The organism is Pedobacter psychrotolerans (assembly GCF_004340665.1).
Taxonomy (GTDB): domain Bacteria; phylum Bacteroidota; class Bacteroidia; order Sphingobacteriales; family Sphingobacteriaceae; genus Pedobacter; species Pedobacter psychrotolerans.
In genome coordinates this window covers 161,945-219,615 of the sequence record NZ_SLWO01000001.1, presented here as the reverse complement: position 1 = coordinate 219,615, position 57,671 = coordinate 161,945, and the positions used below count along the sequence as shown (strand labels likewise).

Genomic DNA, 57,671 nt, shown 5'->3' with positions numbered 1-57,671 from the left:
TTGTTCCTTATCTGTTGAGAGATCTGCGATGGCAGCTTTAGTTTCAGCTTCATTATATTCGTCTTCTTCAAAAAAACTGCGGGAACAGTCAGAATAAAATGGGGTATTTCCACTCCAGAAAATATCCGAAGATGACATATCTTCATCAATCAGGTGATAAATTCCCTCCTGGACTTGCTCATTGTTTGCTGAAATATGTTCCAATAAAAATTTCAATACCCAGTCTCTGACTGAGGGAAATATTGAGTTGGTGGCTTCCTGATAAGCAACATCAAGCAATTCGGCTTTTAACCCCTCTTGATTGGTTGCATCATAGATACTTGATAGCTGGGAGGCGATGTATGTTGCGCTATTTGTATTTAGGGATGCAAGTGTCCGTTTAACCTTTTCTGAAGATTCCTTCACCTCCAGCACCGGTGTCTCAGTAAGCAGGTATTTTGAGGCTTCCTGATAAGTAGGGTGACGGAAGGTAATTTCGTTTTGATTAAGTTGGATATAGCCTCTTTCGATGAAAAAGGTGAGTTCTGTTCTATCCTCTGGGTTTAGGGTATATTCATTCTGGTATTTTGGGAAGCTAACTTGATTTGACCTTTTGGATCGCTTGAATGTCTGCTCTTTTAAAAAGGCCGGGCACTGATCATCTTCAGCAAGGATGTACGCCAAATCTTCCAGACGAACCGGAACAATGGTGCTTGCGGCCAAACCGAGAACTTTGTACAGTTTTGACGATACCTTGCCTCTAGCTTTAATATCGATCGCAAGTTGTTTGGCATCTGCTTGTGCCAGGTGTAATAATATTTCAAGAGATTTTCCTTCAAGGGAGCGCCCTGGTAGACGGCCTAGGTGCGCAAGTTGCCCAATCTGCAAAAGCTGATGTTCAGGTGCGGTATTTAAATATTTGTTTATTAATCCTTTGCAGTTTTCCGGAACTGCGTGGGACATTTTGCCCCAGGCTTCCTCCAGAAATGCCCTTCCCCTAAATTTAAGTTCAATCCAGTTGTTTCCTTCGAGTGCGCAATCGTCTACAGTGGCAACTCCATTTGCACCTGTTAATACTTCAGATCTAGTGGTAATGATGATTTTATTTCCCGGGGTTTTATTTTTAAGTAACTCTTGAACTTTTCGCAAGTTTACTTTGCTTTCTGATTCAATATTGTGGCCAAATGGATCTTCAAGAAGAAAAATATGTTTCCCTCCCGGGTTTCTTAAAAAGCGATCGGCATCTCCCACATCTGCCCCACCCTGATATCTGTAGCCATTTTGGATAAACCTCTCCGCTATAGTTTTCGCCAGCTGTGATTTACCACAAAAAGATACTCCGCTGAGTAATAATACCTCTTTATCAGCAAGTAATTTCTCCAGCTTATCTTCTTCTGGCGATGGAAGGTAATCTGAGGTAATCACGGGACGTTGAATTGGTTGCTGTTGGTCAACTATCGTATCCAGTTGGCTTTTGATTTGGGTGATTTCGGCTGAAGTGTTTTCTACGTGCTTTTCAATGCGGTCAACAGCAGCTGAAATCTCAAATATCTGAGGCTTATAATGTTCTTCAATAAAAATTTTTTTAAGCTTCGGATTTGCTTTTGCCCGCGTATAGAAGAGTTCAAAAAACTTGTTTACTTCGCCGGCACTGGGTTTGAGGACATTTGGATTTTTTTCAAGTGTTGCATTTACCTCACTCATATTGGCTTCCTTGAATAGTACGTGATTACTGAGCATTTTAAATACTACAGGTGAATGATAGAAAGAAATCTTATCCTGATATTTTACGGGGTCTTTTGCGGCATACTCATCCGTTACATCTGAGATTAACCGCAACAGGCGTTTATAATAACGATCTTTGGGAAAAAAGAAAAGTTTTAGTCTTCCATAGCCCTCCTCCTTGATAAACTGATCCAAAAATTTGGTAGCCACATAAGTTATGGCAACAGTTGTTCCGATCATATATTGAATGTTATTTAGATAAGCTACGGACTATTGATATATTGAAATCTTTTAATGTTTGCGTTTTAAACTTAATAAAAAATCTCGTATATTATAAATATATACTTTGCAATCAAAAATAGGCGGTGAGTGATTCGGTTAGTCACATTTTGAAACGACCTTAAAAACATATTGAAGCGGGATTTAGCCATGGGTTCAATTCCCCCACTCTCCGCAGAATAAAATTGAAAGCCTGAAATCATAGATTTCAGGCTTTTTGTTTCTAATAATTCTATGGTTCACTTCGTTTCGCTACCACTTGCTCCGGCGCATCTATTTATCGAAATCCTTTATAAGGAAGTGCTACTTTAAATCACAACGAATAGAATGACCACAGGCATCTCTTTGAAAATATATACATTCGCCTTGATTTAATTCCGAATATTTACATTTAAAATCACTTTTTCCTAGACCTCATGAATGACGCTTTACAATTTCAACTTAGCTATCCTGATCAGCAGCTCAGTGATTTTGTATATTGCTTCTCTTCTCTACAAATTTTTTCAAATCAGCAGCATGCTGTGATCATTCCCAACGGAAAAATCGATCTGATATTCTCCAAAATCGGTGATGATCATCTTCAAATTGCCTTGCTCGGACTGGAAACCAAGCCTAAATACGTTAATGCTGAAGTTAATAACTTTTATTCTGTAAACTTTCATCCATTAGCAATAGAATATTTATTCACCTCTCCCATCGCTGATCTTATTGATACAGGAAAAATATTACCATCAGATTTCTGGAATTTTAGCATCCATGACCTGGACAATTTTGAGGGATTCTGCAAAAAGATGACAGAAAAGATCTATTCTTTTTTACCTGAAAAGATAGATGAACGAAAAAGAAAGTTGTTTCAATTGATATTTGCCTCAAATGGCGAAATCTCCATCAGCGAGCTTGCTCAAACAGTATTCTGGAGCCAAAGGCAAATCAACCGTTATTTTAAACTGCAGTTCGGGCTCTCCTTAAAATCATATTGCAAAATACTCCGTTTTCAGGCATCGCTTCCTCACATTAAAAAGGGCGAACTTTATCCAAAACTCAATTTTACCGACCAGTCACATTTCATCAAAGAAATCAAACAGTTTGCAGGAGTCTCACCAAAAGAACTTCACAAAAACAAAAACGACCGATTTTTACAATTCCTGGTTTACAAGGAAGAGTAGTTTTGCAGTGTAAATAACGATTTATGCTGTTAGAAAATAAAAAAATAGCCATTGTAGGCGGTGGCCCGGGCGGACTTACCTTAGCGAGACTTTTACAACAAAAAAACGTTGATGTAAAAGTGTACGAAAGAGATATAGATAGACATGCAAGGGTGCAGGGATCTCCTTTAGATTTACATGAGCATTCGGGGCTGGCTGCATTGCGGGAAGCCAATCTCCTAGATGAATTCAGGAACAGCTATATGATTGGTGCCGATAAGACCACCATTACCAATGAACAGGCAGACATCGTTTTTAGCGACCATGAGAACAAACAAACGGAAGCTTTTGGTGATGAGCATTTTCGCCCCGAAATTGATCGAGGAGTACTGCGTAGCATACTGATTGATTCATTAGCTGCTGAAAATCTAATTTGGAACAGTCAATTTTTAGCCATGGAAAGACAGGGCGAGGGTTGGTTGTTAAATTTCAAAGATGGAAAAAGTGAATACGCAGATGTAGTGATTGGTTCAGACGGTGCAAATTCGAAGATCCGCCCTTACCTGACCGATGTAAAACCTTTTTATTCGGGTATCACTATGCTTGAAGGCAATATCTATGATGCTGAAAAAAAAGCACCAAAGATTTCGGCTATCCTTCGTGGAGGAAAAATAATGGCATTTGGAAATCAGAAAAATATCCTGATGGGACAAAAATCGAATGGAGAGATTGGTTTTTATGCAAGTTTTAAAGCCGAAGAGAATTGGGCAGAAAAAAGTGGTTTGGACTTTTCCAACAAATCAGAAATACTTAAATGGTTTAAAACAGCATATGCCGAATGGAACGAGATCTGGCAGGAGTTGTTTGAAAATGCAACTACACCTTATATTCCAAGACCTATCAACTGTATGCCGCTAGACCAAAGTTGGAAGACCATGCCCAACCTGACCATTATTGGTGATGCTGCACACCTTATGCCTCCATTTGCAGGTGAAGGGGCAAATATGGCCATGCTTGATGCATTGGAATTGAGCAAAATGCTGTTATCAGACAAACATAAAAATCTCCAGCAAGCAATTTCCTTTTATGAAATCGAAATGCGAAAAAGAGCCTCTTCAAAAGCAAAGGAATCTCTTGAAAATGGTGAAAAGATGCATAGTAAAAATGCGCTGTCTGTGATGACCAGTTTTTTCAGTGGACAAAGCTAGAATCGTAAACACAAACGGCCTTTAGGTGCCTAATATGTGTTCATCACCTGAATTCGATATATTATGAGTAGATTTTAACACCGCTGTCTGCAACCTTCCATCTGAAAGACTATTGTGTGGACATATTTTCTAAGCTTGGTTTTCTATGCATTTTTCTAACTAACTTTAATAAAGCATAGGCTTTACCGAAGAGCGCCATCAATCCCTAGGGCTGGAAAAATCAAAAAAACAGTTGTATAATAGTACATATAGCACTAACAAACCTTAAACGCAGTGGTTTTGTGTTCATAAATGCAGGTTCGAAGCTAAAAAGAATTGAACACAAAACTAAGTGCCGCTGTTTTTTTGATGTGTGCGGGATGGTGTAAAAAGCCCCTAGTTGGATTGATAAAGCGTTTTGGGTACTTTGGCGCTCCAAAGTACCATGCCTCCGCGGCAAAGAGCGGGCAAAAAATCTTTACAAATTAATGGTGTCAAAAAGATAGCCTGAAAGAGGGGAATTACGATCGCTAGAATAACTCCGTTGTGTTACGGTTTTAATAGATTTGCCAACAAACTATTTTAATTATAGCATCACATTAGCAGAAACTTACTAACCTTCGGAAGCTCAAAAATAAAGCTACCCATCCCCTCTCTTAATTTGCTTATGAAGCCTATATTGAATCCAAATCAGCCTGGAGAATGGGTATAAATTTACGCTTATTCCAGAGCCTGCGATAAGCTTTTCCTTCAAGGAAACGATAAAAGCAGGTAGATCTAATATGGCCCGATTGCGGGATCATCATCGTAACGCAATGGCCAGTAGAAAGATGAATGATTTGATGAATATCAGTTGCTTTAACGAAATGTGATGTACCAGGCTTGCGTTCAATATCATTGACATTAATATTCCCGAACGCATCTATCTGATAGGTTCGTTCAGTATATCCACCATCTAAAATATGCGTAATAAAATCGAAGGGATGGTCATGCGGATCGCCAGTATCCGGAGCGCTAAACTCATTTATTGAAGCGGAAAAAGGCAACCCTTCAATATGGTGCTTTTTAAAAACTTTTGATAGTTTCTCAGATCTAATAGATAATTTCATTTTCCGTCGCAGTAAATTACTGATAAGCAGCCAATAATTAGGCATTCGAAGCCAACATAGATGATGACACTCTAACACCATCCTACATACTCATCAATCACCATTGGTCGCTCTTTTAGCCTAAATACAGTATCCAATTACGCAGCGGATAAAACATTTTTTGGCTAATCAATAAGGTTTCAATCTGATGAATTACCCAGAGATAAAACATTATTTAGATAAATAAAAATAGAATAGCGCCTTAACGATCTGGCTCATCGATCGCTTTCCTGTCACCCAGTCCGATATGCTTTCACGATCAACCCCAGTGTCAAAAGCAATTTGCTTTATTCTAACCCCCTTTTCCTGCATTTTCTTTTCTATCCACAATGTATTAACTACGTTAGCCGGAGATGGAAGATGTGTTTGTGTGGTTACAGCAACCTTAAAATCGGGCAATATTTTCTTAAAAAGATCTTGTGTTCTTTTAACAAGCGTAGCCTCAGTCGCATACTTTCCAGAAAGGGTTTCGTTTTGGGTGGTCTGTATTTCTAACGTATGATCACCAATGGCCTCAATGGTAAAAATAATATTAGACTGCGTCTGATGTCTTGCCGCTGCTCCCTCGAGTTTAAGAATAGCTTCAGGGGTTAAAATACTTTCAAGCTTCGTGATATCTTTAATCATTTAATTTTAACCAGTTTCACAGCATATGGTTTTATATTTTTTTGAACAAAGAGGAAGGCATCCGCTGCTCCCCTAATTATGTAACTATCGTGTGGCCACGTTTTTTAAGTGTGATTTTTAGGCATTTTGCTAACTAACTTTAATAAAAACCCAAGCCTCACCGAAGAGCGCCGTCAATCCCAAGGGCCGGAGAAATCAAAAAAACAGTTGTACAATAGTAAATATAGCATTACCAAACCTTAAACGCAGTGGTTTTGTGTTCATAATTGCAGGTTCGAAGCTTAAAAAAAACATGAACACAAAACGAAGTGCCCGCTGTTTTTTTGATGTGCATGAGGAAGTGTGAAAGGCCCCTAGCTGGATTGACAAAGCGCTTTGGGTACTTTGGCGCTCCAAAATGCGCAGCATTCTTGAACACCGCTAAAAACAATATTAACTGTGAAAAATTACCATGCCTCCGCGGCAAAGAGCGGGCAAAAGATCTTAATAAATTAATGGTGTCCACACGATAGATTTATTTAAGGGATACTTTTGATCATCGTTTATTGGAAAGAAAAAAGAACTGTATCAGAAAACAAAAGTAAATCGGAAACTTCCAATGGAAAAATAAACATAAACCTTATTGTTTTTGCAATACGATATATTTATCACCGCAATCAGCCAATTGTTGATAATAGTTCATTGAATTGCCATAATTTTGAATGGTAATTTCGTTCTCCTGAATGGCACCCTGAATCCCAACAGGCAAAGCTAAATCCTTTTCTTTAGGTTCGCCCTCATAATCTAACGCCCCTTCATATTCGCTCCATTCAATACCTTCAAGAGTAATATAATAACCATTTCCACTCTTATCCGCTTCAAGTGAAAGCTTACCCTTTAATGTTCGGCTTTCTGATTGAAATGTATAGCGATACTGATCAGAAGCCTTTTCGATGGTAATTTTCATCATGCATTTCTCAGCATTTTCATACTTATTGATAACCACGTAAGTTCCTTCAATTCCTTCCGGAGATGCGGCTTGAGATACAGATTCCTGAGAAACAGCTTCACCAATTTTTCCAGATCGGGAGGAAGATTTATTGGTAAGCGTGCTGTCCTTCACCACGGGGCTACCTGGAGGGATATAAGGTTTCTGATTGTTCTTACAGTTGGATAATACCACAAGCAGGAAGAACATTAAAAGAGTGCAGAAGATTTTATTTTTTAACATATTTAGGTCTGAAAAAGGAACTTCCTTAGCACAACTAAATTAGTTAAATGATTGCCGATATTCTAAAGGTGTTTGATTTGTTTTAGCTTTAAATAGCTTACTAAAAGATTGAGGATACTCAAAACCCAATTGATAAGCAATCTCGCTGACAGACAAAGTGGTTCCTGTCAAGCTATCTTTAGACAAGTCGATGATTTTATTTTGTATGAGCTGCTGAGTAGTAAGTCCTGTAAGCTGTTTTAATAAATCACTCAGATACCTTGTTGATAGGTTAAGCTGCGCTGCCAAATACCCAGCCGATGGCAATCCCTGATTACTTTTGTGCTGGAAAAAATCATTTAAAAGAAGATCAAATTTCTTCAGGATTCCGCCTGCATTAATCTTTCGGGTAACAAATTGCCGCTCGTAATACCTGTTAAAATAAGAAAGCAAAACCTCCAGGCTTGCAACAATTACATCCTGACTAAATTTATCGATGGGCAGGTGATACTCCCTTTCAATCTGTTGAAATATGATTTCAAGGGATTTCTGTTCATCTTCAGATAAGATCAAAGCCTCATTTATTTCATAATCGAAAAAACCCACTTGCTTTATCTTTTCACCCAAAGCATATGTCCGTAAGAAATCGGGATGTATATTCATTAACCAGCCTGATTTAGCATATACAAAATGTGGATCAATGATACTGCTTTGTCTGGGCCCAAAACAAGAGACCACGCCCTCGTTGAAATCAAACGTGCTTTGACCGTACCGAATGCTGCAAGGAAACGAAGTCTTCATTGTGATTTGATAGAAATCAAAGATCAGTTTAGCCTCTTTTGAATTATTTAGCGCTGGCAGTTCCTCAAATTTTATGATACTGAACAAAGGGTGTTTGGTACCTGCTATACCTAAGGCCTTGTGCAGTTCATTTAGATCTTTAAATTCCAGCGTTAAAATCTTTTTCGGCATAACGAGTGATTTTCTTTCAAAGCTACTATTTACAATTTTAATCGCTTGCGATAGCCATTAGCAATATTTCTCGCAATCATCAAATCTGGCAATAATGCCAGGATTTTGGCGCCAATTCTGTTCCTGCGTCCTGAAATAGCAAAATGTCGCCGTTTATCTAACGCGTCAATCAGTTCGCCCGCTACCTGTTCTGGTGTTTGATTTGCCTGTCGATAATCAGACCTTAATCCCCGTGCTTTTTCATCATTTAAACCTGCAGTTGCATTAAAGTTGGTCTTTGTAAGTCCGGGCGAAAATAACAATACATGCACGCCATTCGGCTTGCATTCTTCACTAATGGCCTGCGTAAATGACCGCACAAAAGCCTTGCTGGCAGCATATATAGCCATATACGGCATGGGCATAAAGGCGGTCATAGAAGCAATATTCACCACAGTACCGAATTTTTTAGCCAGCATTTGCGGTAAAAAAAGGTGTGTTAGCGCAACCAATGTACAAATGTTAAGTTGGATAAGATTCAGTTCAGACTGTAAACACTGGTTTACAAAGTCGCCCGAAGATCCAATCCCAGCATTATTCACCAACATATCAACATCCAGCCCCCTTGTTTCCACTTCTTTAAATACTTTTAATGCGCTATCGGTCTCGGCTAAATCTATAGCAATGAACTGTGCATTGATCCCATAACGCTTCATCAGCGATTCACATTGCAATTTAAGCTTTTCCGTGCTGCGGGCAATCAGTACTAAATCTTTCTTCCTGCTGGCAAGCTGATTGGCAATAGCTTCGCCAATTCCGCCAGAGGCGCCTGTTATGATGGTCACTTTTAAGCTCTTGTTTTTCATAACTAAAAGTATAAAAGGTGATGAGAACAAAAGTAGCTCAATGTCGGAACATTGTATTCGAAAATCAGCGTTGAAACCAATATTATGATCTCAAAAAATGAAGCGATGTACTTCCACTTTGATAAGCCAATACCGAAAACGGGTTAAATACAATTGGCCTAAATCTCATTTAAGGGCGAAACGACTATTGGATAACATAATTAATCACATCTGTTTCAGATAGCCGAAAATATCCCAACGCATAATCACCAGCCACATCTTTGTTGTAGATATTCCCTTTCGCATTAGCGGCAATTGCCTGAAATGGATTTGAACCGGCAACATTTTGAAGCGATAACCTCATATAGTTGAAGTAGGGTTTAGATATGCCCTCTAACCTGATCTCAACCACATCACCACGTTTTAAACGCTCTTCTACAATACTGGCAGACATTTGAACGCCCTTGTAAAATTTATCCTCAAAAACAGATAGTTGAGGGATTGGACTATATGGCGATTTAAAAACAGTCAGATACTGATTATCGGTATTTGGAATATCAGTATATAGCATCGTAACTTCCATTTCATCTCCGGCAAAACCACCATCCTCATTCTGTATCACCTTTGATATTTCCGGACATTCAATAAGCCTTTCAGTTGCCGAATATTTCTCCCCTTTATAGGTGATATTCAACTCATAATTTTCGCCAAGCCTGGCATCAAAATCCTCACAAACGTATTCACCAGGAACTGTCTTTGGAACGAAATTAAAGACTAAACCCGCACTGTTTTTTACAGTGACGCTGCTGGCATCAGCAACGGGGGAAGCCTTACTGGCATAATAGGGAGTGGATAGGGATAAACGAATAACCTGATGATTCCCCAAAGTACCCTTAACCCAATTGATATCGGCCTCCACCACTAATTTAGGAACTGCAGTTTCCAAATCTAATATAACGGTCTTCTCACATGACGAAAAAAGGATCAGGTGGAAAAACACAAGGGCGATGAAAATGGAAGGTATTAGTTTCATTTGAATTTGAAGTTATAAGTAATAGCTGGTACAATACCAAATATGGAAAGCCTTACCGATTCGCTTTGGTAGGTATCCTCATTCTGACCAAAGTTTATGGAAGACGTATTTTTTCGGTTATACAGGTTATAAACGCTTAAAACCCATTCGCCCCTAATCCTTTTAATGGATGTAGGATTTGGGATATAAGACACGGAAAGGTCTAAATGATGAAAATCTGGCAATCGGTAGGCATTCCTCTGACCATATATCGGAACTTCTATTCCGGCATAATCAAACTTACCCACCGGATAGCTGGTTGGCCTGCCCGTTTGGTAGGTAAATGTTGCGCCAATAGAAAGCTTATCGTTAAGTTTATAAAAAGAGGTGAGTGAAAGCTGATGAGGTTTATCATAATTAGTGAGGTACCACATGCCATTATTAATCCCCGGCTCATTAGGCTTTGCACCTTTCGTTTGTTGCTCCGTTCTGCTTAAGGTATAAGAGAGCCAGCCGGTAAGCTTTCCATAATTTTTTCTGAAGAGGAATTCCACCCCATAGGCCCTAGATTTACCATTCAGGGTGACTTGCTCGAGTGCATCATTTCCTACAAGATTAGCACCATCAATATAATCCAATCTGTTTTGGATTTTTTTATAATAGGTCTCTACCTCCATCGAATATTGATTATTATTGAAATTACGGAAATAACCTACCCCTATTTGATCTGCAATTTGAGGTTTGAAATATCTATCGCTGGGCACCCACACATCTACAGGTGTAGGTGAGTTACTATTGGAAATCAGGTGCAGATATTGGGCAATTCTGTGGTAACTGAATTTGATGCTCTGCTGATTATTCAACTGCACCGATGCAGCAAATCTGGGCTCAGGGTATATAAATTGATCCACTATTTCACCACTGGCAAAAGCCTCTACCGCAGAGGGCTCCGCAGCATTGTAAATGCCAAGCTGCTGATCATATACTACCGGACCTGAATCGTACAGGTTGAGATTGCGTCCCCCCATCTTAAAAAATGAACTGATGCGAACGCCGTAACTGAGGCTTAGCCAGGGGTTGATCATCTGCTCAGCCTGGATGTAAGCTGAAGGCTCATAGGAATTTTTATCCACAAATTTTAAGGCATTCACTGGCGATCGGTCACCAAAGGGTACGATTTCCCCCGGCTTAATGCGTTGATAGATCACGTTCAAGCCATAACTTAGCTTAAAGCGGTCTGATGCAGTATGTACGATGTCATACTGAAACTTTGTACCATTTATGCCAGCGGTCCAGTCTAACCCAATCGCATTGATTCTTAATCTGAAATCATATCCTGAATATACCGCAGTCAGCGTACCAGTGGTTTTTTTCGAAAAGTCATGTACCCAGCTGCCATTGATAAAAGCATTGCCATAATTATTAATAAAGTTATCACTAATCCCTAAGGCATCGCTTCCAAGGTAGCCGGAGAGCGATACACGGTTATTAAGGCCAAGCCTATAATCTATTTTTGCATTCAGATCATAAAAATAAGCTGTATTCTGACTTCCGGTAAGTTTGAGAAAAAGGTGAGCATACGAGCTCCTGCCCGACAAAAGAATAGCACCTCTATCCTGATCAAAGGGAACCACAGTAGTCAGCCTGCTGGTAATTAAACCTACTCCACCACTAAGCTCAAAGGCAGGTACGGTCATATCTTTGGTGCTAACATCCAGTACCGAGGATACCCTTCCACCATATCTGGCCGGAATGCCACCTTTATATAAAGTCAGGTCTTTGATGATATCGGGGTTGAATACAGAGAACATGCCAAGCAAGTGAGATGAGGTAAAAACGGGAGCTTCATCAAGTAAAATCAGATTCTGATCTGCAGTACCGCCGCGGACATTAAACCCTGATGAACCTTCGCCGGCATTGGTCACACCTGGAAGTTGCAGAATGGCCTTAAGCGGATCTACCTCACCAAATATGGCCGGGATCTGGCTGATCTCTTTCATCGTTAACCGATTTTGGCTCATCTGTGGCGTTTTAAGATCAACAGCTTTTGTGGTCCCCATCACATTAACTTCCGTTAATTGTTGAAGGTCTTCCAGCAGTTGGATATTTCGAACCACCGTTCCCGGAACATCAATTTCAATGGACTGAGAAACATAACCTACATAAGCGATTTGTAGGCGATGAAATCCTTTGGTGAGGTTAAGCGAATATTTGCCCTTATCGTTGGTAACCGTATTCTGGTCCTCGCCAACTACCATTATGCTTACACCTGGCAGCGGAAGGCCTGATTTGCGCTCCGAAATAACACCCTTGACAGTGAATTTTTGCTGAGCATAAAGCGGAATGGTATTTAAGAAAAACAGTATGATGAAATAAAGCAGCCATTTAGCGTTTGAGTTTAAAAGAGTGATCATGAATTGGAATGGTAAGCTCATTTTTGTGTGATATTTTTACCAGGAAACTTCAAAATCGGCCTGCCCCGTATAGCCTGAAGAAAGGTGAATGTAGCAAGCAGGGCATAGATAAGGGCAATAGCGAATGTACCTTTCGTGTTCTTTATCACGTACCAGGAAAGAATCGGGATAATTTGCAGGGCGTGCATCCCAATAAAATGGGCAACGCGAAGATCACCAATCCGGGTGCTCCACTTCACAAGCGGCAGCCCTTCATCATCTCCAATTTGGCCAACGCTATGGCTGAGCCTGGCACCCATTAAGCCTCCCTCAAGCGCAAAAATGACGAAAAGAATAATGCTCAGTCGTATGGCCCATAGGTAATAATGTGGGATTGGCCTTACCTCATCTGTGAAAAACAGAATGCCTATATAAAGTGTCCAAAGGGTTAAAATTACTGCGGCTACCCCCATCAGTATCGTCATGGTCGCATAGAAGGATGAGCTGGTATTAAAATGTGACAGCTGCCCTTTTGCAGCCTGAATGGAAATGTATATGATTTCAAAACCAAGCGTAATGATTACCACCCAACTGTAGACGGTTACAGCCCCATAAGATTTTAGCTCGAAAACATACCAGGCGATCGTCCATGAAAATAATGCAATGGATATGGCAAACTTAAATGGTTTTAACCATGCATTACTGCCTGCAATCACGGCGTCCGAAAATTGGATTAAAACCAGAAAGGCAATCGCCGCTATAATATTCAACAATCCAAAGCTAAAAAGCAGGCTGTTTCGTTCAATTAATATTTTGATCATGAATTGGGTTTAAATTTTGAATGCATTTAAAGTCATTGTTGGTTACATCATACGCTATAACTATCCTTCATCATCTTTTCTTTAATTGGAAAGTTCATATCTGATGTGACCCTTAATCTTAACGCCCACAAAAGTACCTGCGATAAAAATCATTAAATAGCTATATTCGCCTTAAAAATAGTCCGATCCAGTTAAAATGATTCTTGAAATTAATTGTGAAAGCCCTGAGGGGTTAATTAGTGCGATTGCTAAAGCTATTGATGCTCTTGTAGTTGATGGCACCATGCAAATTCCGCCGCTTTACGGAACGGGATATATTAAGGGAATATCTATACCCAATGGCCCTACCATTATGATCCGGCAATATGAGCTAAAAGAAGAATTGAATATTTCTACGAATGCAACTGGAGCAAGCGGTATTGTGCTAACCTTCCATAACATCTATCATGACAAGGATGACAAAAAAAACCAGAAAACATCATTGCCTTTTGCCCAGATCGAATCAGGAGGTGTAGACTATCAGGAACTCTTTCCCTCCAAAACAAAGTTCAATACCATCATCATTATGATTGATGTAGAACAGCTCAGAACGCTGATTAATCCTAAAAACGATCGTACGGAGATGCAGGATATACTCTTCAGCGACAAGCCATTTATTTTTGAAGAGCTAATCTCTCCTGAAATGCATAACGTTGCTAATCAAATCCTGACAACAATAGCTCCCCCTCACTTACAGGATTTTTTTTATCGGATTAAAGCTGAGGAATTAATTTACCTCCTGTTTTCAGTACTCGAAAAACGCGATAATTTATCAGCATACCCGCTAAACAATGATGACATCAAAAAAATCTATCTAATCAGGGATAAGGTGATTGAAGACCTCAGTGTTAAACCGAACCTGATGCAACTTGCTAAAACTTATGGGATGGGTGAAAGCAAAGTTACCCGGCTCTTTAGGCAAATTTTTGGAAACAGCATTTATAACTATTACCAAACGTTCAGAATGGACTACGCTGGCAATCTCATTAGAGATAAAAATCTTTCTATAGCAGAAATTGGGTATCAATTAGGTTTTTCTAACCTGAGTCATTTTGCCCGGCTGTTTGAAAAACACCACGGATTGAAGCCAAAGAAGTATGCAAGGGTTAATTAGAGCGATATTTTGTTCAACCGTCTATTCTATTCTCAAGCTTCATTTTCGCTGTTTTTAAGTTATTTAGTTGGGAATGATGCCGTGCAGTACTCACATCCAGACGTGTAGCCAAAATAGATTTAATCTTTGATGCTAAGTGAAATTAATATGGTGCTTTAAAAACTAAAATAAACTGGAAGTGTTTATAGTAACAAAATCTAAAGCCCTTGTCAATATTTCACTACTTAAAACCTGCCGGAGAATGGAGCCAGATCAGCTACCATTTAAATGATTTAGATTTTAGCATAGGCAAATTGCTTTACAAAAAATATACCCTATAAAAACGGACCAAATAATATCATCATTTTAACTATAATGAAATACATTCTAATTATTGCCTCTTTTCTTTTCCTCACCCCACAGGCCCATTCACAGCTAAAACCAGTGCGAGCAGGTTGGCATTCTTTTACCATTCAGTGGATCACTTTTAATAAAGCCAATCCGGGCAAGGTATACATTAAGAGTATTGGCGACGAAGAATACAGTATTGAAGGGGAACAAAGGGATAAAAAAACGAAAGAATACGTGACCATTAAAGGAACATTCCTGAACCAGGGACGCACATTGAAATTTAACGGAAATATTACTTCAAAAATCAATTCAATTAATGGTGGCCAGCCCTGTGAACTTAACGGACTTTCCATTTTTAAAGCCAGTGGAACCAGAAAGTACTGGAGGCTCCAACAAATGCTCAACTGCGATGGTGAAACCACAGATTATATAGATATCTTTTTTTAGAACTGATCAATTAAATAATAAACCCTAAATATCATTCACTTCATAACCCCATGAGAAAAAATATACCCATTGCATTATTAATGCTTATTATCATTTCTGTGTTCACACTTTCTTGCAAGAAAAAATCAATTGATGAACCAACTCCACAAAGCAATTGTGAAACAAAATACGAAGTGATATATGGAGATTTAACATCAAACGCTGAAACAGCCCTTGTGAATTATGAAAATGGTCAAATCAAACTAATAAGCGCCAGTAGTGCGAAGTTAAATTTTGAATATTCTACAGACAAGGTGATGGTATTATCTTCTGGTGTACCGGTTTATCAGATTGATATTACGAACAAACTGGCCACGAGAATCATAGATTTAGGTAACCAGTCAGAGCAGCGCATGACCTATGATGGAAACCGAAATTTAATTAAAATAGATGCCTATCTCAACAACAATTTAACCGACACCAAAATACTGACTTACAGCAATGGCAATCTTGCTACCTTAACCCAAACCTATCCAGATGAACCTGCAGTGAAAAGAGTTACAACTTATAGCTATTCAACTGATATTGCTACAAATGTTGACACTGATACACGCTATTTAATTTTTGGCCCGATTGACTTTAACGTTCCATCATCTCTTACCGGAACTATTTCCAGAAATATTCTATCCGGAAGCTTATATACGTATACATCCGGAAACTATCGTTCAGACATTACAAAAGCATACACCTATACCCGCAATGGCAGTGGTGTAGTAAATAAAATCATAGAAAATACCCACTCAGTAACGGTAAGTAATGGCGTGCAAACCCTGGATGAAAGAACAAAGCAAACCATTTTGATTAACACCACTTGTAATTAATAGAACTAGCAATTAAAAAGGGCATAACTTTGTAAAGGTGTAGCCCTTTGCCTTTCATTTTAAGGAGTTAGTGATGATCACATACCCCAATTAATTTCTGAAATGAGATGGTGTAGCATGAGCATGTTTGCGAAAAAAGTGATTGAAATGAGATACGTCTTTAAAACCCAAGCTGTAAGCAATTTCTGATACACTCCAGGTGGTGTGTTTAAGCAGGATAATGGCTTCCCTCAAAAGCCGCTCATACAAAATTGCACTTGTAGATTTACCAGTCATTTCCTTTAAGATTCGATTAAGATAATTGACATGAACATTTAGGGTTTCAGCAAAATCACCCGCAGTGCGAAGTTGTTGATGCTGGCCAGCCACCACCGGAAACTGTCGATCCAATAATTCATTGAATACACTATGTAAACGTTCTTTAGAAGAATGTGCATAATGCCTTTCTATAGCCGGCTGTAAGGTATTTGCATAATGCATTAATTCACTAAGCAGATTTCTGATCAGGTCGTCTTTAAATAAATAGTCAGATTTTTCCTGTTGCTCAATTTTTAAGAAAATAGCCTTTACTTCTTCTTCCTGCTTTTGATCCAGCAAAAAAATGGGCTTAGATTCTTTGTTGAATAAAGGAGAATGCCTGATGCCTTGCTTAAAATAAGTATCGTAATAAAGTTCGGTAAAGATCATATAGCCCGCATTTTCCTCCTGCTCTAATTGCTTAATCGTATACGGAACCAGGGGACTAAAGAAGGAAAGTGAACATCCAATGGCCTTTATACTTTCATCGCCATAGTGAACAATATAATGCCCCCTTAATAAACTTACCTTAAAAAAATCTCTTCTTCGGTAAACGATCGGGTTTTTAGATAAACAATCGGCAGAACTGAAAAAACGAAAAGGCTTTGTTGGATTTTGATGAGACTGAAGTCTGATCGTTTCAAAGTCTTCCAACTTTTCACTTTTATTGATCAATTTATTGCTTTCATCATGTTTCATCATTACATAGCCATTTTCGAGATATTAATGCTTAGCATTTCATAGCACCTGATTACCCACAAACTTATAAAAATTAAATCCTACCTGATTGATTGATCAGTAACAAAGCCTCTACGCACCGGAGGAAATAGCTCACAATGGCCTTTTAAACAAAGGAGTCGGGTTAAACATATCCGCTCCTTAAAACTTACGATTATGGTTTAGGAGATAAATATTCCGGAATAAACCTTTTGCGCATGTAATCTATGTAAGCCTGATCATCGCCATTCTGCATTTTATCAATATACAACGCCGTGTCTTTACCCACCTGGTACCTCAACTGATCGGTATCTTCATTTGCCGCTAAAAAAATAGTTTCTGCAATCGTTTCAGGCTGTGAAGTCATGGTGTCATGTTTAGCCCAATTTCCTAATCCAACATTAATAAATTGCTCGTATTCCGGAACATCCCCATTTGCCGTCAATTGTGCTGCACCAACAAATTTAGTAGCTGTTGATCCAGGTTCTATGATTTTTGTTTTGATTCCAAAAGGAATCAACTCATATGATATTGCTTCAGTTAAACCCTCAAGCGAAAACTTAGTTGCATGATAAATGCTGCATGTAGGAAAGGTAACTCTTCCGCCCTGAGAGGTAATATTGATTATTGTTCCTGAACGTTGAGCTCTAAAATAAGGAAGTATTGCCCTTAAAACCCGCATTGGGCCGAAAACATTGATATCAAAGATTTTATTGATCTGATCCTCTGTTGCAAACTCAAACACGCCGAATATTGCTGCTCCGGCATTGTTCACTACCGCATCAATTTTTCCATATTTTTTAATCCCTGCGGTTATAGCCGCAGCAATAGTTTCAGGCTTCTGAACGTCTAAAGCAACAATCAGAATATGATCCAATTGGTTTAACACGGCTTCATTTTCTGGCGCACGCATGGTAGCAATTACATTCCAACCTTCTTTGTTAAATTTTAACACTGCGGCTCTTCCTATTCCTGAAGATGTGCCGGTAACTAATACTGTTTTCATTTTTCTGAATTTAAAATTTGAAGAATAATATTGATTAGGGCTTGAAAATATCATCCACTATTGCTGCAAACTGTTCATGTTTAAGCTAATCTTGATGACCACCGCAATCTTATTTGTACTTTTTATTATTCTGGCACAAAGTTACTGTGGCAATGAAAACGAGAATTGTTCAATGCAAACCAAAAATTGTCTGATTCAAACTTTAATGGTGAGGTGGTGCTAATGAATCTTAATTAGCGAAAAAGAAATTAAGGCCATAAATAACATTGAAACATCAAGTTCAGATGATTTTAATACGAATAGGCCCTTTAATGTGATTCACATCAATAGGTTTCCCCTTTTGTGTTATTGCTACTTTGCCTTGATGATGCAAATCAATAGCCACATCAACGATATTTTTCATGTGTTTACGCCAGTCATCAGGAAATAGCATTCGGGCAATTTCAGATGGACAAGTACTTTTTTGAGGGCCACGTTGTATCGCTGTAGACAAAATGGTTGCGGATATATCTGGAGGCCCTTGCATAAAATGCTAACAAATAAATCCAGTTATTGATTTGAAAAAAAATCCAATATCAAAAACTTGATCACTTTATCAAACCCATCGTTAATCGGCGATCGCTATTCCCCTCTTTCAGAGGGGTGGTCGCAGACCGGGGTGTTTAAATCAATTATCGAATTCAGATTATTATCATCTTCCTAAATCTGCGTTTCTTATCTGTAAAATCTGCGGGAAAATAAAATTTAGATCAGCACATCGCAATACTGAGTTACCCCGAGAGCGGAATGGCGATCGCTATTCCCCTCTTTCAGAGGGGTGGTCGCAGACCGGGGTGTTAAAATCAATTAATAATTATCGAATTCAGATTATTATCACCTTCCTAAATCTGCGTTTCTTATCTGTAAAATCTGCGGGAAAATAAAATTTAGATCAGCACATCGCAATACTGAGTTACCCCGAGAGGGGAATGGCGATCGCTATTCCCCTCTTTCAGAGGGGTGGTCGCAGACCGGGGTGTTAAAATCAATTAATAATTATCGAATTCAGATATTATATCATCCTCTTAAATCTGTGTTTCTTATCTGTAAAGATCTGCGGGAAAATAAAAATTGGCATTTCCAGCCATGTCGAAAGCTACTAAATGATGATAGCCGAAATAGACTAAAGCTATAGGATACCCCTCCCAGTCCTATAGCATCCCTAAGGCATGATAGTTGCATCTTATTGCATGTTTAAAAAATCAGTCAAGCAATAAATCATAAGGGTAAAGCATGATCCAGTTAAACGTTAGATCGCTTTTAAAGATAACCACCTATGCACATTCCAACACGTTGCTAAATGGCCTATAAAATCTCAATTCCCTTCTCCTCAAATACCTCAAAGATCTCTGCATTAATCATGCTTCTGGTTAAATCCGCCTTGGAAATATCCTTACACCAAAAATAAATGTTAATGTTGCTGTTCAGCTTACTTACCGGACTAATCATAATAATTGGTTCCTTACTGATAAACACATTACTATTTTCTATAATAATTTCCCTGATTAAACTAACGACTTCTGTTGAGTTAAATGGTTTGGTAATGGATAAGGCAAGATCAACACGCATTTGATTGTTACTCAGCGTCCAGTTAATGATGTTATTCGATAAAATGGAACCATTAGGAATGATAATCTCCGCACCTTCATCGCTTAGCAAAGTACTTGCCCGTACACCAATTTCTTTTACCCTACCCTTTTTATTGCTTAATTCTACAATATCGCCAATGCGGATTGTTTTATCGAAAATAAGAATGATACCCGATACAAAATTGCTTACAATATTCTGCAAGCCTAAACCAATTCCAACACCCAGCGCTCCAAGAATTACAGTAATTTTATCAATAGGCAATCCGGATGCAGCAACTGCAATTAAAAAGCCACCAATCAGCAACACTAACCTGGTAACCAATAACTTAGAACGCTCACCCTTATTGTCATCAAAACTATCATCTCCGGTATCGCCAAAGAAATAAGCAATGTACTTTTGTAAGAAGTTCGCAATCCAGATAATCCCCAAAAACAATACAATGCCTCCAAAAGTAAAAGAGAAACTTCCAATAGTCCTTTTTTCTATAAGCACTTCCATTACCGATTCATAAAGTCCGTTAAAGACATTAAGGTTAGTGGCAAATATCACAAACCAGATGATCGTAGCACCAATACCCGTTAATTTTTTAAGTCCGGAAATTACAGGTTGCCAGTCGAAATACTCCGGATACCCCTTACGGATTCTGCTGCTTTTCATTTGTAATAAAAAGGCTTCAACTACAACTTTGGCGAGAATGGTCAGCGATATTGCATTAAGAAGCGAACTAACTCCTGTTGAATAAAATATTTGTGTAAGGGTAAAACGACCAAATAAATTGCAAAAAACAGCTATGATGGCAAAGCCAGTATAAATGAAACCAGTTACCAAAATCATTCTATACCTTTTAAGGTTTTCATCGAGCATTTTCCAGATCAGGATACCATAAGCAACTGAACATAAACTCAAAAACAGGAGTAGCCAGCGCTGATATCGTGGCGGCATGCCTAAAAGACGTAAAAAAACAGGAGCCAGCAGGAGCACCACAAATAAGCACCAATAATAAAATAATCTTGAACCCAGTTTTTTTCTTAAAAAGATAGAGAGCACAATAGCCAGCATCACTTGAACAGCTTCGATATAAAGTGCGGGAGCTCGGAGATCAAAGATAGGTGCCAAGGCAAAAAGCATAATCAATGTAATCAGATAGGGCTGCGGACTGATAAGTGTAAAATCATCAAGGGCTTCTAAACGATCATGCTGCTTTACACTTCTGAAGTTAAAGAATACCCAGAAAAAGAATATTGCGCAAGTAAAAAGCAGCAACACCCGGCTACTTCTCGTATACACAAAATAATAGCCAGATATTTCCTGTTCTCCCTGAATAAACCTGCGGAAACCCATGCTTTTATTCGCCGGGCGATTTACTGTTTCCCAAAGGTAACGGCGCTCTTTACCAAAAGCTCTAATGCTTACCGCATCAAGCTGGCCATCCGTAATGTACATTAACTCCTTAATATTAATCAGGTTAGATGAAGTTCTTGCATGAAGATTATTGATGGATAATGTAGCCGTTTTAATTAAGCTGTCAGTTACCATACGTTTCTTCTTTAACTCAGCGAACTGATCTTTAAATAGGATACGCAATGCAGGCACTGTAAATACTTTGGTAAGTACGGTATCTTTTCGGAGGTTCAGGATTTCCGTTTTCAACGCCCTTAATTCTTTTTCATATTCATCAAGATCAGACAGGCAATCCTTATTATTACTTTGAAGCTCATCCAACAGCGTCTGGTTCATCTGCAGATTCTGCAGATTTAAGGAACGTTCGGACTGTGTTAACCTACTTTTAAGGAGTGCCAGCGCAGCTTCATCTTGGGTTAAATGCGCTTCCATAGGCTTAAGCTTTTTAAAAGAGCCTATAGTTACCGGAACTTTATTAACGGCTTCAAATACCTTTTCCAAATGCATGAGATAGTCACCCTTAGTGAGGGTTGCAGAATCAGAAAGAATAGACACATCCTGATCCTTTTCCGGTAGCCGCCCTTTTTGCGCAAATGCATGGCCTGAATAAAAAATGAGCAGTAACGTAAGGTAAATAACCGCTATGGAAAAGGTCTTTTTTATAATCATTTGAAATACGGAAGTGAAGGAATATGCTGTCTGGTGACTTAATAGTCAAACATAGCGAATTCAATTGGTTTAATAAACGAAGGGATTCGCATTTTAATATAGGAGCTCATGGTCTTATGGCTAATATATCATGAAGGTAGTGCACCAATGTTTCGTGAAAATAGATTGCTTTCCCGAAAGGTCGGGGCAAGCTGCTTTACCTCCTCACAATGAAGGATTTCCTATAGCTCACCAACCATTTCGCAATCAATTGCCCTATTTGCGCACTACATTTTGAATGTATTCGATTTTCGAGCTTAAAATAAATTTTGCTGATTGGCAGACATGATTAATTCTGCCACATTTTTAACCTGAAACTTCTGTAGCAGATTTTTCCGATGGGTATCAATCGTTAATGGACTCAGAAATAATTCTTCGCCTATAGCCTGACTGGTTTTTCCCTGAGCAATCAGTTCAAGAATTTGTTTTTCGCGTTTGGTTAGCCTTGGTGCTGCGAGCAATTCATTTCTTGATGGTCTACTCAGAATTTCAGTTACTTCTTTACTGTAGCAAATGCTTCCATTTACCGCTTCGGCGATACAACGTCTCAGTTCATCCAGAGAACTATTTTTAAGCAGATATCCACTTGCACCATTCTGAATAGTTTGCACCACAATGCTCCGCTCCGTTCGGTTACTTAAAATTAAAACGATTGTGGATCTATATTTTTTCTTGATCTTCAGGCAAAGATCCATGCCATTCACATCCGGTAGTGTAATGTCAAGCAAAATCAAATCTACCTTTCCCGATTCCAAATATAACATGATATCTGCTCCATTTTGAAAGCCTCCAATCAGTTCAATATTAGATTCGTTTTTCAATAGATTTTTTAGTCCTTCAATCACAATTGGGTGATCATCAACTATAACTGTTCGTAACTTATTTTGTAGCATCTATATTCAGTTCAATGTTTATTGTTGTGCCTTCCCCTACACCAGAAATAATTTCCAGCTGACCATTAAAAAAGTCTACCCTGTTTCTGATACTTTTTAAGCCCATACCCTTGCTTTGCTCCTGCTTCTTGCGATCAAAACCAATGCCGTTATCCTCGAATGTAATCAGAAAAACTTTCGCATCCTGCGTGCATTGTAAAATGATACTGGATGCACGTGCATGTTTAATTGCATTCGAAAGCAATTCCTGTACAATCCTGTAAATATGAAGCTGAGTGGAAATCGGAATACTGGTTTCAATGTTAAAGGCTTCAAAGGCAATCTGCAAACCATCACGCATATGGAATTCACAGAGATCTTTTAAGGCAACCTCGAGTCCGAAATCAAGCAGTGTTTCTGGCACCATGTTCCGGGCAATTCTGCGAAGCTCACTTACGGAAGTATCTAACTGGCCAATAATTCGATGCAGGTCTTTGTCTTGTGAAGCACCGGGCTGAGTATCGGTCCAGCCAGATAATCCGATTTTTACACCAGCCAGCATTCCACCCAAACCATCATGTAAATCTCTTGCTACGCGCTCCCGTTCGTGCTCCTCGCCATCAAGCATAGCCTTTGTTACTTTAAGCTGCTGCTTCTGTTCCATTTCACTCAACTGCTGACGATAATTGATTTCTTTTTGTTCTGCCAGTTTTGATCGGTTTCTGGCAATAACAGCAACAAAAACCAATGATACCAACAGAAAAAGGCAGCCTAAACCAAGAACCAGGTTATAGAGGCGATTATTTCTGGCATTGAGCAGTGCCTGCTTATTTTGTGCCTCTAACGAAGCTATTTTTTGCTGGTTCTTAACGCTCCTGTATTTGGTTTCCAACTCATTGATCTTCAAATTTGTTTGATCACTGTTAACACTATCATTCACCACACGGTATTTGCTTAACCAGGTGTAAGCTTCTTTATAATCATTTAACTTAGCACTGGTTTTGGCTACTTCACCATAAATCGTAGCCTTATCAATCATACTAGCTGTTAAAGTGCCTTCTTTAATAATGTCCAGTAGAATTTGCCGGGCCTTTTTATATTCCTTTTGCTTCCCGAAAATCTCATACTTACTGTATAAAAACATCTGATAAAGTTGAGTTTGGTGATACTTTTTAACCAGAACAATGCCTTTTTCAATGCTGGCTAGTGCTTTGTTAAAGGACTGGATAGTAGTAAAATAGAGTGTCTCATTATAATAATAAAGCGTATAATTCACTGATTCAGGGAATGGCTTTAACAGTGGGTATGCTTTATCTAACAATACTTTGGCCTTTTCAGCACGATTTTCATAACAGTAAATACTAACACCACCCAGGTAAGCAAATAACAGGCTGGTTTTATCCTTTTTAGCTTTCTCCAGCAGGCTGATCGCTTTTTCATTATAAAGCGTGGCCTTGGCAAATTGCGAATTGTTCATTAAAATGGTGGCCAAACGTGTATAATATTGAGCTACCTGAGTTGGATCTCCGGTTTTTTCCGCATCAGGGATGGCCTTTTCAAGTGTAATTTTTGCGATAAAGCCATACCCTTTGTCCATATTCATTATCGCATAATTATACCATGCTGCTGCCCGCCTGGCGTAAGCCTTTTTTGTAGTAAAGACAGCAAGTGCATCTGCCGCTTTTTTGAAAGCTACCGATGCCCTGGCTTTGTCCCAGTTAAAGTAGTATTGTCCTTCATAGAAATAGGAAAGCGCAGTTGAATAGGCATCTTTCTTTGCAATTTTCTTCCCGGCTAAGAGATAAGATTTGCTTTTTAGAGTATCTTTAAATTTCCAGTAATCTACCAATAAGAAATTAGCATTGGCTTTTGAGCTATCTGCCCCCGATGTCTTCAGAATATTTTGCAGGCTATCCAGATAATGTTTTTCATTGAGCGGAATCTGTTGCTGACAGAATACCGGAGAAGCACCTAAAAGGCAAAGTATAAATAGAAATAATTTTTTCATTGATTTAAAACAGTAAACCGGATTGAGCATCAGTCAAACCACATAATAATGATTTAAAAGGCTCAAAGCTTATATGTAAATATCAGTCATAATTTGTAAGCAAGCACAATTTTGGTCATATACAGCGAAAAATACCTAAAAACCAGTAGAAAAAAAACGATGAATTACGGTATTTATTTAAAGAACGACTTCTAATACTTTTGTATAAGTCTCCTAAATAAGTAAAACAAGATAAGGCGGTAAGCCATCAGTATTGCTTATGGTATTATTTAATCAAACCTAACAAATGCTTATTAATTTTTAACCTCTACCCTTATGACGGAAGTCCATATTGTAATTTATCAACATTAAATACGAAGTTTTTCGTACATTAATTAAGATTTTATATTTTGCTGACGTTGCTCAATAGAGCACAATCAAACCTAAACCAATTTAAATCATGAAAATGAAAACTTTAATCCCCTTTTTACTCCTCTTTCTTTCTTTTCCTACACTATATGCTCAGGATTTGACATGCAATGACCGCAAAGCCATTAGCGAGAAACTTAAAATGATCCGCGAAGCTGATCAGGGAATCAGGAGTAGGATTATTAAAGAAATGGCTACAAAAGATCCGGAAGCAATGAAAAAGATTGCATTGGAAATGAAGGCTAGTGATAAACAAAATCAGTTATTAATTGGATCGCTTCTGGATCAATGTGGTTGGCCTAAAGGTCTTGATGAGATAGAGAATAATACCATTTTTTTGGTCATCGATCACGCGGATACAGCGTTTATAGCGAAATATTTCCCTATTCTAAAGTTACAGTCGAACAAAGGCATCGTTGCTAAACGTGATTTAGCAACCTTACAGGATAGAATGCAATTAAGAAGTGGAAAAAAACAATCTTATGGTACTCAAACCCTTAAAACAGGTAACATGGTCACCATCTGGCCTATTGATGATGTTCAAAATCTAGATCAGCGCAGGAAAGAAATGGGCCTCTTACCGATGAATGAGTACATTAATCTTCTCAAAAAAACGTATCAGTCTGAAGTGATTTGGGATAAGGATTTATCTATAGAAGCCGCTCAGGAAAAAATGCGTAAAAAGAATTAGTTCATTAACTTAATTTATACTGACGAAGTTTCGCTTCTCACCAGCTAAACTTCATACGCTAATTTCGTCATTGTGAGCGGCACGACGCAATGACGAATTTTTTGAAGGGATTCACTAAGCGAATCTTCATGCAGACCTGTAGCGCAGCGGAAAGCTACGGAGTAAATTTATTTCAGCAACTATTTCGATAAGATCCTGAAACAAGTTCAGGAAGACGATTCTTCATGGGTTCAGGAAGACAATCCCCAAGCAGGATCGTCATACAAGAAACGGTTTTTCTCCATTTCGTGCCATCTTGTTTGTGATGTACACCTATTATTATTTAGAATAATTAAAAATAAATTTCTAATCTCATTTTAATTTCTTTCTTTTGCGACACTTAAGAATTAATCTAAATAAGATGAAGAAAATTTTTACCTGTTTTTTTAATGTGATACTGCTTCTTGTCTCTCTAACAGGGATTAGTTATGCACAATCAAGAAATGGATCAGTATCAGGTGCTATTAAAACCAGCGACGGTAATCCAGCTTCTTTTGTAAGTGTTGGCTTAAAAAACACTTCTAAAACAACACAAAGTGATGAAAAAGGAAACTTCACTCTAAAAAATGTTTCACCTGGAAACTACGTATTAAAGATTTCAGCAATTGGCGTTTCTGCACAAGAGAAAAATGTTTCTGTTGTGGCTGGCGAAAATACAGAAGTTTCATTATCCATCGCCGAATCGTCTTCACAATTGGATGAGGTAGCCATAAATGGTTACAAAACACCCAATAAAAAACCCGTGAACCTGGGCAAGATTGCCATCGCACCGATGGATCTTCCGCAGGCTGTACAGATTATAGGCAATCAGGTTATTACAGATCAGCAAGCTAACCGTTTAAGTGATGTACTTAAAAATGTTAATGGTGTGGCTTATGGAGAAAATCGCGGATCAGTAAGTGGCGAGACTTTTTTCGCCCGTGGTTATAGCTTAGGCACCAACAATGTGTTTAAAAACGGTTCTCGTGCCAGTAGCGGAGGTATGCCTGAAACCAGTACTTTAGAATCAGTAGAAATATTAAAAGGAAGCGCTGCTTTGCTTTATGGTGGCGTAACTGGTGGTGCAGTGGTTAATATGGTGACCAAAAAACCTAAGTTTGAGTATGGTGGCGAAGTATCTATGCGTGCAGGAAGTTATGATATGTACAAACCTACGGCTGATATTTACGGACCAATATCTAAAAAACTGGCATTCCGCTTAATCGGCACCTATGAAGACGCGGCAAGTTTCAGAAATTCTGTAAAATCAAACCGGATTTATGTAAATCCTTCACTGCTTTATAAAATCAGTGATAAAACAGATATTTTGCTTCAAGGGGATTATTTAAAAAGTGACATGACTCCCGATTTTGGAATTGGAACGGTTGAAAATCAAATCGTTGATATTGGTCGCGGCACATTCGTAAATGCGCCATGGGCTTATAACAAAACAAACACAGCTACTTCACAATTAAACATCAATCATAAGTTTAGTGATAACTGGAAATTAAATGTTTTAGCCAATTTCCAATCATATAACAGGAATTACTTTAGTGCCGAGCGTCCGTTTGCCGACACTAAAGTGGCAAGCAATCCTCTTCCATATGGTTTTGCAGCCCGTAACGTTACCCGTTCTAAAACAAAGGAATTTACCTATAATGAACAAATTAACCTGAACGGTTTCTTTAAAACAGGAAGTGTTACCCATACCTTATTGGTTGGTGCAGATGCAGACCAGTCTCGTACCACAAGCGGTGGCTTCACTTTTAACAATAACCTGGCTACGTTCAATTATGGAAATGTTAATCTATTGGATCCAGCTACTTATTTTGGATCAGGAATCGAGCCAGCCGCAAACATGATCACCCAAACTTTTGCACCATTGTATCGTATGGGAACTTTTGCACAGGATTTAGTATCCATCACCGATCAATTTAAAGTGTTAGCAGGAGTGCGTTACACCTTCCAAAAAACACCGAGAACGGTTTCAACTAATCTCGCCTCTGGCGTACAAACCCTTAGTGTAAATAGCTTAAACAAGTCAAAAGTAGAAAGTGCTTTCACACCTAAATTTGGATTGATTTATCAGCCTTTAAAAACAACTTCAATTTATGCAAGTTATGCCAGCAACTTCATTCAGAATACGGGTACCGATATTAACTTTGCTCCTCTTGATCCATCAACAGTTGATCAATATGAAGCTGGTATTAAAAATGACCTTTTCAAAGGCAGACTTTCCGTTAATTTAACTGTATACAGAATTGCAAATGATAAATTCGCACAACAGGCACCTTTAAATGCCCAAGGCGCTCCAAATGGCGATGCAAACATTAAAGAGCTTAATGGTAAAACGTTAAGCGATGGTTTAGAACTCGACATCACAGGTACAATTGTGAAAGGTTTAAATTTTATTGCAGGCTACAGTTACAATTATATTCGCTATACACAAACGCGTGACAAAACAGTTTACACCGTTCCAGAGCCTACACCCGCTCAGCCCAATGCAACCAGAACCGTTACCTTGGGAGGAATTATTGAAGGTCAGCGTTTAGTAGGTTCTACTAAGAATACGGCAAACGGAACGTTATTTTACACCTTTCAGGAAGGAAGTGTGAAAGGCTTGAAATTAGGTGCTTCAGCTTATTATACCGGAGCAAGAAATGGCGGATACAATGATTCTAAAATTCAGACTTACAGCAGGCTGATTCCATTAAGCGCCTTTACTACCTTCGATTTTTCTGCCGGTTACAGTTGGAAAAAACTTTCATTACTTGCTAAAATTTCAAACATTACCAATGAGTTAAATTATTTCGTTCATGAAAACTACAGTGTGAACCCTATTCCGCCACGCCAGTTCATGACTACATTATCTTATAAATTTTAATCAATAGATAAATCATACCAGAGGCCCCAAAGTATGCAAATTACTTTGGGGCCTTTTTGTGTTTTGGATACAGGGTTTACAGATTGCTTTCCTAGATTTGAATATCAATTTACCAAATGAAACACCCATTGAAAATTAAGCTGGTTACCTTCCTCTTGTTGTTAAATTTTGCTGCCGTCGCACAGACATTAAGAAAAAGAACAACACTACTGATGGGAAGTAAATTTGAGATTACCATTGTTGCCAAAGATGCACAAACTGCTGAGGCCAATATTGATACAGTAATTCAGGAAATCAGTAGAATTGAATACCTCATCTCTGATTGGAAGCCTACTTCGCAAATTTCACAAGTAAACAGCAATGCGGGCATCAAACCCATTAAGGTAGATCAAGAAGTTTTTGATTTAACCAAAAGAGCCTTAAACCTATCAAAAATTACGGGTGGTGCTTTTGATATCAGTTTTGCTGCAATGGATAGAATCTGGAAGTTTGATGGCTCGATGACGGAGATGCCTACTGCTGAAGCCATCAAAAAATCAGTTGAAAAAGTTGGTTATAAAAACATCATTCTGGATAGCGTCAACTCCACCATTTTTCTCAAGCTAAAAGGAATGAAAATTGGTTTTGGTGCGCTTGGAGAAGGTTATGCCGCTGATCGCTGCCGAAATATGATGCTTAAAAAAGGAATCAAAGCCGGAATTGTTAATGGATCAGGAGATATGAGTACCTGGGGTAAAAATCCATGTGGTAAACATTGGACTATTGGGATCACCAATCCTTTTCACAAAGATAGTTTATACGCTATAGTCCCATTAAATAGTGGTGCTGTAGTTACTTCAGGCAGTTATGAAAAATTTGTGGTCTTCAATGGAAAAAGATACGCACATATCATCAATCCGGTTACCGGCTATCCTGCAACAGGTTTAACCAGCGTTACCGTCTTCGGACCAGATGCCGAACTTGCAAATGGTTTTAGTACTTCTATAATGGTTTTAGGGAAGGATGCAGGTTTAAAGTTTATCAATCAGTTTCCAAAATTTAGCTGCATTATGTTTAGTGATGATGGCCAGGTTTTTCATTCTGATAACATCAATGATAAAATAATAAAAAAATGGAGGAAAAAGCTTTAAGTAGAAGCATTAACTTGCGAAGTTTCAAAGGCCAAAAGCGTGGCAGAACTTCGCCAGTTTCAGACGATAAACCTAAGCAAATAAGTTCCTTTAATAAGGCGATCGTAATTCCCCTCTTTCAGAGGGGTGGTCGCAGACCGGGGTGTTAAAACAGTACATTAATGTTAAGATACACATTATGAGACTGACGAAGTTACCCTTCCACACCATCCTACCGAAACTTCGTAAGTCAATACACCAACTTGCGAAGTTTCAAAAGCCAAAAGCCCGGCAGAACTTCGCCAGTTTCAGACGAGAAACCTAAGCAAATAAGTTCCTTTAATAAGGCGATCGTAATTCCCCTCTTTCAGAGGGGTGGTCGCAGACCGGGGTGTTAAAACAGTACATTAATGTTAAGATATCCATTGAGACTGACGAAGTTTTCCTTCCACACCATCCCAACGAAACTTCGTAAGTCGAAGCATTAACTTGCGAAGTTTCAAAAGCCAAAAGCCTGGCAGAACTTCGCCAGTTTCAGACGATAAACTTAAGCACATAAGTTCCTTTAATAAGGCGATCGTAATTCCCCTCTTTCAGAGGGGTGGTCGCAGACCGGGGTGTTAAAATAGTACATTAATGTTAAGATATCCATTGAGACTGACGAAGTTTTCCTTCCACACCATCCCCACCGAAACTTCGTAAGTCAAACATTAACTTGCGAAGTTTGAAAGGCCAACAGCGTGGCAGAACTTCGCCAGTTTCAGACGATAAACCTAAGATATCCATTGAGACTGACGAAGTTTTCCTTCCACACCATCCCCACCGAAACTTCGTAAGTCGAAGCATTAACTTGCGAAGTTTCAAAGGCCAAAAGCGTGGCAGAACTTCGCTAGTTTCAGACGATAAACCTAAGCAAATAAGTTCCTTTAATAAGGCGATCGTAATTCCCCTCTTTCAGAGGGATGGTCGCAGACCGGGGTGTTAAAACAGTACATTAATGTTAAGATGCACATTATGAGACTGACGAAGTTTCCCTCATCCACCATCCCATCTAACTTCGTAAGTTGAAGCCATTAACATACCTAATAACAATCCATTAAAACCTGCCCTCTTGACTGGTAAAAACTTATGCTTTGCTTCGAAAATTGCTGACAGGCATTTTCTAACCAATCAATTACATCATTCTGCATGGCCAGCGAACCACAAAGCATCAATACACCGCCATCATTCAATGCTTCACAGATAAAGGTAGCATCCTTAGCCAGCAAATCTTTTACATATTGCTTTTCTCCCGCCCTGGAGTAGGCAATATTTAGTTTAGTTAGTTTAGGAAGATCTGTCTGTAGTGCATTTTCATAAATCGCGAAAGATGCAGAATCTTTAAAGCCACAATAGAAATGAATATTTCTGCCTTCGCCATATTGGTTTAACATGCCTAGAAATGGAGCAATACCAGTACCATTTGATACCATGATCACTGTTTTCACCTTTTCAGGAAAATGGAAATGCTCATTTCTGATGATTACGGCCTTTAATACCTGACCGATTTCCATGTTGTACAAAAACCCAGAACCAATACCACCGCCATGCAATTTCACACTTAATTGTATATCCTTACCTATTTTACCAATAGAATATTGTCTTTCACGATGATCATTGGCCGGATAAATGGCAAGCAAATCCCCCGAAGTAAACCGCTTTCTCCCTTTTACTTTTAAGCGAATGATAAAAGAGGTTTCAATATGAGTGGAAACTGTTTTCCCTACTACCTCAAACTGCTGTTTTTTAATGGGTTTTGCCTCTAATAATTTTGATATTGAATTCAGTTGCAAACCAGAATGTTGTGCCCATAAAGTAGCCCACCTGTTAAAATCTTCAGGAGAGCGGTCATTCACCGTGTGGATTTCAAGTAACGGTTTTGCCCAAGCCTGATGAGCGATTAGATTATTCACTTCATAACCAAATTTACAGAAATCTGGATAGGCATGGGCACCGAAAGCCACTACAGCAAAATCTACTGAATGGTTTTGCGGATTTTTTTCTAATAAGGATATGAATTTTTTAGCATTTGCTGGCGATTCACCCTGACCATAAGTGGAGGTAAAAACCAATAATTGCTTCGCCTTTGGAAATATTTTATAGTCGTTAAGCTCGGCAATATAGGAGGTTTTGCCATTTTTTAATAGCTGCTCATGTATTGCCCGGGCAAATCGGAAAGTAGTTCCATTTTCTGAGCCAACTAAAATAATAAATGCTGCCTGATCTGATTGATACTTATTTTTAATCCTGCCCGAACTGCGTTTCCACCAAATCACGAAGCCCGAATAAATAAAAAATAAAATATTAGCCGAAGCAATAGCCAGCATAATGGCCCAAACAGCACTGGCCCTCCCCGTATGTAAATCCAGGCTTAGGTTGTTCAGTAGTGTGGCGTTCGAATAAGGTTGTGTGGTCAGAATTTCTCCTGTAATCTGATTAACCGTAATTTCCTGATCATTAAGTTTCAATGTAAAATAATCTTCCACATCTTCAGAAAAAGGAAACTCTATGGATTGAATCTGACTTAATGGAATATTTTTAAATACCTTAAAATCAGATACCATTCTTTTTGGAACAGTTTTAAGTGCATCGAAATCGACTTTGTGTGTGATTTTTTGTTCCTTAATGATCCCAATCCTTTGCAACGATAAAAATGTACCGCTTATAGATATGATGATGATCGGAATCAGCATAAGTCTGCCCAATACTACATGATAATATTGTGCAAAACCATCCTTAACAATTTTTCCGAAAAACTTTTTAAAGCTTCGCTGTCGTTGTATGATCAGGATGGTACCTGAAGTGGCAATTAAAAACAGAAAAAAAGCAGTTAGTCCAATGAAAATCCGTCCGGTTTCATGTAAAAACAAAGAGCGGTGCAGCGTGGTTACCCACTGAAAAAATGCATTTTCCTTACCCACCTTTCCTAATGATTTTCCTGTTGCCGGATCTACATAGAAATTTCCAGATTGATCATGAAGGTCTGTTCCGTTGACCGCCACAAACTGATTGGAATATATGGTTACCTCACCAATATCGATATAGGACTTTTTAAGTTGAGAGATAACTTCAGCTACTGTCAATTTATCGAAATCCTTCGATCGGTAAGATTGGGTTTTCTCCGTGATGGGTTTAAAAGACAGGATGATCCCTGTAACGGAAGCAAGGGTTATAAAAAGAAAAGAAGATACCGCCAAAGCTAAGTGGCTGTATCTCCATATTGAAATGGTCATTGATTAAGCTTTTTTAATTTGCGCTTAAGCGTACGTATCGGATGTATCCTGTACCTTCGGTTTTAGCGGCCAAGCCTTCAGTAGTTAAAGGGATTTCGATATCTTTTTGATAATATTTATTGTCTTCCACAGCGGTTTCAAAACGCAACTTATAACCTTTGTTAATTTTATCAGTTTCAATATCCAAAACCGTTACACTGCGGTCGCCACCAGTAACTGATGCACCCGTAACAGCACTAATATTAGTTGGTTTTTTCTTATAAGCCTTGTGCCATTCTTTAAGATCAGGATACCATTTTTTATCAGAGCCCATTACGTAAAGCGTTTTTTCATAAGCCCCTTTAGCATCAATTAACGATACGGCAATGTAAGCGCCTTCACCAACGTAATTGGTCATTTGCACCATACATTTATACTTTGTTGTTTTTTGGGCGATACTAATTGCAGGAATTGATACTACTAATGTTAATGCCAGACATATTTTAAAGAAGCTATTCATTTTATAATTTTAAAAAGTCTATTGATACTTTATTCTTGGTTAAAAATTCATTTTCTGCAGCTAAATCATAAGGTGTTTCCTTAAAATCTGTGGTCACATCTTTTTTAGCGCCAACAGTAATTAAATACTCCATCATCGCAGTATCTTTTGCAGTCATTGCTGCTTTATGTAAAGCGGTGTAACCCTCCTTATTTTTTAAGTTCACATCTACTTTATAATCTGCTACAAGTTTTGCCAAAGCCAGATCATTTTTGGCAACAGCTAAATGATATAAAGAGTTACCATTTGGCTGAACCGCAGCCACATTAAATCCTTTATCGGTTAAAACCTTTAGTTTTGCGTTAAAGTCTTCCATCCCACGAGGGCCATAACCCTGGAAAAGATAATAAGCCAGGTTGTTACCCTCCTGATCAGTTACCTGAAGATCTGCACTTTTATCTAACAGGAATTTTACCACCTCGCCAGAATTGTTGCGGACAGCCATGGCCAAAGCAGAAACACCCTTTGCATTTTTTTGATTGATATTCTTCACCTTTGCGGCAAGTACTTCCAGTGTAGCCAAATCCCTGGTAAATCCGGCAGCATTGATAAATGCAGTATTACCGTCTTTATCAACCTGATTTACATCTACTCCTTTGGAAAGGAAATATTGGATCACCTCTTCTTGCTTAGGCTTACGTGCAAGGTAAAACAAAGCATTTTCTCCATTGTTACCTACAGCAGTTGGTTTTAATTTAAGCCCTTCCAGATATTGAAAAACAGCTAAGCCATTTGAGGTACCACGACCGCCCTGTGCAGCCATAATCATAGCATTATCGTTGTACTTTACACCTTTTGCAATCAGCTTATTCATCAATTCGATATTTCCACTTTTTGCAACATAATTGAAGGCCGTGTTTCCATTGGCATCCACACTGTTTAAGCTTAAACCTTTTGATACAAAATAGTCGGTCAGCGCAAAGTTCTTATCATTTGCAATGGCAATTAAAAGTGCATTCGCACCATCATGATTCAGGTCTTTTTTAAGATCAGCACCTTTAGAAAGCAATAAATCGTAAACTTTGGTATCTGCCTGACCACCAACAGCTGCAAATGTTAATGGTGTATAGCCATGACTATCCTGAAGATCTACCTTTGCACCATTTTTTAAAAGATATTCCATTACCGGAATATTACCTTTCGATGCAGCCCAAAATAAATAGGTTCTGCTATCATGCGTTAGTTTATTTACATCATTGCCTTTTTGCGCCAAAAGATATAAGATCGATTCTTGAGGTGCATTGTTATTTATTGCTAAAACAGAGGCATCAAAAGACATCTGATTCAATTGAGATGGACTATTGCCTTTTTCAATTTCTGATTTAATTGTTGCCAGGTCTGTATTTCCTTTCCAAAAGGATTGCTCCAGAAATGTATTTTTTTGAGCCTGCGCCCCAAGAGTAGCCACTGCAAGAATGGCAAAGAGGATTTTTTTCATTTTGAGCTGAATAGTTTTGATTTCAATTCTTGAAGCATCATTTAACGACTAAGAATTTCAGCTAAGTTAACAAGAATCGTTCTAAATAAAGAGATATGCCACTAATTTATTTAAATTATTCATGATTGAAAATTCAAAACATCTAAATACTCGAAAACGTGAGATTTCAGGCTTATGGTATTGATAGCCAGCGAACAGGTTGTCGATATTAGTAAACCTTTATCCGCCTATCGGTGCCTTTCCCCTGAAAGGGAAAGGCGTAAATGTTAATTTAAAGAGATATTAACCCTGAGTTCGATAATTATTCATTGCTTTTTAACACCCCGGTTTGCGACTACCCTCCCGATACATCGGAGGGTGCCCAAAGGGCGGGGTGGTTAAACAAAATTAAAACCCAAAAAGATATTAAAAAGAAAGATATACTTTAGATGACAGGAAGTAACAGGAGAATACCCTGCGATACTAAAAAATAAAGAAAAGCTTTTTCAGCGGGATTATGATGATGGTCTTAAAGAAGAATACCAGTTAATGGGATGAGACCTAAGCTTCATTCCATCGCTTTCAATGTGATAAAGAATAATTGGGTTAGTAAAATCAACCAGACGTTCTATCTTTTTAGCGAGCTTACTTAAAAACTCTCCACTAGAGATGCCTTCTTTTAAGTGAACATAAATTACAGAGGCCGTTTTAAACTCAAAACGTTCCACTACTCCAGGCCATTCAGTTTTAATCCTGTTGAGAAATGCGTTGATTTTTGTGTCATTTTTTAGATCTTCCATACGCTTGAAATTCTGATAACTAAATTTACCAATTAATTCTAAAAACGAATAATTGTAACAGAGAGTATACACAAAATCAAGTTATCGATCACACATCATGAATATTACAATCGGATGCTTTATCTAAATCGGTTGTTATTTAGACTCAAGTACATCTTTTAATATTACCCAAACATTTTCAGCAAGAATTTTATCACCCTCAGCGGTTGGATGAATCCCATCTTCCTGATTAAGTTTAGGAACACCACCTACTTTGTCTAAAAGGAAAGGAACCAATGCCATATTATTTTTCTTCGCCAGGTTAGGAAAAATATTTTTAAAATCTTCAGCATATTTAGCCCCCATATTTGGTGGAACCTGCATACCAGCCATCACCATTTTCACATTTGGGTATTTAGTTTTTACACTATCAATAATACTTTGAAGATTTTTAGTGGTTTGAGCTACCGGCAATCCGCGTAAGCCATCATTTGCACCCAATTCAAGCACAAATACATCAATGGGTTGTTTTAACAGCCATGAAATTCTGCTTTTTCCTGCCGCAGATGTTTCCCCACTCAAGCCGCCATTGATTACTTTATAAGGCATTTTTAAGGAATCAATCCGATTCTGAATTAATGCGGGATAAGCTTCCGTAGGGTCGAGGCCATAACCTGCTGTTAAACTGGTACCAAAAAAAAGTATATTTTTAACCTTGACATCATTAGCCTTACTCGTACTTTGGTCAACTGAATCTAAAGTTTGATTGGAATTTACCTTGCTTTGTTTATTTCCACAGGCAGCAAAAAGCATTGCCAAAACAAATAGGCCTGTTAAGCGTTTTCGTAACATCATATGTAATTCTATCTCTAAGTAAAACCACTACCTTAACAGATTAGTAGTGGTTATGTTTGGCAAATATCCATATTCAAATCTTAAAAACTAGTCGATTGGAAAGTATTCTAAATATCCGGAACGTTAATAAAATTTATCAAAGCGCGGGGCGTGAGCTCAGTGTATTAAATCAGATCAATTTTTCTATTGATCGTGCTTCTACTGTAGCCATCACTGGTCCGTCAGGAAGTGGAAAGACAACCTTACTGGGATTATGTGCGGGCCTTGACCGAGCAACAAACGGGACTGTCGAACTTAATGGCATTGCACTCGAAAAACTCAATGAAGATGAGCGTGCTGCGGTCAGAAATCAATATGTAGGTTTCATTTTTCAAAACTTTCAGCTCCTGCCTACTTTAACTGCTTTAGAAAATGTGATGGTACCCCTGGAATTACGTGGTGCAAAAAATATTAAAGCCCGTGCACTTGATCTGCTTGATAAAGTTGGACTTGCTGATCGGTCTCATCATTATCCAGTGCAATTATCAGGTGGCGAGCAACAAAGGGTTTCATTGGCCAGGGCTTTTTCAAACCAGCCGGCAATTCTTTTTGCAGATGAGCCTACCGGAAATCTGGATGCTGAAACCAGTGAAAAGGTAATTAAATTACTGTTCGACCTGAATAAGGATGCCGGTACCACCTTGGTTATTGTAACACACGATCTGGAACTTGCCGCCAGAACCAGCAGAACCATAAAAATTAAGGGCGGTGTGATTGTTTCTGATGAAAATCCAGGTTATGCAGAATAAGCTCCCTAAACAAAGTATCCAATTATCCTGGCTGTTCAAAATGGCCTGGCGGGATAGCCGCAAAAACCGATCACGCCTGTTATTATTTATTTCATCTATCGTTTTAGGCATTGCTGCTCTGGTAGCTGTATATTCATTTAAAGATAACCTACAACATGATATTGATGCGCAGGCAAAAGAACTTACCGGAGCTGACCTTGTTTTAGATAGCAGAAAGGGCGTAAGTAAGGCCATGCAGAAAATGCTTGACACGCTTGGAAATGATCGTTCGCAAGAGAAAACTTTTGCCTCTATGATTTATTTCAAAAAGGGTGGTGGCAGCAGATTAGTGCAAATGAAAGCCTTACAAGGCGATTATCCTTATTATGGAACACTAGAAACCCTTCCTGTGGAAGCTGGCCATCAATTTCAATCCGGTCAGGATGCATTGGTGGATCAAACACTGATGCTACAGTTTGGTGCGAAGGTTGGTGATTCATTAAAAGTTGGCGACATCAGCTTTAAAATTCTGGGGACGCTGGTTAAGGCTCCCGGACAAACCGGGATAGCAGCAACAGTTGCGCCAACAGTTTATATTCCAATGCAGTTTCTGGCTAAAACCAACCTGATTAAAACCGGAAGCAGAATTAACAATAAATTTTACTACAGATTTGATGATCCTTCAGGTGTAGATGAGTGGGTTAAAAAACACGAGACCAAGCTTGAAAGCGAAGGTTTTGATGCAGACACAGTTGAATCCCGCAAAGAACAAACCGGGAGATCATTTAAAGATGTTAATCGCTTTCTGGCATTATCTGGTTTTATAGCATTGTTATTAGGATGCGTGGGCGTGGGTAGTGCCATCCATGTTTATATTCAGGAAAAACTTAGCGCTGTAGCCACACTACGCTGCCTGGGTTTGAAAGCCCGGCATGCCTTTTTTATATACCTCATTCAAATATTTTTTATTGGTTTAGTAGCTGCGGTTTTAGGTGCAATTCTAGGTACCTGCATCCAGTTCCTGCTGCCCATCGTGCTTAAAGATTTCCTTCCAGTTGAAATTACCATGCAAGTTTCCTGGTCGGCAGTGGCCCAGGGCATTTTACTAGGGTTAATCATTTCTATTCTTTTTGCACTGCCTTCCCTATTATCAGTAAGAAAAATATCGCCACTAAATGCCATCCGGATTTCTTTCGAGCGTACAGGTAAAAAACAAGATCCTTTAATCTGGCTGGTTTATGTACTTATGATTGCATTTGTAGTAGGCTTCACGCATCTGCAAATGAAAAGCTGGCTACAAACACTTGCCTTTACAATGAGTATTGGTGTTGCTTTTCTACTTTTAATTTTACTTTCACAAACGTTAATGTTCCTGGTCAGGAAACTTTTACCAGATTCCATCAGTTATTTATGGCGGCAGGGTTTTGCCAATCTTTATCGCCCGAATAATCAAACACTAATGCTTACAGTTTCTATCGGGCTATCAACAGCCTTTATTTGCACGTTGTTTTTTGTCCAGGGAATTTTAATGAGCAGAGTAACACTCTCTTCAGGAAGCAACCAGCCTAATATGGTGATGTTTGATATTCAGAATGCGCAAAAGAAAGGTCTGGACAGCCTGACCAAATCGTTCAAATTACCTTTAATGAACCAGGTTCCGGTGATTACGATGCGAATTGAAGAAATTAACGGTAAAACCTCACGAGCAGATACGAGTAACCGCAGGGCATATCGCAATGAAATTAGGGCAACTTATCAGGATAGCCTTACCGCAGCAGAAAAAATTGTAGAAGGAAAATGGATTGGAAAAGTGAAACCCAATGAAACGGTTTACATTTCACTTGATCAACGTTACGCACAACAAATTAATGTTGGCATTAATGATAAAATTGTATTCAATGTTCAGGGAATGATGATTCCTACCGTTGTAGGAAGTCTTCGTGAAGTTAACTGGAGTAGAATGCAAACCAATTTCAGGGTAGTTTTCCCTGCCGGAATTTTAGAACAGGCACCTCAATTTCATGTCCTTATGACGCGAGTACCATCCAATGAAGTATCAGCTAAATTTCAGGGTGAAGTGGTTCAAAATTTTCCAAATGTATCCGTAATCGATTTAGATCTGGTACTTAAACTCTTGGACGAATTACTCGGTAAAATTGGTTTTGTCATTCAGTTTATGGCCGGATTTAGTATGGTTACCGGTTGGATTGTATTAATCTCTTCTGTTTTAACCAGTAAAAATCAGCGTACCAAAGAAAGTATTTTATTAAGAACTATGGGTGCCAGCAAAAAACAAATTCTGGCCATTAATGCTATTGAATACTTTTTTCTGGGTGTTTTTGCTGCAGGGGCAGGATTAATTTTAGCAATAGGCGGCAGCTGGGCTTTGGCAAAATACACATTCGATGCTGCATTTATTCCTCCCTTCCCCGCCACTGTATTACTCTTTGGTTCAGTTATTTTATTAGTGGTGGTTACGGGTATCCTGAGTACCAGAAGTATTCTGAATCAACCTCCATTGAAAATTTTAAGAACAGGTAGCTAACATGAAGTATTAACATCGCAAAAACCCTGTGTTAAATGTTAAACAATCAGAAACATTTTTAATGAAAGGATGTTTTTAAGCAAATTGAATTAAAGCATGAATCATAAGCTTAGAAACATCCTGCTATTGACAACCTTAGGTATTATCGCTGTTAGTTATGTGAGTTGTGGCGTATCTATACCAAAGGGTGCAAAAGCCATAAAACCTTTTAAAAAAGACAAATACCTTGGTAAGTGGTACGAGATAGCCAGAATGGATTTTAAATTTGAGAAAGATTTAAATAACGTTACTGCAACTTACTCTATTGAGGATGGAGCCATTAAAGTAGACAATCGGGGTTACAATTATGTTCAGAAAGAATGGAAACAAAGCATTGGCAAAGCAAAATTTGTGAATGGTGAAGATGAAGCCAGACTTAAAGTTTCTTTCTTCGGACCATTTTATGCTGGTTACAATGTAATTGAAATTGATTCTGATTATCAATATGCCCTTGTAGCCGGAAACAGCCTGGATTACCTTTGGATTTTATCACGTAAGCCTACCATTCCGGAGGAAGTTAAAGCAGCCTATTTAAAAAAGGCAAAGGAAATTGGGTACAAAACTGAGGCTCTGGTATGGACCAAACACGATCAATAATTAAATACTATTGATTATTGATGTAGAAATCAATCGGTGACGATCTCCTATCAATTCTGAATTAAGATCCTTTAGTGTAATCATATTCATTACTTTTGATTGATGATCAGATTAAATAGTGAAACGCCAAATGATGTTCTTCAGGAAGTGAAGATTGGCGATATGGTTACCGATACCTTTAGTAAAACGGGCTTAGTTGAAACCATTGAGGTTAGTGATGATGGTTTATATAAAATTTACGAATATCATCTGGTTACAGGCCGAACAATCACCATAAAAAGGTAAATTGCAGTTCAACCCCTAATCTAACCATGTCACTGATTATTCTCCTTTCTGGCATTTTGCTGTTGTTTATCCTGATTTTAAAGAAGATAAACCCGATGATTGCATTAATCGGAGTGGCCATTATCACAGGATTATTTCTGGGGATGCCAGCTTCAAAGGTGATGAACTCCATCAGTAATGGAATCGGCAGTACTTTAGGCAGCATGGTCATGGTGCTTGCTTTAGGTGCAATGATGGGCAAACTGATTGAGGATAGTGGATCAGCCAAAAAAATAGTATTCATCCTGATCAAAGCATTCGGTAAACGAAATATCCAATGGGCGGTTTTGCTTACCGGCCTATTGGTTGGGATACCACTGTTCTATAATGCTGGCTTTGTCGTTTTAATTCCATTAGTATTCGCCATCTCTGCCGCTACGGGATTATCAAAATTATACATTGGCCTACCTATGGCCACCGCACTTTCTGTAACCCATGGTTTTTTACCACCACACCCCGGACCTGTGGCACTTGCAGGTATTTTCCATGCAGACATTGGTCAAACACTGATTTATGGTTTGATACTCAGCTTACCCATTGCGGTAATTGCCGGAATTTATTTTCCCAGATTAATTATGAACAAGATCCAGCCTGCCATTATTAAGGATTTTGTGATTGAAGAAAGCGAGGATTTACCCGGTACTGCGAAGAGTTTTCTGACCGCACTGCTTCCTGTATTTTTAATTGTTGCAGGAACCATTGGCAGTGGCGTAAGCAGTAATTATACCGGAAAATCAATTTTCATTTTTCTTGCAGATCCTACGGCTGCCTTGTTAATCTCTGTGATGATTACACTTTTCATTCAGAACACCAGCATAGAAAAAGCAATGGAATCTTGTGCAGAAGGGGTGAAAAGCATTGCCATGATTATATTGATCATTGCTTCAGGTGGAGCTTTTAAGCAAATTTTAATCGACAGTGGCATGGGCGAAACTGTAAAACAATTAACAGGTAACCTCAATCTTTCTCCCTTATTATTGGCCTGGCTAATTACAGCATCACTCCGTATAACTTTAGGCTCCGCAACAGTTGCAGCCGTAACCGCATCTGGAATGGTCCTTCCGTTAATTGGCCAGCATGCCTCACCAGAACTGATGGTTTTATCTGTTGGAGCGGGCAGCCTAATGTTTTCTCACGTAAATGATACGGGTTTCTGGATGTTCAAAGAATACTTCAACCTCAGCCTTAAACAAACATTTGGAACCTGGACCATGATGGAAAGTATTGTTTCTATACTGGGTTTAGTTGGTGTGCTGATCTTGAACTACTGTTTAGGAGGTTAGGCTCTATCGACATTCATAATTTAGAAACTTTATACGCTAAACTAATGTGGTTATCATTGCGAGAAGCTTTTTCAGCAATAAAGCAATCTCATTGCAATCAAAGAGCAGAGAAGCAAGCGCACTAACCTAACGAAGTGTCGTCATTGCGAGGAGGCTCTTTCAGCCGATGAAGCAATCTTTCTTGTAAAATGAGATTGCTTCGTACCTCGCAATGACGACCGTTCATATTTAGGCTTTAATAAGAGTGTCTTCCCAGCTCATCGTCATTGCGAGGAAGCTTTTTCAGCGACGAAGCAATCTTTCTTGCAAATGAGATTGCTTCGTACCTCGCAATGACGACCGTTCATATTTAGGCTTTAATAAGAGTGTCTTCCCAGCTCCTCGTCATTGCGAGGAAGCTTTTTCAGCGACGAAGCAATCTCCATTGCTGCAAACAAACCCAGAAGGAGATTACTACCATCTAAAATACCTTTTCCAAATTCATTATTTAATTCTCTGCACTCAATAATTATATAAACATTTCCAGTAATGATGTAAACCCAGCAGCACCGTTAATCTTAATTTTGTAACCACACAAATAAGACCAACACTGAAGATGAACATCAAAATATCGTTATTTACCCTGTTGCTTTTTGGATTTGCCATGAGCGCAAATGCACAGCACGAAATGCACATGATGCGCGATTCTAGCAAAAAAGATACTACCCAAATGGATCACAGTATGCACCACATGAAAGGGATGCAAACTGAAGTGCCGATGAGCCATGCCTACTCTTTAAATTTACCCATGCAAAGAAATGGATCAGGAACCGCATGGTTGCCAGATGCTTCGCCCATGTATGGTTTAATGTTTCACGCCAAAAAGTGGATGTATATGTTGCATGGAAATGTAGCCCTGCGCTATACTAAACAAGATGTATCAGACAAAGGAAGCCGTGGAGGAGACAAATTTGATGCACCCAACTGGTTTATGTTTATGGGGCAGAGAAAAGTTGGTAAAAAAGGTTTATTTCATTTCAGTTCTATGCTTTCATTAGATCGATTTACCGAAGGTGGCGCAGGATATCCACTTTTGTTTCAAACTGGCGAAAGCTGGAAAGGAGCGCCTTTAGTTGACCGCCAGCACCCACATGATTTGTTTTCAGAACTTTCTGTTGCTTATACCTATGCCTTCAACAAAAAATCTGATTTAACGCTTTACCTGGGCTATCCCGGCGAACCGGCCTTAGGTTCAGTTGCCTTTATGCACCGGCCATCGGCACTGGCCAATCCAGATGCGCCAATTTCTCACCACTGGAATGACGGAACGCATATTACTTTTGGAGTGGCGACCATCGGCTACCGTTATGATAAAGTAAAGATAGAGGCTTCGTCTTTCACTGGCAGAGAACCTGATGAAAACCGCTTCGACTTCGATAAACCACGATTTGATTCTTACAGCGCAAGGTTATCTTATAATCCGACCAAAAACTGGGCGCTGCAGGCTTCGCATGGCTGGATTAAAAGCCCGGAAACACTACATAACGATGAAAATGTAAACAGAACAATTGTTTCTGCTATTTACGCGCTACCGCTCGGCAAAGAAAAAAACCTTAACGCTACAGCTTTATGGGGCTTAAATAAAACTAAAGATCATGATGGCGAGAATGCCGTATTGCTGGAAGGTGCTTATCGGGTTAAAAAACTTTCATTATATACCCGATACGAATATGTGCAAAAATCTGTCGAAGAACTCAATCTGAATGAAGCTATTTACAGTCATGATGCTTTTGGGGTTAATGCTTTAAGCTTGGGCATCAATTATGACATTTTGAATTTTAATAAATTCAGAACAGCCCTGGGTGGACAAGTTTCGCTTTACAAAACAGATGCTGTGCTTGATCAACTTTATGGTAAAAATCCGATAGGTGCACAGGTCTTCATCCGGATTTATCCAAACCTGATGAAAATGTAAAGATATTAGGTAAGGCTTTAGCAAGCTTCCCTGATGTGATTTACCGCGGATTTTAAATCCGCAATTTGTAGAGCCGGGATTGGAGATCCCGACTAACGGATATTACTATAAATAAATATTACTAATTATAAGTTGGTCGAGATTTTTAATCTCAATGCCGTTAACTGCGGATTTTAAATCCGCAATTCCTAAAGCCGGGATTGGAGATCCCGACTAACGATACTAATATGAATAAATATTACAAATTATACGTTGGTCGAGATTTTAAATCCGCAATTCCTAAAGCCGGGGTTACAGATCCCGACTAACAATATTACTATGAATAAATATTACAAATTATACGTTGGTCGAGATTTTTAATCTCGATCCCACTAGCTGCGGATTTTAAATCCGCAATTCCTAAAGCCGGGATTGGAGATCCCGACTAACGATATTACTATGAATAAATATTACAAATTATGCGTTGGTCGAGATTTTTAATCTCAATCCCATTAACTGCGGGGTTTAAATCCGCAATTCCTAGAGCCGGGATTAGAGATCCCGACTAACAATATCTATGGAGATAAAAATTACAAATTATGCGTTGGTCGAGATTTTTAATCTCGATCCCACTAACTGCAGATTTTAAATCCGCAATTCCTAGAGCCGGTATTGGAGATCTCGACTAACGATATCTATGGAGATAAAAATTACAGATTATAAGTTGGTCGAGATTTTTAATCTCGATCCCATTAACTGCGGATTTTAAATCCGCAATTCGTAAAGCCGGGGTTACAGATCCCGACTAACGATACTACTATGAATAAATATTACAAATTATACGTTGGTCGAGATTTTTAATCTCAATCCCATTAATTTAATCTTTCGCTTAACGCAAAGCTTTAAAAATGGCCACTAAATCTTCTTCTCCATAAGCACTTTCTGCATCTTCAAAAGTCTTTAAAGCTGCTTTAGCTAAGGGCGTTGAAATACCTTCATCTTTGGCTAACCTTAAATCTTTAACAATATGCTTCAAAGCAAAGGCTGCTTTATATTGATCATTTAAAATGGCCTCGCCTTTTATTTTGGTATAAACATTACCAATGGCTGCTTGGCCAATCAATTCTAATAAATCTGCCGGATTAATTCCCTTGTCATTCGCAAATAAAATGGTTTCTGCTAAGCCTTGTGTGTATAAAGCCAATAACGAATTAATCGCCAACTTTGCAGTGTTGCCCGCACCTGTTTCACCAACCCATTTACTTAATTTACCCAGTTGATCGAGGATTGGTTTTACTTCTTCAAAAACCGATTGCGCTCCACCAACCATAATCACCAACTGACCGGTTTCAGCTTGTTTCACACTTCCTGATACCGGAGCATCAAGATAACGACAATTGTGCGACGTACAAATCGCAGCTATTTTTTTTGAAATGGAAGGAGACACGGTACTCATATTAACGATTATTTTCCCTTCAATTTCGCCATGAATTAATCCGTTTTCATCTTCAAATATAGATGTGATGGCCTGATCATCAGTCACCATTATAATGATTACATCCGCTTTTGTAGAAAGTGCTTTCGGACTCTCAGAAACAGTGGCACCGATTGCCGTTAAAGAAGCATCTTTTCCTTTGGATCTGTTGTAAACCGTTACGGAATATTCTGCTTTTAAAAGCTGTTCAGTCATTGGAATGCCCATATTTCCTAAGCCTATCCAACCAATTTTTATATTGCTCATATTATAGTTTTTGATGATTAACAAATTTGATCAAAAATTGATTGTATTCAGCATAGACATTGCCATTTTTAGATTTGCTTTTCAAAATTACAATCCATCTTTTAGCAGATAACTGATTGTGCAAAAGATTAAATAAAAAGTGTAAAACATAACTTTAGTGTAAAACATAACTTTAAAACTCAATTGGAAAACGATGAGCTATTTACTTAAAGACCTTTATTCGCCTGCATTTTATGATAGAATAACAAGCGCACTGGTTTCTGTATTACCAGATTTTGATCGGGAAAAGTTTCTGAAAGAAATTTTTAGTGAAGATTTTGAATCGAAGGAACTGAAAGAAAGAATGAAACATACTACTAAGATCATTCATGGTTTCCTTCCGGAAAATTTTGCTGAAACAATAGAAATCATTAAAAAAACGATTGAGGAGCTCAGAAAAAAAGGAATTGGAGAAGATGGATTGGCTTTTATGTTCCTGCCAGATTATATTGAAACCTATGGGATTGACTATTTCGAAGAATCAGTTGAAGCACTTGAATTTATCACTCAATTTGTAAGTTGCGAATTTGCCGTCCGTCCGTTTATTTTAAAATACGGTGATCAAATGATTGCCAAAATGCAAGAATGGTCTTTACATGAAAGCCATAAAGTAAGAAGGTTATCGAGTGAGGGAAGCCGCCCACGTTTGCCCTGGGCAATGGGCATTCCTTTTTTGAAAAAAGATCCAGCCAGCATTTTACCGATTTTGGAGAACCTAAAACACGATTCTTCAGAATATGTTCGAAGAAGTGTTGCCAATAGCCTGAATGATATTGCCAAAGATCATCCAAACATCGTGTTAGATATAGCTAAAAACTGGTCTGGCTTAAGTGTAGAAACCGATGCCATTATCAAACATGGTTGCAGAACACTCTTAAAACAAGGTCATGTAGAAATCTTAAAGCATTATGGATTAAATGATGAGGGCATTGTTCTTAAAGACTTCAAAATTTTAACTCCAGAAATCAGAATTGGCGAAAGCCTGACCTTTTCATTTTCCATCAAAAATGAGAATTCAACAGATCAAAAGGTGAGGTTGGAATATGCGATTTATTATAAAAAACAAAATGGGCAGAACACCAAAAAAGTTTTCAAAATCTCAGAAAGAATTTATCTGGCGGGTGCCGAAATAAATATTATTCGAAAGCAAAAGTTCGTTATAATCACTACCCGCAAGTTTCATTTAGGCGATCATCAAATCGCTATGATTATTAATGGTGCAGAAAAGGAAAGTTCAAGCTTTAATTTATTGGCTTAACCCAGTAAAGTAATGAGTTGATCCAACAATGGAATCTGCCTGTCTTTAATAGCAAGAATGGCTTTTTCATAAGTAAACCAATCACCCCGATCTACTTCGACAAAACTTTGCATTTTACCCGATTTTGGTGGCCATTGCATTTCGAAGGTATTGCTATGTAAGGTTGACGGATCAAGATCTCCCTCTACTGCCCAGCATAAAACCTTTTTCCCGCCTTTCTGAATAATAGGCTGTAATTCAATAAAATCTCCATCAATCTTCGTCCCTACCTCCTCTTCAAATTCGCGGATTGCGGCATGGAGTGGTTCCTCATTTTCATCGAGCTCACCCTTAGGCACCGACCATACACCCAAATCTTTTTTAGCAAAAATAGGTCCGCCGGGATGGATCAGAAAAAATTCCAATTCTGGTCCGGTTTGTCGATAAAGTAATAATCCTGCGCTCTGTCTCATATAGGTGTGTTTCTGATCATTTAATACAATGATAGGCCAATTAAGTTTGGTAGATGATTTCTAAAAATTCACCAGACTAGACAACAAACTAAATACTTATTCCTAATTCTACTTACTTTTTTTCATGCTTAAAGACTTTTGCATTAAATACGATAGGAGACCGCTAAATTTCCATCTATCGGTTTATCTAACCTTTTATTTTCAGAAGATTAATTTGCAGCTTATATTATACAACTATGCATCTAAATAAATCCTTATTACACGCCCTTTCCCTTCCAGGGGAAAGGTGCCGATAGGCGGATAGGGGCTTTCTAAACCTGTCTCAACAAATCTGAGTGATAACCAATTTCAATAGCGGTATTCAATTGAAAAATCTTAATCTTCCGAACACTTATGGTGAGACACCAACCATCAGGTTAAAAGATCCTGAATCAAGTTCAGGAGTACGAGTCTTCAAGGGAAATCATCAACCTACCCGTCATGCTGATCCAATAGTTATCGGATTTAGTTCAGCAACTATTTTGATCAGATCCTGAATCATGTTCAGAAGGACGAACGATATTCTATGAAAACTTAATTTCATATTTCTTATAAATACAAAAAACCGCTCCAAAATAATTTGAAGCGGTTTTCACCTAAACCTTTTAATGCTATAAACTATTTTTTAACAGCAGCTTTTTTGGCTTTGTGATGGTGTTTTTTGTGTGCTTTTTTAACTGTAGTTTTTTCTGTTTTTGCTTTAACAGGTTCTTTTGTTTGTGCACTTACTGCGTTTAAAGAAAAAGTAGCTACCAGGGCGATCATTAAAATTTTAATTGCTTTCATGATGATATTTATTTATTGGTTATAAACTGTGTTAATTGTTTAATAAACTTCGAAATATCAAATGAAGATTTAATGAATATTTCACCTTCCTTGTCTAATAATTATAGAATCCGATATGAAGCAGCTTATGCTACCTCATATCGGATGTAAATTTGCTGTTGATGAAGAAGTCAAAGCTTTAAATATGAATTTAAAACTTTGTGATTTTAAACTCCGTACGCCTATTTAACTGATGATCAGCTTCTGAACATTTCACACCATTTGAACATTGGTTTAACAACATAGATTCGCCATAACCTTTGGCCGTAATTCTGTTTTTATTAATACCACGATCAATAATATATTGCACAGCTGAGTTTGCCCTGCTTTGAGATAACCATTGATTATACTGGTCGTTTCCACGACTATCAGTATGCGAGCCCAATTCTATCCAAATGGTCGGGTTATCATGCATGATTTTCACCAGCTTATCTAACTCAATTGCAGCATCCGGACGAATGTTCGATTTATCGAAGTCATAATAAATGTTTTCAATTCGAATGGGTTTATCTATTATGATCTGCTCCAGGTATAAATCTCTTCTTATTTCTGCACTCACATTTAAGTTATGAGTAGTTAAACTGGACGCATCGCCTCTGTAACCTGTTTTATCACCTGTTAAATTATAATCAGAAGCCTGATCAAGATTGAATTTAAAGTCTCCGGTTTCATCAGTTTCAACTTTTAGTACTTGTCCATTTATTTTCTTTAAGGTTACTATAGCATGAGCTAAAGGTTTTTTCGAATTGCGATCCATTACCTTTCCAACGAGCCATAATGCGATGACTTGTTTAGGCACAAAACTGTAAATATCATCACTACCTATTCCATCTGTACGATTTGAACTTAAGTAACCGGTTTGATCATTACTTTTGATATATGCAAAATCATCTTGTGATGAATTTATTGGATAATGTAAATTGACAGGCTCAGCATTTTTTCCATTTAATATTTTGGCGGTAAAAATATCCAAGCCACCCATTCCAATTCTACCATCAGAACTAAAGAAAAAATTACCCTGCTGATCAAGAACAGGCGTTCTTTCATTTCCTTCTGTGTTCAGTCCTTTTAAATTTTCAGGTGTATCCCAATCACCAGCCTTTGTTTTTCGACTTACATAAATATCAGTCCCTCCCATTCCATTCGGCATACTGGAAACAAAATATAAACTATTTCCATCAGCACTAATAAATGGATCTCCGTTTGAATAGGCCTCTGCATTATTGTATTTAAATGGAGTTGGAACTGTCCATTTGCCTGTGGAATCCTTTTTACATGAATAAATCTCTAAATTTAGGGTGGCTATACCATCTTTCCCATACTTTGGTTTCTTTGGAATTTTAGTTAAGGTAAAATACATTTCATTTCCATCTGCAGTAAAACTTGCAGGCCCGATATGGTATTCCGTACCTGCATTCACTGGTAGAACACTTACACTATCTTTGTTTTTATCTTCGATGAAGAGTCTTAAATATCGGTTACCCGTCCAGCCATAAATGTTACGATCTGGTTTCTTTGAACCATCAAACTTTAAAAACGGACGATGTACGTTTTGCTTATCTTCGATTACACCACCCCGATCTGAAGCAAACACCACGCTATTTTGATATAAATGTGCACCCCAATCTGATTGTGCAGTATTTAATTTCTTTTCATTATCAATGACAATGCCAGTCGGTTTTTTCATCCAAAGCAATGCCGAATCACAACTCACTTCCCAAAGTTTCAGCTGTACGCTGGTTACTTGCTTGTTGGTTGAGGCATATTTTTGATATTGTTCTTTTGCTTCGGTATACTTCATATTTTGTTGAAGCGCTTTCGCATATTGTAGCACATTATCCGCACTTGTTTCGGGCATTCCGGCAGCGATAGCATACCAGCTTTCTGTTTGTTTATAATCCTTTATAAAATGATAACATTTACCCAACTGTTCTGCAGCATATAAGGTCTTCTTTTTATTATAAGCTTGCTCATAAAGATCAATAGCATTGATATAATTAAAAAGCTTGTATTGCTTATCGGCTGCATTTAATACATACTGTGCCAATACAGGTTTAGTTGTTAATATAAATGCTGTTAAAAAAAGAATTAAGAGTAGTAGTTTTTTCATGCTCATATGATTTCATTGCCACTTAAGGCACCTAAGTTTAAAAGAATCTTGGCGTTAACATTCGCATATTTTTCTTGTTAAAGAAATAGCCAATTGAAATTTCATGCGTACCGCCGCTATAGCCCTGTAGAGGCCCTATTGAATAATCGTAAGCGTAACCAATCCTTAAATTGTCATTAGGGAAAATTTGAAGCGCTGCTACAGCAGAATTGAGCTGACTTAAATCTTTCTGTAGATAATCCTTATCATAAAGTTTTACACCTGTGCGGTAAGAACCCCCAATCCATAACTTTTCTGCTAAAATCACGAAAGCATTTAGATCTAAACTGGTTGGTCCTCCCCGATCATCTTTTAACAAGAAGGATGGCTTTAATAAAATTTCTCTGGAGAGCGGAATCAGTGTACCAGCAGTTAAGTAATAATGTGGTTTTGGCTGGGGGATAAATGCATACTTGTCAATATTAATATATTGCGACACTAAATTATCAGCCGAAAAGCCCGCATATAAACGGTCATTCGAAAAATAAACACCTGTCCGGGCATCTGGTAATATACTGCTTTGCATACCGGTAGGCTGTTCCATTTCAACATCATTTGGATTTAACATGGCCCCATCAATACCCAATTGCACCACACCAACGCCTAACCCAAAGGCCAGCCTGGATGATCCATCTTTATTCATCGGAATGCGATAGGCATAATTCGCATAAATGGATTGATTGCGTTGCGCACCCAGCCTATCGCTTGATATCTGCAGCGCAAGGCCTACGTTTCCATCATTGGCAATAGCATCAATAGCTACCGACATAGTTTTTGGCGCACCCTGAATTCCGGTCCATTGGTTACGGTAAAATGCATGGAGGTTTAATTGCTCTTTATAACCGGCGTAAGCTGGATTAATATAGATCCCATTAAACATATACTGACTAAACTGGGCATCTTGCTGCCCATTCGCCAGCCTGGAAAATAGCAACAGTATTACCAATACTTTTAATATTTTTTTCATCTGTATGATTTTGTTTATGAAGCTGCCATGATTGAATCGTTTCATTGTATAATTATGAAAAGCATGAAGGTTTCATTGTTTCTGATTAATAAATTAGTACCATCACCTGTGGAAGCCATTGATTCCCATTATGGCAAATACTCCTTATTTTTTAAATGCTCTAATCAAGGTTACGTAGCCTTTAAATACCTGCCATCCTGCATCAACACTATCCTTTACCCTAAGGATGTAGTAATAAGTGCCTTCATTTAGGCCTTCACCTGTCCAATTATTTTTATAATTAGTTGCCTTATAAACTTCATTGCCCCAACGATTTACAATAACCAAATCATTTTCCGCAAAAAGATCCAATCCACGGATTTCGAAAGCATCATTTGATCCATCTCCATTTGGCGTGTATAAATTAGGAATCAGCAAGGTTGATCCTGATACAGCAAGTTTAGTAAAGTAGCTACCATTGGCAGCTAAATCGGTAGACATTACAATATTGCTTCTGGTATGAACACCAATTGCCGGATTTGTTCCTTTCAATGTCTCCCATTTTGCATCGCTCACATAACGGGCAATCGCAGCATTGGCATCTTTAAACAGGTTACCATTGGTGATGCTATTGTGCTGTAAAATCAGATTGGCCTGCAGGGGATTAGACCCGAAAATATGCCAGGTTCTATCCATCCCCAGGGCCGCATTTAAAATGGGTTTTCCGGCAGCAGCAATATCCTGCACACTGGCATATATTTTTTCTGCAGAAACTGGTGTAACGGTAGCTGGTGTATAATCATTTTCAGCTATACCTATCGGGAATACGAATGCATCGGCACCCGCGTAATCTTTAATCATGTAACCCACAGACTTATTTTCGGTTACCACCATTCTATCTCTGGAATAGTTAATGATCTTGCCAGACGTATTAAAGGCAAGATTATTTCCATTCAGCATAATATCTGCCCGATCAGTTGCAAGATCCATGGTACCGCCAATATTTAGTGAGGCGGCCAGCGATCCGGCTGGGTTTGCTGTACCATAGCCTGGGTCACTTACATCGGCTAACACCATATTTTCAGCATTTTGGTGTTCTATCAAAAGGTTAATAAAGGCACCATTATTTCCATCTATATGGGTGGCACCAGATGCCATGTTTTTATAAAAAGGATTGTTGCCCGGGTTATAAATCACAATCTTCCCGGTTCCGGTGAAGGTAGCACCGGGTGCAATCCAGATATTTTTACTGTAAACCTCCAGTGTTCCATCGATTACCCAATTGGCCTTTGGCCCGAAGTAACTTCCTTCTGAAAACCGGGTTTCGGTTGTGCCTGCAGAAATGGTTACTGTGGAATTATCGACTGTCATACTCCCAACTCCGGTTTGGGCATATAATTGACCACCAGTGAAATAAAGCAAGCAGCACATCAAAAATCTATAGCTTTGATTTTTCATCTGTATCATTGTTTTTATGGTAATGAAGCCGTCAGGATTGATCATTCAATGTGTGATCTGAAAATCATGACGGTTCATATAAATGCCTCTAAAGATTTAATTGGCCAGGAAAATAAATGTATTTACCACCAGGTAAGGAGATCTGTTATCCAATGCGGTACCCGAACCTCCTGATGGTACGGATGCAGAACCTGATACCGAATGCGTATGGGCTCCTGTTGAATTTGTATTAGCAACCTGACCTACCCCACCCCATGCTTGCGCCGTACTTTCACCTGTATAATTACCCGATCCATTATTCCCTACAGTTGTTCCCCCCACTAAAAAACCATTACCCTGAGAGGGTGTATGCGAATGCGCGCCGGCAGATGCTGCGGTACCACTAATGGTGCCCGAAAAAGTAACATTAGGCAAGTTGGCCAATACAAGGGTAAGAGAATTAAGTCCGCCCTTATCTCCTAAATTTTCTGAAGAACTTTTCGTTTTTAAAAAACGATCTCTTGCATCTGGCAAATTGTTACTAAAACCCAATGCATTGGCTGCAGCCTGAGCTGCAGCCGGGAGTGTAGAAATTGCCCTTCCATCTAAAAGGAACCAACCTGCATGATCTGCCGTTTTGAAGGAGTTTTTTAAATCTCCTGAAGCTGATGTGTTTTGTGAATCAGTTAACTTTACCCACTTGCTATTGGCAGGGGTATTGAGGTCTTTATTGTAATAATAATAACCTGGTGTTACATCATTGGTACCAGAAGTGGTTGTTGCCGTATTGTAAACCATTAATGCATTTGCAGGTGAATTAATGGTGGTTACATCAGTTAAACTGGTTAACGCTACTCTTGTCATTAAGAAACCTTTGTTTGATGCCTCCAGTTCCAGTAAGGCACTTGCTTCTTTAATGGTAGAATTAGTTCCTATTTTTTGCGCCGTAGTCTGTGCTGAAGCCACTATGCCAGTTATCGAAAATAAACTGAAGAGGATGCTGGCTTGTATATATATATATTTCATTATGCTATTTTTTATCTGTGATAATGGGGTGAATTATTAATCGATTTTGTACCAGTCTGTACCATCACTTTGAATACGAATGGTACTGTTCACGTTCAGTGTAGTAAAGCTTGATGTTTCAGAAATTTTAATGGTTTCGCTAAACGTTAGCACGTTACTGGTTTCATCTGTTTTACGAATTACTATCGTGCGCCCTTTACTTGCATTTGCTGTTGGAAGTGTTAAGGTAAAACCTCCATTTGTAGCATTGGCTAAGATGGTGTTATCGTTAGCCTGCGTGGTGTAATTGGCTGTTATTTTGATAATATTACTCACTGATCCTGATACTGTTTTTAAAACTCCGTTTGCATCTGCTACTACTGTTTTATCTGTTGAACTATTTCCGGCATATGCTGATGAATTGATATTTCTAATTCTTACACCACCGTTACCTGTACTGGCATCGCCACCTAAATCAAGCAATTCCGTTGGTTTGGCATTATCTTCTGTTCCTGCTACACCAATGGCAGTGTGTGCATTTTTAAGAATGGTTAATGCATTGCCTGGCGCACTTGTGGTTCCATTTCCCACCTGGAAAAGGCCATCTGTAGCTACATCTGAAGAAGTGGTACCATTTTTAATCGCATTTGCGGAACCAATAACAAATCCGTTTAAAGTATTGGCCGTGTTATCTGAACCAAATACTGCTGAACGGTTTCCTGCTGCAGTATTTCTTTCACCAAAAGCTACTGAGTTTGTACCAACCGTACCCGTATGCGCATCACCTCCTCTTACAGCACCTAGTACATCAAGTGCAATACCTGATTGTGCGCTGTTTTTACCTACTGCAACAGTTCCCATCTGGTAGATGTTATCCGTATTGGCTTTTGCCTTATTGGTTGTGCCCTGAACATTCCATGGTTCGATTACGAGCGTGGAAATATCTACTGCATTGGATGCTATACCATTAACTGTTGAAGTTAGTTTATTGGCTGAATCTAATTTTAAAGCATTTGAATTGATGATTTTAGCTGTAGGTGCAACTCCATTTACATCGCTGGTTAAAGTGTTATCAGTAGAATTTAAAGTATGGGTGATGGTTTGAGGGGTTGATGCACCAGTGGCACCAGTATCTCCTTTATCGCCCTTATCTCCTTTATCACCTGTTGCTCCCTGAACACCTTGCGCACCAGTTGCTCCCGTATCGCCTTTTTCACCCTTGTCGCCTGTATCTCCTTTCAATCCCTGAATACCTTGTGCGCCTGTTGCGCCAGTATCACCTTTATCGCCTGTTGCTCCGGTTAATCCTTGAATACCTTGTGCACCAGTAGCACCCGTATCGCCTTTGTCACCTGTTGCTCCAGTTAATCCTTGAATACCTTGTGCACCAGTTGCACCCGTATCACCTTTGTCACCTGTTGCTCCGGTTAATCCCTGAATACCTTGCGCACCAGTTGCTCCCGTATCGCCTTTGTCACCCTTGTCGCCTGTATCTCCTTTCAATCCCTGAATACCTTGTGCACCAGTAGCACCCGTATCGCCTTTATCACCCTTGTCGCCTGTTGCTCCGGTTAATCCCTGAGCACCTTGTGCACCAGTAGCACCCGTATCGCCTTTATCACCCTTGTCGCCTGTTGCTCCGGTTAATCCCTGAGCACCTTGTGCACCAGTAGCACCTGTATCACCTTTGTCGCCTGTATCTCCTTTCAATCCCTGAATACCTTGTGCACCAGTAGCACCCGTATCGCCTTTGTCACCTGTTGCTCCAGTTAATCCTTGAATACCTTGTGCGCCTGTTGCGCCTGTATCTCCTTTATCACCCTTGTCGCCTGTTTCTCCTTTCAATCCCTGAATACCTTGTGCACCAGTAGCACCCGTATCACCTTTGTCACCTGTTGCTCCAGGTAATCCTTGAACACCTTGCGCACCAGTTGCACCTGTATCTCCTTTATCGCCCTTGTCGCCTGTATCTCCTTTCAATCCCTGAATACCTTGTGCACCAGTTGCTCCCGTATCGCCTTTGTCACCCTTGTCGCCTGTATCTCCTTTCAATCCTTGAATACCTTGTGCACCAGTTGCGCCTGTATCGCCTTTATCACCCTTGTCGCCTGTTGCTCCGGTTAATCCTTGAACACCTTGCGCACCAGTTGCACCCGTATCTCCTTTATCGCCTGTTGCTCCGGCCAATCCCTGAATACCTTGTGCACCAGTTGCACCAGTATCGCCTTTGTCACCTGTTGCTCCGGTTAATCCCTGAATACCTTGTGAACCAGTAGCACCTGTTGCTCCCGTATCGCCTTTATCACCCTTGTCGCCTGTTGCTCCGGTTAATCCTTGAATACCTTGTGCACCAGTAGCACCCGTATCTCCTTTTAATCCCTGAATACCTTGTGCGCCTGTTGCGCCAGTATCACCTTTATCGCCTGTTGCTCCGGTCAATCCCTGAATACCTTGTGCACCAGTTGCACCTGTATCGCCTGTTGCTCCGGTTAATCCTTGAACACCTTGTGCACCAGTTGCTCCCGTATCGCCTTTGTCACCCTTTTCGCCTGTATCTCCTTTCAATCCCTGAATACCTTGTGCACCAGTAGCACCCGTATCGCCTTTGTCACCTGTTGCTCCTGTTAATCCCTGAATACCTTGTGCACCAGTAGCACCCGTATCTCCTTTATCGCCTGTTGCTCCGGTTAATCCCTGAATACCTTGTGCACCAGTTGCTCCCGTATCGCCTTTGTCACCCTTGTCGCCTGTATCTCCTTTCAATCCCTGAATACCTTGTGCACCCGTATCACCTTTATCACCTGTTGCTCCAGTTAATCCTTGAATACCTTGTGCACCAGTTGCACCCGTATCGCCTTTGTCACCCTTGTCGCCTATTGCTCCGGTTAATCCTTGAATACCTTGTGCACCAGTTGCGCCTGTATCTCCTTTATCACCCTTGTCGCCTGTTGCTCCGGTTAATCCTTGAACACCTTCCGCACCAGTAGCACCCGTATCTCCTTTATCACCTTTGTCACCTGTTGCTCCGGTTAATCCTTGAATACCTTGTGCACCAGTTGCGCCTGTATCTCCTTTATCACCCTTGTCGCCTATTGCTCCGGTTAATCCTTGAACACCTTGCGCACCAGTTACACCCGTATCGCCTTTGTCACCCTTGTCGCCTGTATCTCCCTTTAATCCTTGAACACCTTGTGCGCCAATAGCACCCGTATCGCCTTTGTCACCCTTGTCGCCTGTATCTCCTTTCAATCCCTGAATACCTTGTGCACCCGTATCACCTTTATCACCCTTGTCACCTGTTGCTCCAGTTAATCCTTGAATACCTTGTGCACCAGTTGCACCCGTATCGCCTTTGTCACCTGTTGCTCCGGTTAATCCTTGAATACCTTGTGCACCAGTTGCGCCAGTATCGCCTTTATCACCCTTGTCGCCTGTTGCTCCGGTTAATCCCTGAATACCTTGTGCACCAGTTGCGCCTGTATCGCCTTTGTCACCTGTTGCTCCGGTTAATCCCTGAATACCTTGTGCACCAGTTGCGCCTGTATCGCCTTTGTCACCTGTTGCTCCGGTTAATCCCTGAATACCTTGTGTC

The 57,671-nt window shown here is 39.0% G+C and carries 43 protein-coding genes (1 of these 43 cut by a window edge); 15 read left to right on the top strand and 28 right to left on the bottom strand.

What is annotated here, in order from left to right; all coding sequences use genetic code 11:
* Positions 1 to 1,683: the 5' end (the start) of an nSTAND3 domain-containing NTPase gene (locus EV200_RS00910; protein WP_132528946.1), read on the bottom strand. It extends 1,707 nt beyond the left edge of the window; the window shows 1,683 of its 3,390 coding nt (coding positions 1-1,683); its start codon is at positions 1,681 to 1,683; the stop codon falls past the left edge of the window.
* Positions 1,684 to 2,399: 716 nt separating this feature from the next.
* Between EV200_RS00910 and EV200_RS00905 the strand changes: the two genes are divergently transcribed.
* Together EV200_RS00905 and EV200_RS00900 are read left to right on the top strand one after the other, a co-directional pair.
* Positions 2,400 to 3,149, top strand: coding sequence for a helix-turn-helix domain-containing protein (locus tag EV200_RS00905; RefSeq protein ID WP_132528945.1), 750 nt, complete (start codon positions 2,400 to 2,402; stop codon positions 3,147 to 3,149).
* Between the two features lie 23 nt (positions 3,150 to 3,172).
* Positions 3,173 to 4,336 (top strand): FAD-dependent oxidoreductase, encoded by a 1,164-nt coding sequence (locus EV200_RS00900; RefSeq protein ID WP_132528944.1) that lies wholly within the window; start codon positions 3,173 to 3,175, stop codon positions 4,334 to 4,336.
* A 653-nt stretch (positions 4,337 to 4,989) separates the two neighbouring features.
* Here EV200_RS00900 and EV200_RS00895 read toward each other — a convergent pair.
* The 8 genes from EV200_RS00895 to EV200_RS00860 form a co-directional block, all read right to left on the bottom strand.
* Positions 4,990 to 5,424: a hypothetical protein gene (locus EV200_RS00895; protein WP_132528943.1), complete on the bottom strand. Its 435-nt coding sequence runs from the start codon at positions 5,422 to 5,424 to the stop codon at positions 4,990 to 4,992.
* Between the two features lie 210 nt (positions 5,425 to 5,634).
* Positions 5,635 to 6,090, bottom strand: a complete 456-nt coding sequence (locus tag EV200_RS00890; protein WP_132528942.1) for a helix-turn-helix domain-containing protein — start codon at positions 6,088 to 6,090, stop codon at positions 5,635 to 5,637.
* Between the two features lie 619 nt (positions 6,091 to 6,709).
* Positions 6,710 to 7,300: a hypothetical protein gene (locus EV200_RS00885; protein ID WP_132528941.1), complete on the bottom strand. Its 591-nt coding sequence runs from the start codon at positions 7,298 to 7,300 to the stop codon at positions 6,710 to 6,712.
* 39 nt (positions 7,301 to 7,339) lie between these two features.
* The gene (locus EV200_RS00880; protein WP_132528940.1) at positions 7,340 to 8,251 is read right to left on the bottom strand and encodes a helix-turn-helix domain-containing protein; all 912 of its coding nucleotides are present in this window, start codon (positions 8,249 to 8,251) and stop codon (positions 7,340 to 7,342) included.
* Between the two features lie 29 nt (positions 8,252 to 8,280).
* On the bottom strand, positions 8,281 to 9,096 hold the full coding sequence (locus EV200_RS00875; RefSeq protein WP_132528939.1) for an SDR family NAD(P)-dependent oxidoreductase: 816 nt from the start codon (positions 9,094 to 9,096) through the stop codon (positions 8,281 to 8,283).
* 184 nt (positions 9,097 to 9,280) lie between these two features.
* Positions 9,281 to 10,108, bottom strand: coding sequence for a DUF4249 family protein (locus tag EV200_RS00870; RefSeq protein WP_132528938.1), 828 nt, complete (start codon positions 10,106 to 10,108; stop codon positions 9,281 to 9,283).
* Entirely contained in the window at positions 10,105 to 12,522 is a 2,418-nt protein-coding gene (locus EV200_RS00865) for a TonB-dependent receptor (RefSeq protein WP_208864487.1), read from the bottom strand. Before EV200_RS00865 ends, EV200_RS00870 begins: the two co-directional genes overlap by 4 nt.
* On the bottom strand, positions 12,519 to 13,301 hold the full coding sequence (locus EV200_RS00860; RefSeq protein WP_132528936.1) for a hypothetical protein: 783 nt from the start codon (positions 13,299 to 13,301) through the stop codon (positions 12,519 to 12,521). The genes EV200_RS00865 and EV200_RS00860 overlap by 4 nt, the downstream gene beginning before the upstream one ends.
* Positions 13,302 to 13,497: 196 nt before the next feature.
* On the opposite strand from EV200_RS00860, the gene EV200_RS00855 reads away from it, so the two are divergent.
* From EV200_RS00855 to EV200_RS00845, 3 genes are all read left to right on the top strand, one after another.
* Complete coding sequence (locus tag EV200_RS00855) at positions 13,498 to 14,454, top strand: helix-turn-helix domain-containing protein (protein ID WP_132528935.1); 957 nt, start codon at positions 13,498 to 13,500, stop codon at positions 14,452 to 14,454.
* Positions 14,455 to 14,808: 354 nt separating this feature from the next.
* Positions 14,809 to 15,231, top strand: a complete 423-nt coding sequence (locus EV200_RS00850; protein WP_132528934.1) for a hypothetical protein — start codon at positions 14,809 to 14,811, stop codon at positions 15,229 to 15,231.
* A 50-nt stretch (positions 15,232 to 15,281) separates the two neighbouring features.
* Positions 15,282 to 16,091, top strand: coding sequence for a hypothetical protein (locus EV200_RS00845; RefSeq protein WP_132528933.1), 810 nt, complete (start codon positions 15,282 to 15,284; stop codon positions 16,089 to 16,091).
* A gap of 90 nt (positions 16,092 to 16,181) precedes the next feature.
* On the opposite strand, the gene EV200_RS00840 is transcribed toward EV200_RS00845, so the two are convergent.
* The 6 genes from EV200_RS00840 to EV200_RS00815 all read right to left on the bottom strand — a co-directional run bounded on the left by EV200_RS00840 (position 16,182) and on the right by EV200_RS00815 (position 24,729).
* Positions 16,182 to 17,090 carry a helix-turn-helix domain-containing protein gene (locus EV200_RS00840; RefSeq protein WP_132528932.1) on the bottom strand — a complete coding sequence of 303 codons (909 nt, stop codon included), beginning with the start codon at positions 17,088 to 17,090 and terminating at the stop codon, positions 16,182 to 16,184.
* Between the two features lie 190 nt (positions 17,091 to 17,280).
* The gene (locus EV200_RS00835; protein WP_132528931.1) at positions 17,281 to 18,111 is read right to left on the bottom strand and encodes an SDR family oxidoreductase; all 831 of its coding nucleotides are present in this window, start codon (positions 18,109 to 18,111) and stop codon (positions 17,281 to 17,283) included.
* Positions 18,112 to 18,391: 280 nt separating this feature from the next.
* Entirely contained in the window at positions 18,392 to 18,637 is a 246-nt protein-coding gene (locus EV200_RS00830) for a DUF3253 domain-containing protein (protein WP_132528930.1), read from the bottom strand.
* A gap of 818 nt (positions 18,638 to 19,455) precedes the next feature.
* The gene (locus EV200_RS00825) at positions 19,456 to 21,810 is read right to left on the bottom strand and encodes a mechanosensitive ion channel family protein (protein ID WP_229676710.1); all 2,355 of its coding nucleotides are present in this window, start codon (positions 21,808 to 21,810) and stop codon (positions 19,456 to 19,458) included.
* A gap of 296 nt (positions 21,811 to 22,106) precedes the next feature.
* The gene (locus EV200_RS00820) at positions 22,107 to 22,742 is read right to left on the bottom strand and encodes a response regulator (protein ID WP_132528929.1); all 636 of its coding nucleotides are present in this window, start codon (positions 22,740 to 22,742) and stop codon (positions 22,107 to 22,109) included.
* Positions 22,729 to 24,729 (bottom strand): sensor histidine kinase, encoded by a 2,001-nt coding sequence (locus EV200_RS00815; RefSeq protein ID WP_165877828.1) that lies wholly within the window; start codon positions 24,727 to 24,729, stop codon positions 22,729 to 22,731. Before EV200_RS00815 ends, EV200_RS00820 begins: the two co-directional genes overlap by 14 nt.
* A 445-nt stretch (positions 24,730 to 25,174) precedes the next feature.
* On the opposite strand from EV200_RS00815, the gene EV200_RS00810 reads away from it, so the two are divergent.
* The 3 genes from EV200_RS00810 (at position 25,175) to EV200_RS00800 (ending at position 29,860) form a co-directional block, all read left to right on the top strand.
* Positions 25,175 to 25,828, top strand: coding sequence for a DUF6624 domain-containing protein (locus EV200_RS00810; RefSeq protein ID WP_132528927.1), 654 nt, complete (start codon positions 25,175 to 25,177; stop codon positions 25,826 to 25,828).
* Between the two features lie 400 nt (positions 25,829 to 26,228).
* A complete protein-coding gene (locus EV200_RS00805) occupies positions 26,229 to 28,730 on the top strand; it encodes a TonB-dependent receptor (RefSeq protein WP_132528926.1) in 2,502 nt (833 codons plus the stop codon).
* A gap of 116 nt (positions 28,731 to 28,846) precedes the next feature.
* Positions 28,847 to 29,860 carry an FAD:protein FMN transferase gene (locus EV200_RS00800; protein ID WP_132528925.1) on the top strand — a complete coding sequence of 338 codons (1,014 nt, stop codon included), beginning with the start codon at positions 28,847 to 28,849 and terminating at the stop codon, positions 29,858 to 29,860.
* Positions 29,861 to 30,921: 1,061 nt separating this feature from the next.
* Here EV200_RS00800 and EV200_RS00795 read toward each other — a convergent pair.
* From EV200_RS00795 to EV200_RS00775, 5 genes are all read right to left on the bottom strand, one after another.
* Positions 30,922 to 33,111: a PepSY domain-containing protein gene (locus tag EV200_RS00795; RefSeq protein ID WP_132528924.1), complete on the bottom strand. Its 2,190-nt coding sequence runs from the start codon at positions 33,109 to 33,111 to the stop codon at positions 30,922 to 30,924.
* Between the two features lie 13 nt (positions 33,112 to 33,124).
* A complete protein-coding gene (locus EV200_RS00790; protein ID WP_132528923.1) occupies positions 33,125 to 33,610 on the bottom strand; it encodes a DUF2271 domain-containing protein in 486 nt (161 codons plus the stop codon).
* Position 33,611: 1 nt separating this feature from the next.
* The gene (locus tag EV200_RS00785; protein WP_132528922.1) at positions 33,612 to 35,087 is read right to left on the bottom strand and encodes an ankyrin repeat domain-containing protein; all 1,476 of its coding nucleotides are present in this window, start codon (positions 35,085 to 35,087) and stop codon (positions 33,612 to 33,614) included.
* 494 nt (positions 35,088 to 35,581) lie between these two features.
* Positions 35,582 to 35,866 carry a hypothetical protein gene (locus EV200_RS00780; protein ID WP_132528921.1) on the bottom strand — a complete coding sequence of 95 codons (285 nt, stop codon included), beginning with the start codon at positions 35,864 to 35,866 and terminating at the stop codon, positions 35,582 to 35,584.
* Between the two features lie 135 nt (positions 35,867 to 36,001).
* Positions 36,002 to 36,700, bottom strand: a complete 699-nt coding sequence (locus EV200_RS00775) for an arylesterase (protein ID WP_229676711.1) — start codon at positions 36,698 to 36,700, stop codon at positions 36,002 to 36,004.
* 95 nt (positions 36,701 to 36,795) lie between these two features.
* On the opposite strand from EV200_RS00775, the gene EV200_RS00770 reads away from it, so the two are divergent.
* The 6 genes from EV200_RS00770 (at position 36,796) to EV200_RS00745 (ending at position 44,209) form a co-directional block, all read left to right on the top strand.
* Positions 36,796 to 37,488 carry an ABC transporter ATP-binding protein gene (locus EV200_RS00770; protein WP_132528920.1) on the top strand — a complete coding sequence of 231 codons (693 nt, stop codon included), beginning with the start codon at positions 36,796 to 36,798 and terminating at the stop codon, positions 37,486 to 37,488.
* Positions 37,478 to 40,012, top strand: coding sequence for an ABC transporter permease (locus EV200_RS00765; RefSeq protein WP_132528919.1), 2,535 nt, complete (start codon positions 37,478 to 37,480; stop codon positions 40,010 to 40,012). The genes EV200_RS00770 and EV200_RS00765 overlap by 11 nt, the downstream gene beginning before the upstream one ends.
* A gap of 96 nt (positions 40,013 to 40,108) precedes the next feature.
* Positions 40,109 to 40,648, top strand: a complete 540-nt coding sequence (locus tag EV200_RS00760) for a lipocalin family protein (protein WP_132528918.1) — start codon at positions 40,109 to 40,111, stop codon at positions 40,646 to 40,648.
* Between the two features lie 102 nt (positions 40,649 to 40,750).
* Positions 40,751 to 40,933 carry a hypothetical protein gene (locus tag EV200_RS00755; protein ID WP_029286543.1) on the top strand — a complete coding sequence of 61 codons (183 nt, stop codon included), beginning with the start codon at positions 40,751 to 40,753 and terminating at the stop codon, positions 40,931 to 40,933.
* A 26-nt stretch (positions 40,934 to 40,959) separates the two neighbouring features.
* Positions 40,960 to 42,255 (top strand): GntT/GntP/DsdX family permease, encoded by a 1,296-nt coding sequence (locus EV200_RS00750; RefSeq protein WP_132528917.1) that lies wholly within the window; start codon positions 40,960 to 40,962, stop codon positions 42,253 to 42,255.
* Positions 42,256 to 42,850: 595 nt separating this feature from the next.
* On the top strand, positions 42,851 to 44,209 hold the full coding sequence (locus EV200_RS00745; RefSeq protein WP_165877827.1) for a hypothetical protein: 1,359 nt from the start codon (positions 42,851 to 42,853) through the stop codon (positions 44,207 to 44,209).
* A gap of 868 nt (positions 44,210 to 45,077) precedes the next feature.
* Here the strand turns inward: EV200_RS00745 and EV200_RS00740 are convergent.
* Entirely contained in the window at positions 45,078 to 45,929 is an 852-nt protein-coding gene (locus tag EV200_RS00740) for an NAD(P)-dependent oxidoreductase (RefSeq protein ID WP_132528915.1), read from the bottom strand.
* Positions 45,930 to 46,122: 193 nt separating this feature from the next.
* Here EV200_RS00740 and EV200_RS00735 point away from each other — a divergent pair, with 193 nt between their 5' ends.
* Complete coding sequence (locus EV200_RS00735; RefSeq protein WP_132528914.1) at positions 46,123 to 47,226, top strand: DNA alkylation repair protein; 1,104 nt, start codon at positions 46,123 to 46,125, stop codon at positions 47,224 to 47,226.
* Here the strand turns inward: EV200_RS00735 and EV200_RS00730 are convergent.
* The 7 genes from EV200_RS00730 to EV200_RS22140 all read right to left on the bottom strand — a co-directional run.
* Positions 47,223 to 47,678 carry an NUDIX domain-containing protein gene (locus EV200_RS00730; RefSeq protein ID WP_132528913.1) on the bottom strand — a complete coding sequence of 152 codons (456 nt, stop codon included), beginning with the start codon at positions 47,676 to 47,678 and terminating at the stop codon, positions 47,223 to 47,225. The two genes, EV200_RS00735 and EV200_RS00730, sit on opposite strands and share 4 nt — an antisense overlap.
* Before the next feature lie 657 nt (positions 47,679 to 48,335).
* Positions 48,336 to 48,503: a hypothetical protein gene (locus EV200_RS21680; RefSeq protein WP_165877826.1), complete on the bottom strand. Its 168-nt coding sequence runs from the start codon at positions 48,501 to 48,503 to the stop codon at positions 48,336 to 48,338.
* Between the two features lie 190 nt (positions 48,504 to 48,693).
* Complete coding sequence (locus tag EV200_RS00725) at positions 48,694 to 50,652, bottom strand: OmpA family protein (protein WP_132528912.1); 1,959 nt, start codon at positions 50,650 to 50,652, stop codon at positions 48,694 to 48,696.
* A 37-nt stretch (positions 50,653 to 50,689) separates the two neighbouring features.
* Positions 50,690 to 51,658 carry a PorP/SprF family type IX secretion system membrane protein gene (locus EV200_RS00720; protein ID WP_132528911.1) on the bottom strand — a complete coding sequence of 323 codons (969 nt, stop codon included), beginning with the start codon at positions 51,656 to 51,658 and terminating at the stop codon, positions 50,690 to 50,692.
* A 144-nt stretch (positions 51,659 to 51,802) separates the two neighbouring features.
* A complete protein-coding gene (locus tag EV200_RS00715) occupies positions 51,803 to 53,095 on the bottom strand; it encodes a gliding motility-associated C-terminal domain-containing protein (RefSeq protein WP_165877825.1) in 1,293 nt (430 codons plus the stop codon).
* Positions 53,096 to 53,191: 96 nt separating this feature from the next.
* A complete protein-coding gene (locus EV200_RS00710; RefSeq protein ID WP_132528909.1) occupies positions 53,192 to 54,100 on the bottom strand; it encodes a hypothetical protein in 909 nt (302 codons plus the stop codon).
* A gap of 36 nt (positions 54,101 to 54,136) precedes the next feature.
* Positions 54,137 to 57,671 (bottom strand): beta strand repeat-containing protein (locus tag EV200_RS22140; protein ID WP_208864486.1); only part of this gene is annotated, 3,535 nt, incomplete at its 5' end.

Excerpts from the sequence above, each read along its gene's own strand:
- EV200_RS00905 (WP_132528945.1), top strand. The coding sequence starts at position 2,400 with ATGAATGACGCTTTACAATTTCAACTTAGCTATCCTGATCAGCAGCTC.
- EV200_RS00900 (WP_132528944.1), top strand. The coding sequence starts at position 3,173 with ATGCTGTTAGAAAATAAAAAAATAGCCATTGTAGGCGGTGGCCCGGGC.
- EV200_RS00895 (WP_132528943.1), bottom strand. The coding sequence starts at position 5,424 with ATGAAATTATCTATTAGATCTGAGAAACTATCAAAAGTTTTTAAAAAG.
- EV200_RS00890 (WP_132528942.1), bottom strand. The coding sequence starts at position 6,090 with ATGATTAAAGATATCACGAAGCTTGAAAGTATTTTAACCCCTGAAGCT.
- EV200_RS00885 (WP_132528941.1), bottom strand. The coding sequence starts at position 7,300 with ATGTTAAAAAATAAAATCTTCTGCACTCTTTTAATGTTCTTCCTGCTT.
- EV200_RS00880 (WP_132528940.1), bottom strand. The coding sequence starts at position 8,251 with ATGCCGAAAAAGATTTTAACGCTGGAATTTAAAGATCTAAATGAACTG.
- EV200_RS00875 (WP_132528939.1), bottom strand. The coding sequence starts at position 9,096 with ATGAAAAACAAGAGCTTAAAAGTGACCATCATAACAGGCGCCTCTGGC.
- EV200_RS00870 (WP_132528938.1), bottom strand. The coding sequence starts at position 10,108 with ATGAAACTAATACCTTCCATTTTCATCGCCCTTGTGTTTTTCCACCTG.
- EV200_RS00865 (WP_208864487.1), bottom strand. The coding sequence starts at position 12,522 with ATGAGCTTACCATTCCAATTCATGATCACTCTTTTAAACTCAAACGCT.
- EV200_RS00860 (WP_132528936.1), bottom strand. The coding sequence starts at position 13,301 with ATGATCAAAATATTAATTGAACGAAACAGCCTGCTTTTTAGCTTTGGA.
- EV200_RS00855 (WP_132528935.1), top strand. The coding sequence starts at position 13,498 with ATGATTCTTGAAATTAATTGTGAAAGCCCTGAGGGGTTAATTAGTGCG.
- EV200_RS00850 (WP_132528934.1), top strand. The coding sequence starts at position 14,809 with ATGAAATACATTCTAATTATTGCCTCTTTTCTTTTCCTCACCCCACAG.
- EV200_RS00845 (WP_132528933.1), top strand. The coding sequence starts at position 15,282 with ATGAGAAAAAATATACCCATTGCATTATTAATGCTTATTATCATTTCT.
- EV200_RS00840 (WP_132528932.1), bottom strand. The coding sequence starts at position 17,090 with ATGATGAAACATGATGAAAGCAATAAATTGATCAATAAAAGTGAAAAG.
- EV200_RS00835 (WP_132528931.1), bottom strand. The coding sequence starts at position 18,111 with ATGAAAACAGTATTAGTTACCGGCACATCTTCAGGAATAGGAAGAGCC.
- EV200_RS00830 (WP_132528930.1), bottom strand. The coding sequence starts at position 18,637 with ATGCAAGGGCCTCCAGATATATCCGCAACCATTTTGTCTACAGCGATA.
- EV200_RS00825 (WP_229676710.1), bottom strand. The coding sequence starts at position 21,810 with ATGATTATAAAAAAGACCTTTTCCATAGCGGTTATTTACCTTACGTTA.
- EV200_RS00820 (WP_132528929.1), bottom strand. The coding sequence starts at position 22,742 with ATGCTACAAAATAAGTTACGAACAGTTATAGTTGATGATCACCCAATT.
- EV200_RS00815 (WP_165877828.1), bottom strand. The coding sequence starts at position 24,729 with ATGAAAAAATTATTTCTATTTATACTTTGCCTTTTAGGTGCTTCTCCG.
- EV200_RS00810 (WP_132528927.1), top strand. The coding sequence starts at position 25,175 with ATGAAAACTTTAATCCCCTTTTTACTCCTCTTTCTTTCTTTTCCTACA.
- EV200_RS00805 (WP_132528926.1), top strand. The coding sequence starts at position 26,229 with ATGAAGAAAATTTTTACCTGTTTTTTTAATGTGATACTGCTTCTTGTC.
- EV200_RS00800 (WP_132528925.1), top strand. The coding sequence starts at position 28,847 with ATGAAACACCCATTGAAAATTAAGCTGGTTACCTTCCTCTTGTTGTTA.
- EV200_RS00795 (WP_132528924.1), bottom strand. The coding sequence starts at position 33,111 with ATGACCATTTCAATATGGAGATACAGCCACTTAGCTTTGGCGGTATCT.
- EV200_RS00790 (WP_132528923.1), bottom strand. The coding sequence starts at position 33,610 with ATGAATAGCTTCTTTAAAATATGTCTGGCATTAACATTAGTAGTATCA.
- EV200_RS00785 (WP_132528922.1), bottom strand. The coding sequence starts at position 35,087 with ATGAAAAAAATCCTCTTTGCCATTCTTGCAGTGGCTACTCTTGGGGCG.
- EV200_RS00780 (WP_132528921.1), bottom strand. The coding sequence starts at position 35,866 with ATGGAAGATCTAAAAAATGACACAAAAATCAACGCATTTCTCAACAGG.
- EV200_RS00775 (WP_229676711.1), bottom strand. The coding sequence starts at position 36,700 with ATGATGTTACGAAAACGCTTAACAGGCCTATTTGTTTTGGCAATGCTT.
- EV200_RS00765 (WP_132528919.1), top strand. The coding sequence starts at position 37,478 with ATGCAGAATAAGCTCCCTAAACAAAGTATCCAATTATCCTGGCTGTTC.
- EV200_RS00760 (WP_132528918.1), top strand. The coding sequence starts at position 40,109 with ATGAATCATAAGCTTAGAAACATCCTGCTATTGACAACCTTAGGTATT.
- EV200_RS00755 (WP_029286543.1), top strand. The coding sequence starts at position 40,751 with ATGATCAGATTAAATAGTGAAACGCCAAATGATGTTCTTCAGGAAGTG.
- EV200_RS00750 (WP_132528917.1), top strand. The coding sequence starts at position 40,960 with ATGTCACTGATTATTCTCCTTTCTGGCATTTTGCTGTTGTTTATCCTG.
- EV200_RS00745 (WP_165877827.1), top strand. The coding sequence starts at position 42,851 with ATGAACATCAAAATATCGTTATTTACCCTGTTGCTTTTTGGATTTGCC.
- EV200_RS00740 (WP_132528915.1), bottom strand. The coding sequence starts at position 45,929 with ATGAGCAATATAAAAATTGGTTGGATAGGCTTAGGAAATATGGGCATT.
- EV200_RS00735 (WP_132528914.1), top strand. The coding sequence starts at position 46,123 with ATGAGCTATTTACTTAAAGACCTTTATTCGCCTGCATTTTATGATAGA.
- EV200_RS00730 (WP_132528913.1), bottom strand. The coding sequence starts at position 47,678 with ATGAGACAGAGCGCAGGATTATTACTTTATCGACAAACCGGACCAGAA.
- EV200_RS21680 (WP_165877826.1), bottom strand. The coding sequence starts at position 48,503 with ATGAAAGCAATTAAAATTTTAATGATCGCCCTGGTAGCTACTTTTTCT.
- EV200_RS00725 (WP_132528912.1), bottom strand. The coding sequence starts at position 50,652 with ATGAAAAAACTACTACTCTTAATTCTTTTTTTAACAGCATTTATATTA.
- EV200_RS00720 (WP_132528911.1), bottom strand. The coding sequence starts at position 51,658 with ATGAAAAAAATATTAAAAGTATTGGTAATACTGTTGCTATTTTCCAGG.
- EV200_RS00715 (WP_165877825.1), bottom strand. The coding sequence starts at position 53,095 with ATGAAAAATCAAAGCTATAGATTTTTGATGTGCTGCTTGCTTTATTTC.
- EV200_RS00710 (WP_132528909.1), bottom strand. The coding sequence starts at position 54,100 with ATGAAATATATATATATACAAGCCAGCATCCTCTTCAGTTTATTTTCG.